This window comes from Thalassospira profundimaris WP0211, assembly GCF_000300275.1.
In the GTDB taxonomy this organism is placed as follows: Bacteria; Pseudomonadota; Alphaproteobacteria; order Rhodospirillales; family Thalassospiraceae; genus Thalassospira; species Thalassospira profundimaris.
The window spans coordinates 692,060-749,730 of sequence record NZ_AMRN01000001.1; the positions used below are offsets into that span (position 1 = coordinate 692,060).

At 55.3% G+C, this 57,671-nt stretch carries 54 protein-coding genes and 1 tRNA gene (2 of these 55 running past the window's edge); 34 read left to right on the plus strand and 21 right to left on the minus strand.

Annotated features, from left to right (window positions below; genetic code table 11):
- The 5 genes from TH2_RS03110 to TH2_RS03130 all read right to left on the minus strand — a co-directional run.
- On the minus strand, positions 1-418 hold the 5' portion of the coding sequence (locus tag TH2_RS03110) for an Hsp20 family protein (protein WP_040822570.1). The gene continues 80 nt to the left of window position 1, outside the view; only the first 418 of its 498 coding nucleotides appear in the window; its start codon is at positions 416-418; its stop codon lies off the left edge, out of view.
- 179 nt (positions 419-597) lie between these two features.
- Positions 598-2,268 carry an adenylate/guanylate cyclase domain-containing protein gene (locus tag TH2_RS03115; RefSeq protein WP_008888940.1) on the minus strand — a complete coding sequence of 557 codons (1,671 nt, stop codon included), beginning with the start codon at positions 2,266-2,268 and terminating at the stop codon, positions 598-600.
- Between the two features lie 223 nt (positions 2,269-2,491).
- Positions 2,492-3,217, minus strand: a complete 726-nt coding sequence (locus TH2_RS03120; protein ID WP_008888941.1) for a type 1 glutamine amidotransferase — start codon at positions 3,215-3,217, stop codon at positions 2,492-2,494.
- Between the two features lie 473 nt (positions 3,218-3,690).
- A complete protein-coding gene (locus TH2_RS03125; protein WP_008888942.1) occupies positions 3,691-4,116 on the minus strand; it encodes a DUF6691 family protein in 426 nt (141 codons plus the stop codon).
- The gene (locus TH2_RS03130; RefSeq protein WP_008888943.1) at positions 4,116-4,550 is read right to left on the minus strand and encodes a YeeE/YedE family protein; all 435 of its coding nucleotides are present in this window, start codon (positions 4,548-4,550) and stop codon (positions 4,116-4,118) included. The genes TH2_RS03125 and TH2_RS03130 overlap by 1 nt, the downstream gene beginning before the upstream one ends.
- A gap of 309 nt (positions 4,551-4,859) precedes the next feature.
- Here TH2_RS03130 and TH2_RS03135 point away from each other — a divergent pair, with 309 nt between their 5' ends.
- Positions 4,860-5,834, plus strand: a complete 975-nt coding sequence (locus TH2_RS03135; protein ID WP_008888944.1) for a class I SAM-dependent DNA methyltransferase — start codon at positions 4,860-4,862, stop codon at positions 5,832-5,834.
- A 72-nt stretch (positions 5,835-5,906) separates the two neighbouring features.
- On the opposite strand, the gene TH2_RS03140 is transcribed toward TH2_RS03135, so the two are convergent.
- The 3 genes from TH2_RS03140 to TH2_RS03150 form a co-directional block, all read right to left on the minus strand.
- On the minus strand, positions 5,907-6,812 hold the full coding sequence (locus TH2_RS03140) for a s-adenosyl-l-methionine--l-methionine S-methyltransferase (protein ID WP_008888945.1): 906 nt from the start codon (positions 6,810-6,812) through the stop codon (positions 5,907-5,909).
- A 268-nt stretch (positions 6,813-7,080) separates the two neighbouring features.
- Positions 7,081-7,299, minus strand: coding sequence for a hypothetical protein (locus tag TH2_RS21180; RefSeq protein ID WP_008888946.1), 219 nt, complete (start codon positions 7,297-7,299; stop codon positions 7,081-7,083).
- Between the two features lie 611 nt (positions 7,300-7,910).
- Entirely contained in the window at positions 7,911-8,699 is a 789-nt protein-coding gene (locus tag TH2_RS03150) for a class II aldolase/adducin family protein (protein ID WP_238538651.1), read from the minus strand.
- A 163-nt stretch (positions 8,700-8,862) separates the two neighbouring features.
- Between TH2_RS03150 and TH2_RS03155 the strand changes: the two genes are divergently transcribed.
- The 3 genes from TH2_RS03155 (at position 8,863) to TH2_RS03165 (ending at position 11,755) form a co-directional block, all read left to right on the plus strand.
- Entirely contained in the window at positions 8,863-9,819 is a 957-nt protein-coding gene (locus TH2_RS03155) for an NAD(P)-dependent oxidoreductase (RefSeq protein ID WP_008888948.1), read from the plus strand.
- Between the two features lie 71 nt (positions 9,820-9,890).
- On the plus strand, positions 9,891-10,589 hold the full coding sequence (locus TH2_RS03160) for a TetR family transcriptional regulator C-terminal domain-containing protein (protein ID WP_008888949.1): 699 nt from the start codon (positions 9,891-9,893) through the stop codon (positions 10,587-10,589).
- The gene (locus tag TH2_RS03165) at positions 10,586-11,755 is read left to right on the plus strand and encodes a pyridoxal phosphate-dependent aminotransferase (RefSeq protein ID WP_008888950.1); all 1,170 of its coding nucleotides are present in this window, start codon (positions 10,586-10,588) and stop codon (positions 11,753-11,755) included. The genes TH2_RS03160 and TH2_RS03165 overlap by 4 nt, the downstream gene beginning before the upstream one ends.
- 21 nt (positions 11,756-11,776) lie before the next feature.
- Here TH2_RS03165 and TH2_RS03170 read toward each other — a convergent pair whose 3' ends face one another.
- From TH2_RS03170 to TH2_RS03180, 3 genes are all read right to left on the minus strand, one after another.
- Positions 11,777-12,241: a YtoQ family protein gene (locus TH2_RS03170; protein WP_008888951.1), complete on the minus strand. Its 465-nt coding sequence runs from the start codon at positions 12,239-12,241 to the stop codon at positions 11,777-11,779.
- 85 nt (positions 12,242-12,326) lie between these two features.
- Positions 12,327-12,402: transfer RNA gene (locus TH2_RS03175), tRNA-Ala, on the minus strand.
- Between the two features lie 96 nt (positions 12,403-12,498).
- Positions 12,499-12,804: an FYDLN acid domain-containing protein gene (locus tag TH2_RS03180; RefSeq protein ID WP_008888952.1), complete on the minus strand. Its 306-nt coding sequence runs from the start codon at positions 12,802-12,804 to the stop codon at positions 12,499-12,501.
- Positions 12,805-13,164: 360 nt separating this feature from the next.
- Here TH2_RS03180 and aroA point away from each other — a divergent pair, with 360 nt between their 5' ends.
- The 8 genes from aroA to TH2_RS03220 all read left to right on the plus strand — a co-directional run bounded on the left by aroA (position 13,165) and on the right by TH2_RS03220 (position 21,654).
- Positions 13,165-14,508, plus strand: coding sequence for a 3-phosphoshikimate 1-carboxyvinyltransferase (aroA, locus tag TH2_RS03185; protein WP_008888953.1), 1,344 nt, complete (start codon positions 13,165-13,167; stop codon positions 14,506-14,508).
- A 74-nt stretch (positions 14,509-14,582) separates the two neighbouring features.
- Positions 14,583-15,227: a (d)CMP kinase gene (gene cmk, locus TH2_RS03190; protein WP_008888954.1), complete on the plus strand. Its 645-nt coding sequence runs from the start codon at positions 14,583-14,585 to the stop codon at positions 15,225-15,227.
- A 232-nt stretch (positions 15,228-15,459) separates the two neighbouring features.
- Positions 15,460-17,163: a 30S ribosomal protein S1 gene (gene rpsA / locus TH2_RS03195; protein ID WP_008888955.1), complete on the plus strand. Its 1,704-nt coding sequence runs from the start codon at positions 15,460-15,462 to the stop codon at positions 17,161-17,163.
- 355 nt (positions 17,164-17,518) lie between these two features.
- A complete protein-coding gene (gene sppA / locus TH2_RS03200) occupies positions 17,519-18,442 on the plus strand; it encodes a signal peptide peptidase SppA (RefSeq protein WP_008888956.1) in 924 nt (307 codons plus the stop codon).
- A gap of 71 nt (positions 18,443-18,513) precedes the next feature.
- A complete protein-coding gene (gene ihfB, locus TH2_RS03205) occupies positions 18,514-18,789 on the plus strand; it encodes an integration host factor subunit beta (RefSeq protein ID WP_008888957.1) in 276 nt (91 codons plus the stop codon).
- Positions 18,790-19,010: 221 nt separating this feature from the next.
- Positions 19,011-19,319: a LapA family protein gene (locus tag TH2_RS03210; protein WP_008888958.1), complete on the plus strand. Its 309-nt coding sequence runs from the start codon at positions 19,011-19,013 to the stop codon at positions 19,317-19,319.
- Positions 19,320-19,500: 181 nt separating this feature from the next.
- Positions 19,501-20,223, plus strand: a complete 723-nt coding sequence (gene pyrF / locus TH2_RS03215) for an orotidine-5'-phosphate decarboxylase (RefSeq protein WP_008888959.1) — start codon at positions 19,501-19,503, stop codon at positions 20,221-20,223.
- Between the two features lie 222 nt (positions 20,224-20,445).
- Positions 20,446-21,654 (plus strand): MFS transporter, encoded by a 1,209-nt coding sequence (locus TH2_RS03220; RefSeq protein ID WP_008888960.1) that lies wholly within the window; start codon positions 20,446-20,448, stop codon positions 21,652-21,654.
- A 67-nt stretch (positions 21,655-21,721) separates the two neighbouring features.
- Here the strand turns inward: TH2_RS03220 and TH2_RS03225 are convergent, their stop codons facing one another.
- Complete coding sequence (locus tag TH2_RS03225) at positions 21,722-22,525, minus strand: TSUP family transporter (protein WP_040822583.1); 804 nt, start codon at positions 22,523-22,525, stop codon at positions 21,722-21,724.
- 175 nt (positions 22,526-22,700) lie between these two features.
- On the opposite strand from TH2_RS03225, the gene mutM reads away from it, so the two are divergent.
- From mutM to dnaA, 4 genes are all read left to right on the plus strand, one after another.
- Positions 22,701-23,540, plus strand: a complete 840-nt coding sequence (mutM, locus tag TH2_RS03230; RefSeq protein ID WP_008888962.1) for a bifunctional DNA-formamidopyrimidine glycosylase/DNA-(apurinic or apyrimidinic site) lyase — start codon at positions 22,701-22,703, stop codon at positions 23,538-23,540.
- 186 nt (positions 23,541-23,726) lie between these two features.
- Positions 23,727-24,503, plus strand: coding sequence for an enoyl-CoA hydratase (locus TH2_RS03235; protein ID WP_008888963.1), 777 nt, complete (start codon positions 23,727-23,729; stop codon positions 24,501-24,503).
- A 176-nt stretch (positions 24,504-24,679) separates the two neighbouring features.
- Positions 24,680-24,940: a 30S ribosomal protein S20 gene (gene rpsT / locus TH2_RS03240; protein ID WP_008888964.1), complete on the plus strand. Its 261-nt coding sequence runs from the start codon at positions 24,680-24,682 to the stop codon at positions 24,938-24,940.
- Positions 24,941-25,329: 389 nt separating this feature from the next.
- Positions 25,330-26,895, plus strand: coding sequence for a chromosomal replication initiator protein DnaA (gene dnaA / locus TH2_RS03245; RefSeq protein WP_008888965.1), 1,566 nt, complete (start codon positions 25,330-25,332; stop codon positions 26,893-26,895).
- 28 nt (positions 26,896-26,923) lie between these two features.
- Here the strand turns inward: dnaA and TH2_RS21185 are convergent, their stop codons facing one another.
- Complete coding sequence (locus tag TH2_RS21185) at positions 26,924-27,115, minus strand: hypothetical protein (RefSeq protein WP_157193786.1); 192 nt, start codon at positions 27,113-27,115, stop codon at positions 26,924-26,926.
- Between the two features lie 109 nt (positions 27,116-27,224).
- On the opposite strand from TH2_RS21185, the gene dnaN reads away from it, so the two are divergent.
- The 4 genes from dnaN to TH2_RS03265 all read left to right on the plus strand — a co-directional run bounded on the left by dnaN (position 27,225) and on the right by TH2_RS03265 (position 33,456).
- Positions 27,225-28,343, plus strand: a complete 1,119-nt coding sequence (gene dnaN, locus TH2_RS03250; protein ID WP_008888966.1) for a DNA polymerase III subunit beta — start codon at positions 27,225-27,227, stop codon at positions 28,341-28,343.
- A gap of 64 nt (positions 28,344-28,407) precedes the next feature.
- Complete coding sequence (recF, locus tag TH2_RS03255) at positions 28,408-29,565, plus strand: DNA replication/repair protein RecF (RefSeq protein WP_008888967.1); 1,158 nt, start codon at positions 28,408-28,410, stop codon at positions 29,563-29,565.
- Positions 29,566-29,587: 22 nt separating this feature from the next.
- The gene (gyrB, locus tag TH2_RS03260) at positions 29,588-32,044 is read left to right on the plus strand and encodes a DNA topoisomerase (ATP-hydrolyzing) subunit B (protein WP_008888968.1); all 2,457 of its coding nucleotides are present in this window, start codon (positions 29,588-29,590) and stop codon (positions 32,042-32,044) included.
- A gap of 305 nt (positions 32,045-32,349) precedes the next feature.
- Positions 32,350-33,456: a Fic family protein gene (locus TH2_RS03265; RefSeq protein ID WP_008888969.1), complete on the plus strand. Its 1,107-nt coding sequence runs from the start codon at positions 32,350-32,352 to the stop codon at positions 33,454-33,456.
- Positions 33,457-33,467: 11 nt separating this feature from the next.
- On the opposite strand, the gene TH2_RS03270 is transcribed toward TH2_RS03265, so the two are convergent.
- Positions 33,468-34,445: a hypothetical protein gene (locus TH2_RS03270; protein WP_008888970.1), complete on the minus strand. Its 978-nt coding sequence runs from the start codon at positions 34,443-34,445 to the stop codon at positions 33,468-33,470.
- Between the two features lie 115 nt (positions 34,446-34,560).
- Between TH2_RS03270 and TH2_RS03275 the strand changes: the two genes are divergently transcribed.
- Genes TH2_RS03275 through TH2_RS03285 form a run of 3 tightly spaced genes read left to right on the plus strand, consistent with a single transcriptional unit; the run spans position 34,561 to position 36,708 of the window.
- Positions 34,561-35,208 carry a TnsA endonuclease N-terminal domain-containing protein gene (locus tag TH2_RS03275; protein WP_051007566.1) on the plus strand — a complete coding sequence of 216 codons (648 nt, stop codon included), beginning with the start codon at positions 34,561-34,563 and terminating at the stop codon, positions 35,206-35,208.
- Entirely contained in the window at positions 35,208-36,020 is an 813-nt protein-coding gene (locus tag TH2_RS03280; RefSeq protein WP_008888972.1) for a hypothetical protein, read from the plus strand. Before TH2_RS03275 ends, TH2_RS03280 begins: the two co-directional genes overlap by 1 nt.
- Positions 36,021-36,057: 37 nt before the next feature.
- Entirely contained in the window at positions 36,058-36,708 is a 651-nt protein-coding gene (locus TH2_RS03285) for a hypothetical protein (protein ID WP_008888973.1), read from the plus strand.
- A 70-nt stretch (positions 36,709-36,778) separates the two neighbouring features.
- Here TH2_RS03285 and TH2_RS03290 read toward each other — a convergent pair whose 3' ends face one another.
- The 5 genes from TH2_RS03290 to TH2_RS03310 form a co-directional block, all read right to left on the minus strand.
- Positions 36,779-36,976 (minus strand): hypothetical protein, encoded by a 198-nt coding sequence (locus tag TH2_RS03290; RefSeq protein ID WP_008888974.1) that lies wholly within the window; start codon positions 36,974-36,976, stop codon positions 36,779-36,781.
- The gene (locus TH2_RS03295; protein WP_008888975.1) at positions 36,957-37,976 is read right to left on the minus strand and encodes a hypothetical protein; all 1,020 of its coding nucleotides are present in this window, start codon (positions 37,974-37,976) and stop codon (positions 36,957-36,959) included. The genes TH2_RS03290 and TH2_RS03295 overlap by 20 nt, the downstream gene beginning before the upstream one ends.
- 377 nt (positions 37,977-38,353) lie before the next feature.
- Complete coding sequence (locus tag TH2_RS03300; protein ID WP_008888976.1) at positions 38,354-39,733, minus strand: aspartate aminotransferase family protein; 1,380 nt, start codon at positions 39,731-39,733, stop codon at positions 38,354-38,356.
- Between the two features lie 102 nt (positions 39,734-39,835).
- On the minus strand, positions 39,836-40,882 hold the full coding sequence (locus TH2_RS03305; protein WP_008888977.1) for a histone deacetylase family protein: 1,047 nt from the start codon (positions 40,880-40,882) through the stop codon (positions 39,836-39,838).
- On the minus strand, positions 40,879-41,583 hold the full coding sequence (locus tag TH2_RS03310) for a GntR family transcriptional regulator (protein ID WP_008888978.1): 705 nt from the start codon (positions 41,581-41,583) through the stop codon (positions 40,879-40,881). The genes TH2_RS03305 and TH2_RS03310 overlap by 4 nt, the downstream gene beginning before the upstream one ends.
- A 200-nt stretch (positions 41,584-41,783) precedes the next feature.
- Between TH2_RS03310 and TH2_RS03315 the strand changes: the two genes are divergently transcribed.
- The 7 genes from TH2_RS03315 (at position 41,784) to TH2_RS03345 (ending at position 50,032) form a co-directional block, all read left to right on the plus strand.
- Positions 41,784-42,542, plus strand: coding sequence for a class II aldolase/adducin family protein (locus TH2_RS03315; protein ID WP_040822292.1), 759 nt, complete (start codon positions 41,784-41,786; stop codon positions 42,540-42,542).
- A 115-nt stretch (positions 42,543-42,657) separates the two neighbouring features.
- The gene (locus tag TH2_RS03320; protein WP_238538653.1) at positions 42,658-44,190 is read left to right on the plus strand and encodes an ABC transporter substrate-binding protein; all 1,533 of its coding nucleotides are present in this window, start codon (positions 42,658-42,660) and stop codon (positions 44,188-44,190) included.
- Between the two features lie 93 nt (positions 44,191-44,283).
- Positions 44,284-45,261: an ABC transporter permease gene (locus TH2_RS03325; RefSeq protein ID WP_008888981.1), complete on the plus strand. Its 978-nt coding sequence runs from the start codon at positions 44,284-44,286 to the stop codon at positions 45,259-45,261.
- A gap of 1 nt (position 45,262) precedes the next feature.
- Entirely contained in the window at positions 45,263-46,096 is an 834-nt protein-coding gene (locus tag TH2_RS03330; protein WP_040822295.1) for an ABC transporter permease, read from the plus strand.
- A complete protein-coding gene (locus TH2_RS03335) occupies positions 46,093-47,712 on the plus strand; it encodes an ABC transporter ATP-binding protein (protein ID WP_008888983.1) in 1,620 nt (539 codons plus the stop codon). Before TH2_RS03330 ends, TH2_RS03335 begins: the two co-directional genes overlap by 4 nt.
- Positions 47,709-48,614 carry a 2-hydroxyacid dehydrogenase gene (locus TH2_RS03340; protein WP_008888984.1) on the plus strand — a complete coding sequence of 302 codons (906 nt, stop codon included), beginning with the start codon at positions 47,709-47,711 and terminating at the stop codon, positions 48,612-48,614. The genes TH2_RS03335 and TH2_RS03340 overlap by 4 nt, the downstream gene beginning before the upstream one ends.
- A 26-nt stretch (positions 48,615-48,640) precedes the next feature.
- Positions 48,641-50,032 (plus strand): amidase family protein, encoded by a 1,392-nt coding sequence (locus tag TH2_RS03345; protein ID WP_008888985.1) that lies wholly within the window; start codon positions 48,641-48,643, stop codon positions 50,030-50,032.
- Between the two features lie 117 nt (positions 50,033-50,149).
- On the opposite strand, the gene TH2_RS03350 is transcribed toward TH2_RS03345, so the two are convergent.
- On the minus strand, positions 50,150-51,355 hold the full coding sequence (locus tag TH2_RS03350) for a glycosyltransferase (RefSeq protein ID WP_008888986.1): 1,206 nt from the start codon (positions 51,353-51,355) through the stop codon (positions 50,150-50,152).
- Entirely contained in the window at positions 51,352-51,852 is a 501-nt protein-coding gene (locus TH2_RS03355; protein WP_008888987.1) for a MarR family winged helix-turn-helix transcriptional regulator, read from the minus strand. The genes TH2_RS03350 and TH2_RS03355 overlap by 4 nt, the downstream gene beginning before the upstream one ends.
- A gap of 328 nt (positions 51,853-52,180) precedes the next feature.
- Between TH2_RS03355 and TH2_RS03360 the strand changes: the two genes are divergently transcribed.
- From TH2_RS03360 to TH2_RS03375, 4 genes are all read left to right on the plus strand, one after another.
- Positions 52,181-53,995 carry a type I secretion system permease/ATPase gene (locus tag TH2_RS03360; protein ID WP_008888988.1) on the plus strand — a complete coding sequence of 605 codons (1,815 nt, stop codon included), beginning with the start codon at positions 52,181-52,183 and terminating at the stop codon, positions 53,993-53,995.
- A complete protein-coding gene (locus tag TH2_RS03365) occupies positions 53,992-55,374 on the plus strand; it encodes an HlyD family type I secretion periplasmic adaptor subunit (protein WP_008888989.1) in 1,383 nt (460 codons plus the stop codon). Before TH2_RS03360 ends, TH2_RS03365 begins: the two co-directional genes overlap by 4 nt.
- A gap of 331 nt (positions 55,375-55,705) precedes the next feature.
- Positions 55,706-56,500, plus strand: coding sequence for a calcium-binding protein (locus TH2_RS03370; protein ID WP_008888990.1), 795 nt, complete (start codon positions 55,706-55,708; stop codon positions 56,498-56,500).
- Between the two features lie 70 nt (positions 56,501-56,570).
- A protein-coding gene (locus tag TH2_RS03375) for a glycosyltransferase family 2 protein (protein ID WP_008888991.1) crosses the window boundary here: on the plus strand, positions 56,571-57,671 show its start. 1,137 nt of this gene lie beyond the right edge of the window; the window shows 1,101 of its 2,238 coding nt (coding positions 1-1,101); its start codon is at positions 56,571-56,573; its stop codon lies beyond the right edge, outside the window.

The window sequence follows — 57,671 nt, forward strand, 5'->3', positions numbered from 1 at the left end:
TTTTCTTGTTCGAGCCAATCGCGATTTCACGGACGACCGGTTCCGGTAGGGGTCTGTTCAGGTCAACATGCAGCAGACCGTTATCCAGATGCGCACCGACGACTTCGATGCCTTCGGCAAGGACGAAGGAGCGCTGGAACTGTCGCGACGCAATGCCACGATGGATATAAACACGTTCGCTGTCATCATCGGTATGTTTGCCGCGAATGATCAGCTGGTTGTCTTCAGTGGTTACCGACAGGTCTTCCTCGGCAAATCCGGCAACTGCGACAGTGATTCGCAGTTTGTTTTCACCAATCTGTTCGATGTTATAGGGCGGATAGCCCTCGGCCTTGGTTTTCGAGACCTGATCAAGAACGCGTTCGATCTGGTCAAAACCCAAAAGCAACGGGCTGTTGAACATTGAAATTCGTGACATTTGCAGCACCTCCTCCATCAGAGCGAGTGTGGTTGTTTTCAGATCCCACGCATCCTGCGTTTCGGGCATCTAATTGTTCGACCCGAGGCATTCGGCACCGAACGTTTCATATATTCAAATAAATGTGGTTTTCCCGCCAATAGTCAAGCCTTGCCTGTGGCACAGACATAAGACATCGACTAATTCTTGGTTTGCGTCAGATCTGGCATGGTTTCAAGCGCATAATAGGCAACCGACTGATCCTTGCCGCGCAGCGCAACCTCGTGCATCACGGCGTTTTCCGGCAAGGGAATCGGCCCGTGATCAAACAGCGTCTTGGAAATCACCAATGGCACGCCGTGTCCCTTGGTCTGGGCTTCAAGGCGGGCGGTGGTGTTGATCGTATCGCCGATTGCACTGATGTTTTCGCGGCCGGGCGGGCCCATTTCCCCAACGATTGCCTTGCCCATATGGATGCCAATTCCAATGCGCAACGCATGGGGAAGTTCCGATTTAAGATGCAGGTTAAGGCCTTCAATCCGGCGCAGCATCTCGGCGGCTCCCTCAAAGGCCTGCAGGATGGTGCGTTCGGTGTCATCACTTTCATGGCCATAAAGCGCCATAAGACCATCACCGGTAAACTGCGCGTAATACCCACCTGTGCCGCGCAATGCCTCGGTCATCTCGGCAAAGAACTGGTTGAGGATGAAAAGCACGTCATAGGGCATCTTGCTTTCGCCAAGCTTGGTCGAATCGCGCAAGTCGATAAAGATGCAGACAACCTGTCTTTCACTGCCCGAAAGTCCGCCGGGACGTCGTCCGTCACGCGCGGTGGCGTTGGGCGGCAAAAGCGGGGCGACCGCCAGATCATTATGCGGCCTGATCTGACAGGCAAGGCGCATGCCCTTGGGGGCCTGAATGCTTTTGAGTGCCGCAGCCTCGATATCCCCGGGAGGGGCAAGGTGATCACTGCCTGATCCGCAGTGAATCCTGCACGTCGTGCAGCGCCCGTGCCCGCCACAAACCGACGCCATCGGAACACCGGCATCGCGAAGCGCCTCAAGCGCTGTGGCACCGGGCGGTACGCGCACGAAACGCCCGTTTGGCAGGCTCAGCATCGGGCCGCGCTTGACCCGATCAAAGGTCTGGCGGATCTGGCGTACACCAAAAGGTGCCAGCGCAAGGGCGATGCTCAGGATCGTGAAGGGCAAAATGGCGTTTTCATAGAAGGTGATGGCGTCCTGATTGACATTGGCGGCATCAATCACCCCAAACACATATTTGCGTCCGCCTTCCTCGGCGCGGCGGATCACCTCGGCCGCCGCGGCTGAATACCCCGCAAGTGAAAGTGTCGGGATCAGAATTGCCAGCGTGCCAAGCGTATTGCGCCATTTCGGATAGAACGGTTTGACCCGCAGCCAGAAATGAATGCCGATGCAGCCATGCGCCCAGACAGCAATCACCGTGATCGCCTGCAAGATGCCCTGATGCGGAATAAACACGGCCAGATCCAGAAGAACGCGTTCAAACGGTGAATCAACATCAAAGCCCAGATCGATAACCCGGGTCGCAATGATGTGCCTAAACAGCAGGAACGGAATGCACAGGCCAAGGATCATCTGTGCCCATTCCGATTTGCGCAGGCGCAAGGTGCGGCGGCTGGTCAGGCGTGCGGTTGCCAACAAAAAGTGCGTTATCAGCGACAACACCAACAGGATCTCAAGCGGTGGAAACTGCCAGACTTCCGTGGTGTATTCCCCGGCTTTTTCCATCAGCTCCGGTGAAACGATGCCTGCCGTATGGTTCAGCAAATGCGTCAGCACATAGGAAAACATGGTCAGGCCGGAATACAGCCGCAGATTCTGGATCATCGCTTCGGGTGCCTATTGTTCATTTGCGCGGTCTCTCGGTGGTCCAAACTTGAACGTCGACATTCTGCGGTCGATCACATCATTTTGCTGCGTCCATGGTTGAACAGGATCATGCAACACCTTTGGTTGATAAAGTGTTTTGCACCCTCAGGCACGAAAAAAGCCACCGGGATTTCCGGTGGCTTTCTGTGATTTTCTGCGTGATGTCAATATGACCCGCGCTTTAGGCGGCGGACTTGATTCGCTTCCGGGTCATGAACTTCACGATCGCGCGCGCAAAATCAACACTCGTGATCGGTGTTTCAAGTGACTGCATGGCAGCTTCATGCACATCATCGGGGATCAGGTCATAACGGGCCTGCAAAAGGGCGGTCTCGTAAGGCTTCATGAATTCCGGATGCGGCTGGATCGAGGCTGCATTATCGCCATACTGCAAACCGGCATAGGGGCAAAAATCGGAACTCGCCCAGACAGTCGCACCTTTGGGTGGCTCAACCACCTGATCTTGATGGAAGGCATTAATGCGGATCTTCGCCGGGCTGTCAGACAGCCAGTCGCTGTTGCGTGCATCAACTGCGTATTCATGTACGCCTACACCCCAACCCTTGTCGGACTTGATGACCTTGCCGCCAAGTGCTGTTGCCAGGATCTGATGACCGAAACAGATACCAAAAACCGGCTGACCGGCAGAAACGGCATCGCGCAGGAAGTCCTGCAGGCGGATCATCCACGGCAAGTTTTCATAAACGCCATGTTTTGATCCCATGATCACCCAGCCGTCGGCATCACGGATTGAGTCCGGAAAAACGTCTTCCAGAACGGTCCAGGTTTCGAACTCCAGACTCGGATCAACATTGCCAAGCAGCTTTTCGAGCATGCCGGGGTAGGAGGCGAAATCGTCGCGAAGTTCTTCCGGGGCGAATCCGGTCTCGAGAATGCCGATCTTCATGCAAAAACCTCTGTGGTCGTCAATGTGGCGCTAAGGGTCAAAACTCATTCACATGACCGGCCCGGCAACTGATATGAGAGAAAAAGCTAGGAAAATGCCGCAGAGCGGGGTGATCCCCGGTCAAGGGATTTGACGCAGAGGCTTTCTCTCATCGCAGTTGTCCTTCGGATCACCCGGATTTGCACGGGCTATTTTGTCGCAAAATCTTGAAAGATGCATATCTTCCTATGATTTTGCTCCGCATATCCGCACAAATCCGGGCGACCGGGGCGATCATGTGAATGAGTTTTGACCCTTAGCTGAGTTATGGGATTTTAACGCCAAAGACAAGCCCGGTGCTGCGAGATTTTAGTCAAATTTTGACCGGAAATGCGAAACCGCCCGGCATAAAGCACGGGCGGTTGCAAAACCTGCGGCCAGCGTCTGGGGGATCAAACCGGCCGCAGATTATCGGGTTCAGGCATCGGTCGGGTTTATTTGTTGAGACCAATGGCACGGGCACCGCCCATGCCGGCAATCATCGCGACCACAAAAATAATCGTATCGGTATGGCCGAACGCCAGTGCACTAAGGGCCGGACCCGGGCAATACCCAACCAGCCCCCAACCGGTACCAAACAACAGGCCACCAACAACCAGTTTGGTGGTGATGGCACGGTTGGTCGGCAGGCTTATCTCGCCGCCACAGACCGCCTCGGTCCGGTTCTTTGCAAACTGGAAGATCGGAATGGCAACCGCCAGTCCACCGCCCATGACGAACGCAAGACTCGGATCCCATCCACCATCGGCAATCGCCCAGATATCAAGAAAACCCAGAACCTTTTGCGGGTCGATCATGCCCGAAATGTAAAGGCCAAAGCCGAAAATCGTGCCGCAAATCAGGGAAACAATTATCCGCATTACATGCCTCCCATCAGATGGCTGGTGACAAGAACCGTGACAAAGCCCGCTGCCATAAATGACAGGGTCGCAACCAGCGATCGCAGCGAAAACCGCGACAGGCCGCAAATGCCATGACCACTGGTGCAACCGCTGCCAATCGTGGTGCCAAGACCAACCAGAAGACCGGCAACGATGATGACCGGTAATGAGCTTGTCACAACACTCTGGGCTTCGATCTCGGTTGCGTTCATCAGGATGAACGGACCAACAATCAGCCCGATGACAAAGGCCAGCCGTTCAAAAACAGCAGAACCACCCTTGGTCGGGGTCAACAAACCGCCAAGAATGCCGCTGATCCCGGCAATTCGCCCATTGAGCAAAAGATAAAGGCCAGAGGCCAAACCAATAAGTCCACCGCCAATCAGGGCGGAAATCGGAGTGAAGTTTTCCATCATTCAATCCATCAAAATCAGAATTTATATTAATGTATGATAATTAATTGATTTTATCAATGGTTCAGTGGAATTTTGTGCCAAATTTCTTTGTAGAAACCGTTGCTAAAATCGATGCAGCCGCCCGCGAAAGCGCCCAATTATCGGTCAACACCATGCTTGCATTGGTATGCGATTCCCGAAAACATATAAGGTGTTGATTTTTCGATATTTTATCTATCTTGCAAAACACCGAAAATAGGAAGATATAGCAGTATCTTTGGTTGTGGTTTCGGCATGTTGCCCAAACCCCCTTTTCGGATTTCATGCATGAGCAAAGATCGTCTGTCCGCCAGTCGGCGTCTTGATGTCGCATTGGCGCTGGTATCACAGGGTGACTACATCGCTGCGATTGACGTGGCGCGTGCCGCATTGGCCGCCGATAGTGACTGGGACGAAGCCCATTTTACGCTGGGCGACATCTATGAACGTGCCGGTGAAACCGAAAATGCCGTTGAGGCTTTCCGTCAGTATCTGATGCTTGATCCCAAGGACCGCATGGGGGCAGAGGTCCGCCTGACATTGCTTGGTGCGGCTGCCCTTCGTGATCGCTTGCCGCCCGATTATGTACGGGCCCTGTTTGACGATTATGCCCCACGGTTTGAGATCAGCCTGCGGGATCGTTTAGCATATCGCGGACCGGAGCTTTTGTTCGAAGCCATCCGGACTCATCTACCGGAAATGTTGCGTCCGATGGATGTGCTTGATCTTGGCTGTGGTACCGGGCTTGTGGGCGAAGTGTTCGCTGGTCATGTTGATGCGATTGATGGCATCGACCTGTCGCCGCGCATGATCAACCGCGCACGCGCCAAGGGGCTTTATCGCACCCTTGTCGCTGGCGATATCACCGATATGCCCGCCGATATCGGAACGGATTACAGCGTTGTCATCGCGGCGGACGTTCTGAACTATCTTGGCGATCTGGTGCCAGCCCTGCGTGCTGCCCATGACCGGATGAAGCCCGGCGGGTTGCTGGTATTCACGCTCGAACATGGTGATAACTTCCCGTTCGATCTCGGTCCCGGGCAACGCTTCCGCCATCATCAGCGCGCGATCAGCGAATGGCTGGTCGAATGTGGCTTTAATGTTCTGTCAGACACATTGGGTGTTCTGCGTCAGGAAAAGGGTAATCCGGTCGAAGGTCGGGTCATCGTCGCACGTGCAAGTGATGCATTGGCGCTGATGGCGGGCGATCTGATCATTCCGGGCGATCCCGATCAGGCATCGGGTCAAACCCTTCACTGAGCTGCTGTGAACTGCTTAATGCAAAACACCCCGTAGCCTGTGGCAGCGGGGTGTTTTTTGTTTGGTATTGTTCTAGACTGGCGTGCCGCGAATGACCGCCACCTCATGATAAAGCGGCACATTCGGATCATCATTGATCATTTCCTGGGCCTTGGTGGCCGAAAGCGGCTGTTTTCCTTCCGGGTCGCCATAGAATTTGCAGACAAGCTGCTTTTCATATTCGGTCCCGTTCAGCGCCTTTTCCAGTGACACGAAAAACGAAATATCCGTTCCTGAATGTTGCAGAACGATCTTTGATGCGATCTTTTCGGGTTTGTAGCCGTTGGCTTCAAAGCATTCGCAAATAATCTCGGTGCCAATGCGGCAACCAAAATTCATTACCAGTTCGGCCTTTGGCGCGTGTTCGCGAATACGGCGCATAAGCGCCTCGTTCAGGCCAAGCCCGACCGAGTTGTAAGGGTACTGGTCAAACAGGCTCCAGGGATAATAATGCGCGATATGGTCTTCGGCCTCGTCACCAGCCCCTTCGGCCAGTTCGATTGACTGGGCTTCGCGGAAGGCTGTCAGGCGCGCGTCACTGGGCTCGCCGACCTGTGGGATGCAGGCAATCACTACATCGGTCTTGGCAATTTTTTCGCGTGCCTCATCGGTATCGACAAGGCTGACACTGCCATGAACCGGTTTGAAATGTTTGGCATGTTCGGGGGATAGGATTTTGATGTTGCGCTCTGCCAGAACGACAAGGCGGGGATCAAGGTCGCTGCCGTAAACGCGTTTGGCGCCGCAGCTTTGCAAGATAAAGGCGACATTGATGCCAGTACCGACACCGACCTCGTAAACGGTTTTGTCTTTCAGATCAGCGCGCGCCAAGCCTTCCTGGAATGTTTGTGTCCAGGGATCATCGGGATCAAAGGCAAAATCTGGTGTTTCGGGATCACTGGCGTATGGGCTGGATGTCTCGCTGCTCTCTTCTAGCATAGTGCTTCCTGTTTTCTTGCGCACCAGAAGGTCGCGGGACCCCGCAGGCATGGCAAAAGCGCCATATAATCCGGTGACAAGGCAACCGGATGGAATTGGCGCGACAAGCCCGCATAAATGGTACCGGGATCGACAAGCCAGTGCCGATGCGCAGCGTTTTATCTTATTCTTGACGCGGTCAGGTGAGCGCGACGTGACGCCATACAGGCATCATGAACGGGAAGATTGCCGGCAATGGCACCGGCATGGGCAGGGCAACAAGTGCCCCTCAGTTTACGGCGGCAAACTGTTTTGCGTCGCTGGCCAGCTGAACGTCTTGGGCAAGCGGGCCAAGCGAAACTGCCAGACTTTCACAATTGCAGTCCGCACCGACCAGAACATTGAGTGGGGATGTGCTGTCTTCACGGCCCACCAACGCCTGCATGATCCGCAGAAGGGTTGGTGCCGGGGACAAACCGTTGCAATCAATAGTGTTCGATACTTGCATGTCGTCTTCTCCTTGTCTGGCAAGCAGGAGCTTCGGCACACCGCCGGGGACGGTTAAGGATGCCGCAGCATGACGTGTTCCCGATGCCCGACAAGATCTGCGGGCAACCTGATAGAAACACTCTCGACCTTTGCGCGATCCCAGCATCAAGCCACCACGCGGTGGCATCATCGGAATGACAGAAGGCCGGATCCAAAGACCCGTTCTGTCAGCTGGGCGGTCATAAGGGTCAACTTTTGCAATCAACCCGTTTTGGTCATCAAACTCGTTTCGCATCGCGACTGTCGCGCATCAGCACAAGTTATGATTTTCAATGCGTTGGGATTGGGTCACCATCAAAGTGGCTTTCTCCGAACCCCGACCAAAACACACCGGAAAATTCTCCGGCCCGACCTTGTTGAATTCAATCGTAGCAGTCGGCAGGTGGGTGTCAAGGAAGGATTTGATTATCTTTTACGCAATAAGTCGAACAGATTAAATTTTAATCACAAATGTCCCTCTTTCCCGCCCAGGGATTTGGGCAGGCTGGAGGATGGCTCCAGAAATATGAAAACCAGCAAGTATTTACCGCGCTTGCGAAGGGGCGGAATGCGCGCTTCTGGCGTGATGTCCTAATCGCGGAAACCGGGGTCCAGACGGTCGGCAAGGCGCATTTGCGCCTCCCACTCCAGGGCAACATCACCGTCGTCATAGGCCATCTGGCTGAACTGTTCGGAAACGCGTTTTATCACCGTATCATCAATCTTCCGAAGCGGTCGTCCCATCGCCAGGGTAGACTCCTGAATCTCGCACGCCCGGTTCAGATAAAACATGTTTGAAAACATCTGCCCGGCGGTTGCCCCCACGGTCAAAAGACCATGATTGCGCAGGATCAGCGCGATGTTGGCGCCAAGCGCTTCAACGATTCTTTCGCGTTCCTCAAGATCAAGCGCGATGCCCTCATAGTCGTGATAGCCGATTTGGCCATAATACTGCAGGGCGATCTGATTAAGCGGCATCAAACCTTCTTCAAGGCAGGAAACGGCAAATCCCGACCGTGTGTGGGTGTGCATCACCCAGGCCGCATCATGGCGCCCGATATGCACGGCACTGTGAATGGTAAAGCCTGCCGGGTTCACCCGATATGGGCTGTCCGCAACCTTGTTGCCGTCGACATCGATCTTCACCAGCGAAGAGGCGGTAATTTCCTCCCACATCAGCCCATAGGGATTGATCAGAAAATGCCCCGGTTCACCAGGTACCCGGGCCGAAATATGGGTATAGATCGTGTCGGTCATTTTGTAATGCGCCGCCAGCCGGTAACAGGCGGCAAGTTCGATGCGGCACTGCTTTTCGCCGTCGCTGATTTGTGGATCACTCATGACGCTGGTCTCGGCGTCCTTCTGTGTCGCGATATGCATGCCGACCTCCATTGAACTGATCAAACGGCTTTACTCTTTGATATACACTTGTTTAACTGAGGATGAAACCAAAGCGCAAATTTTCTTGGTCAGGCGCCCGCAATTTGGGTGCGCCAACAGGGATCAGCAGCGCAAAAGAAGATAATGTAAGGGGCTTTGACTAATGGCGGTGGCGAAACCGATTTACGGTGTTCTTCTCAGCGATGCGATGGATCTCAAAAGCTATTATTCGCTTGATTTTGGCGATGCGGCACCCGATGTCCGCCTGCTTAACCCCGATGAAGTCACCAACCCGGATCTTATCCGTTTTGCGGTGTGCTGGCTGCCGGGCCCGGCCGCGTTTTCGCCTTATCCCAATATTGAAATGGCGATGTCGGTCGGGGCCGGCGTCGATGCCTTGCTGAAACATCCAGGCTTGAGCGATGACGTCGCGATTTGCCGTGTCCGCGATCCCAATCAGGCGGACCTGATGGCGGGCTATGCAGTGCATGAAGTTGTTCATGTCGAACGCGGCTTTGCCAGCATGCAGCAAAGTCAGGCCAGTGCCGAATGGGCCCCGCCTGCGATCCGGCCACCGCGTGATCTCAAGGTCGCCGTGCTTGGTCATGGCTCCATGGGGGCATCGGTTGTCAAAGCCTTGGCTGCGTGTGGATTTAGTGTTTCGGTTGCCTGCCGCCGTGATCCAACAGATCCCGTCGAAGGTGTGCGCTATTTCACCGGTGACGCCTCGGTTCTGCAATCGGTGGCTGGTCAGGATGTGGTGATCAATGTCCTGCCCCTGACGGCCAAGACCGAGAATATTCTCAATGCGGCGCTGTTTTCAAAACTGGCCAAGGGCGCCTGGCTGATCCAGATCGGACGTGGCGAACATCTGGACGAGGATGAGTTTGTTGCCACGCTTGATAGCGGGCAGCTCAGTGGCGCGACCCTTGATGTGTTTCGCACCGAACCGTTGCCGTCAGATCACCCGTTCTGGGCCGATCCGCGCCTGCGCATCACCCCGCATATCGCCAGTGATACAACGCCACGCATTGTCGCCGAACAAGCCCTGCAATCAGCCCGTGAACTGCATGCAGGCAAACCGCTCAGTCTTGCTGTCAGCCGCGGTCAGGGCTACTGAGCGGTCCGCTCAACATGCCCGCACTCGATTGCACGCTTGAAACCCAACCAAAATTATTCAATTGTATAACAATGAGCCGAAAAACATTTCAACGCCTGTCGCTTGATGTCCGCCGTCGCAGTTTGATCGAGGCGACGCTAACCTGCATTGCCCGCGACGGGCTGCATGGGGCATCGGTACGCCGGATCACGGAGGAAGCCGGGGTGACCGTCGGGCTGGTGCGCCATTATTTCGGCAGCAAGGATGACATGATCCGCAATGCCTATGCCTATCTGGTCGGCCAACTGACGGCACAGGCCAGTGAAAGCGCACGTGCCACCGAAGGCACGCCAGAGGCCAAGCTGGCAAGCTTCCTGCGCGCCAACCTGACCAAGCCCAACATGGACGAAAAAACGGTTTCGCTTTGGGCGACCTTCATCGGCCGGGTGCGCCATGATCCGGACTTTGCCGAAATTCATCGTGATGGCTATCGCGAGTTTCTCAATGTCCTTGAAACCCTGATCGAGCCTGTCCTGATCGATCATGGTTGCCCGCACAGTGTGGCGATTTGCCGCAACCATGCGATTGCACTCAATGGCCTGATTGATGGGCTTTGGATGGAAGGGGCGCTGAATTCCGGCCTTTACGCCCAGGATATTCTGCCTGATCTGATCACCGGTGCCGCCGAACGCCTGCTTGAATTGCCCGCCGGGGCGTTGTCAGCACCCGATATTGCCCTTCAATCGGCACGCCACCAGACACAGCCCAAACAACAAAGTAAGCCGTCATGAGATATGCCAAGATTACCGACCGTCTTGCCGAACTGGGTGGGGCCAAATGGGCCGTTCACAACACCGCCCGTGATCGCGAGGCCCAAGGTGCGAAAATTATCGAACTGACAATTGGCGAGCCCGACATTCCCGTCGATCCGGCCCTGATCGACGCCTGCGAAGCCTCCATGCGGCGTGGTCGCACCCATTATTCCAATGGCCGGGGTGAGGTCGGGCTGCTTGATGCGCTGGTGGAAAAATACAAACCTGTCTGGCCGGATGTTACGCCGGAAAACATCCTGTGTTTCCCGGGCACGCAGACCGCGCTTTATACCGTCATGACGGCGCTGGTGGATGCCAGGCAGGGTGTGCTGGTCGGTGATCCCTATTACGCGACCTATGCCGGGGTGATCCGGGCATCGGGGGCTGAACTGCAATCCGTCCCGTTATCGATTGAGCACGGCTTTATCATGCAGCCGGATGACCTGCGCGCCGCGATCACCAAGGACAGCCGTGTGTTGCTGCTCAATACGCCGCACAACCCGTCCGGCGCGCTGCTGGATCGCGCAACACTGGTTGAACTTGGCAAGATCGCCATCGAACATGATCTGTGGATTGTCTGTGACGAGGTCTATGAGGATCTGGTGTTTGAAGGCACCTTTGTCTCCCCGCTTGAAATCGAGGAGCTGCGCGATCGCACCATCGTCACGTCCTCGATCTCAAAAACCTTTGCCGCCACCGGCTTTCGCAGTGGCTGGGCGGTTGGCCCCGAAGAACTCTGCACCAAGGTCCTGCCGATTTCCGAAACCATCCTGTTTGGCAATCAGCCCTTCATCGCCGATGCGGCCGAGGTCGCACTTCGCGGCAATTTCGATACGGCGGCGCGCATGTGCAAAAGCTATGCTGCACGCGTCGACATGATCGAGACCGAACTTGCCGGATGCGATGTGCTTAAACCGGGGAAGGTATCCGGCGGCATGTTTGCCATGATCGATGTCGGTGCAACCGGCATGAACGGCGAAGAATTCGCCTGGGCGCTTTTGGATGATCAAAACGTCGCGGTGATGCCCGGCGCATCCTTTGGCGAAAACGCCAAAAACCTGATCCGTGTCGCACTCACGGTCCCCGACGACGAACTCCGCGAAGCGATCAAACGCATCCGGGCCTTTGCCGAGAAATCAGCATAAAGGCCCGGCCTTGGGCGTTTGTTATGCCTTGGGCATATCACCGCGGATGATATAGGCCAGTGCTGCAACCACCTGTTCGGGTTCGCGCGCCACACCGTTGGCTGCACCATCGACTTCCTTCAACGCATGATCATGCTCGGCCGGATGCAGCGTAATATACGGAATGCCAAGGGCGGCGGCATAGCCAGCATCAAAGGCCGCGTTCCACTGCTTGTATTTCTCGCCAAAGCGAATGACGGCAAGATCAGATTGGGACAGCAAGGTCTTGGTGCGCATGGCATTGAGCTGCGCGCCCTTGCGGTCATGCCAGAACTTGTTGTCTTCGGCGCCAAACACGGCAACGCCGCAATCATCAGAATCTTCATGCACGGTGATCGGGGCAACCAGATCGACCGGAAGGCCGGCTTCTTTCACGCCGGTTTCAATACGCTCGCGCCAGTCGCTGTGAATTTCGCCCGACAAATAGACGGTCCAGACTTTGCTCATCTTTCTCTCCCTTGGTGGTCGTTATGATGGGGTATGTCAGACCCTAAAACGACAAAACCCGTTGCCAAAGGCAACGGGTTTTGAATGGTGGAGCCGATCAGGATCGAACTGACGACCTCTACAATGCCATTGTAGCGCTCTCCCAACTGAGCTACGGCCCCACTTTGTCCGCGACGCAGTCTGCATAGCAGGCTCTGCGGCGCGGCGCATATTTAGAAGGTTCGCCAAATGTTGGCAAGACCCTTTTTCAAAATTTCTTAGCGATCGTCGTCGTCTGATTCGACATGCTCATAGACTTCGCCAAGATCATCATCATCTTCGCCAAGATCAGAAGCATCTTCGAGAATATCATCGTCGATATCGGTATCGACATCATCGTCAAGATCGGTGACGTCATCGACGTCTTCGTCTTCTTCCGGTGCCGGTTTTGCAACCGCGGATTTCTTGACCTTTGTCACCCCGTCCGGCGTTTTGCATTTCGGGCAGACAACCGGGGTACGGTTCAGGTCGTAATACTTGGTACCACAGGCGAGGCAGTGACGTTTCTTACCGCGTGCTGACATTACGGCAAATCCTCTTAATTACCGTTATCAATTAAGAAAAAGACTTTGTGTCGCAAAAGCGCAGCAAGGCTACGCACAGCGTCTTGTCCGAGAGGCCCAATTGCCATCTTGCGAGCACCTTGTCAAAAGGAAATTGCGCGTTTTTCCCTTTGGCAAGGCGATGGGACAAATCTGCCGCACATTCGTGCAATTTCCTACACCGAATTTCGGGTTCGATACTGGTGCCTGCCAACCGCTTGTGCTAGAGCATTGGTCCCCTGATTGAAAGGCCCGCGCGCGCCTGAAAACATGGCCGCAGCGCAGTGCAATTTCAATCAGCCTTTTGTTGATGATAAAACAGTGACTGGCAGGTACGAGCCCATGAGTTCTTCGCAAACCAAACGTCCGCTTTCCTCGGCCAAGGCCGGGCCGCTTTCGGGCGATATCCGGGTTCCGGGTGACAAGTCTATTTCTCATCGCTCCCTGATGTTTGGTGGTCTGGCAATCGGTACAACCAAGGTTACCGGCCTTTTGGAAGGCGAAGACGTTCTGGCAACGGCGGACGCCATGCGCAAACTTGGCGCCACCGTCACCCGCGACGAAGATGGCACCTGGCATGTCACAGGTGTTGGCGTCGGTGCACTTCGTGAACCCGATAGCGTGATTGATATGGGCAATGCCGGCACCGGTATTCGCCTGATGGCCGGCATCGTTGCCACCCATCCGATCACGACGTTCTTCACGGGTGATGCGTCACTCTGCAGACGCCCGATGGGCCGTGTTGCCGATCCGTTGTCCGAATTTGGCGCGCAATTCATTACCCGTGATCGCGGTCGCCCGCCGATGGCGGTGATTGGCACCGACGAAGCCAAACCGGTGACCTATACCCTGCCAATGGCATCGGCCCAGGTGAAATCGGCCGTGATGCTGGCCGGTCTGAACACAACAGGCACAACCACCGTGATCGAACCCAAACCGTCGCGCGATCATACCGAACGAATGCTGCGTCACTTCGGGGTCGACGTCGATGTGAAGGTCAATGACGATGGCGGCCGCACCGTCAGCCTGACCGGCCCGGTCGAAATGAAGGCCGCCGATATTGTGGTTCCGACCGATCCAAGTTCGGCCGCCTTTCCGATGGTGGCGGCCCTTATCAATCCGGAGTCCCATGTTACTATTCGTGATGTCTGCCTGAACCCGCTGCGCACCGGCCTGATCACCACCCTGATTGAAATGGGGGGTGACATCACGATCACCAACGAGCGTGAAGAAGCCGGTGAAACCATCGGCGATCTGGTTGTGACCGGCAAGAACCGCCTTAAGGGCATTGTTGTCCCAGCTGAACGCGCCCCATCCATGATTGATGAATACCCGGTTCTGGCTGTGGCTGCGGCCTATGCCGAGGGTGAAACGCGTATGTGTGATCTTGAAGAATTGCGCGTGAAGGAATCGGATCGTTTGGCGGCGGTGGCCGCCGGTCTTGAAGCCAATGGCGTCATTCACCGGATCGAAGGCGATGATCTGATTGTCACTGGCGGTGTGGTGCCGGGCGGTGGCATGGTGGAAACCCATCTCGATCATCGCATTGCCATGTCGTTCCTGGTTCTGGGGCTTGGCGCGGAAAAGCCGGTTGCGGTCGATGATGCCAACCCGATTGCCACGAGCTTCCCGAACTTCGAAACCCTGATGGCGGATATGGGCGCGAAATTTGCCCTTCATTCCTGATCGGGCCCACCAATATATAAGTCACCATTCGGGACTTATGGATGCACCAGATATAATCACAGGGAGTGACCCATATGATCATCGCCATTGATGGGCCGGCCGCGTCCGGCAAGGGGACCTTGGCACGTCGAGTCGCAGAAGCAATGGACTATGCCTATCTCGATACCGGCCTGCTGTATCGTGCGACCGGTGCGAAAGTTCTGGCCGAAAATGGCGACCCTGCTGATGAAGCTGCCGCCGTGGCCGCGGCCGAAAATCTGAGCGCGTCCGATCTCGAAGGTGAGGCTCTTCGCAGCGAGGAAGTCGGGACCGCGGCCTCAAAAGTTGCAGCGATTCCAATGGTTCGTGAGGTGTTGCTTGATTTTCAGCGCACCCTTGCCACCACCCCGCCGGGCGGTAAACGCGGTGCGGTTTTGGATGGTCGCGACATCGGAACGGTCGTCTGTCCGGAAGCTCCGATCAAGTTTTATCTGACAGCCAGTGTCGAAGAACGTGCAAACCGTCGGTTCAAACAGTTGCAGGAAAAAAATCCCGCTGCTATATACGAGCGCGTTCTTAAAGAGCTTGAAGAACGGGATGCCCGAGACAGTGCTCGCGATGTCGCACCGCTCAAGATGGCAGATGACGCAATCCATATTGATACGGACCGTCTGAATGCCAATGCAGTGTTCGATGCCGTCATGGCACATATCCACACCCATATGGGTGCGGATGACTGATCAAAAGGCGTTTTAACCGTCAGGCGTTGAACGATCCCGAGGTACCGGTCCTTTGGCCTGTTCCTAAGGTGAACGACTTGTGCGTTCACCTTTTCGTGTATGGAAGGTTCGCCTTCACATGCGTTCGGGTTTGAACACTGAATGACAAATCGCCGCGATTTTGCGGCAAAGACCACCGGACACAACCGGTTGGCCAGAATATAGTGACGATACTCGAAAGGAAGTCTGGTTTATGACCACCGCTGAAGAAGCACAATTCTCGACTGGCGAAGATTTTGCCGCCCTGCTGGCTGAAACCCTTGGTTCTGAAGACGAAGGTTTTGTTGGCCGCGTAATGACCGGTTCGGTCGTTAAAAAAACTGACGATGATGCCATCGTCGATGTCGGCCTGAAATCCGAAGGCCGCGTTCCGCTTAAAGAATTTGGCGCAGGCGAAGTAAACATTGGCGATACCGTTGATGTTTATGTCGACCGCTATGAAAACAAGGATGGCCTGATCGTCCTGTCGCGCGAAAAAGCGCGCCGCGAAGAAGCTTGGGTTGAGCTGGAAAAACAGTTCTCCGAAGGCAAACGCGTCGACGGCACCATCTTTGGTCGTGTTAAAGGCGGCTTCACCGTTGACCTGTCGGGCGCAGTTGCGTTCCTTCCGGGTTCCCAGGTTGATATCCGTCCGGTTCGTGACGTCACCCCGCTGATGAACAACCCGCAGCCGTTCCAGATCCTGAAAATGGATCGTTCGCGCGGCAACATCGTTGTTTCGCGTCGTGCCGTTCTCGAAGAGACCCGTGCAGAACAGCGTGCTGAACTGATCCAGAACCTTCAGGAAGGTCAGATCCTTGACGGCGTCGTCAAAAACATCACCGATTACGGCGCATTCGTCGATCTCGGTGGCGTTGATGGCCTGCTGCACGTTACCGACATTGCTTGGAAACGTATCAACCATCCGTCCGAAGCGCTCCAGATCGGCCAGACTGTTAAAGTCCAGGTTATCCGCTTCAACAGCGAAACCCAGCGTATCTCGCTTGGCATGAAGCAGCTTGAAGCTGATCCGTGGGAAGGTGTCGAAGCCAAATACCCGGTCGGTTCGAAATTCGAAGGTCGTGTCACCAACATCACCGATTACGGCGCATTCGTCGAACTCGAAGCTGGTGTCGAAGGCCTGGTCCACGTTTCCGAAATGTCCTGGACCAAGAAAAACATCCACCCGGGCAAAATCGTTTCGACCTCGCAGGAAGTCGAAGTCATGGTGCTCGACGTCGATGCCCAGAAACGCCGTATCTCGCTTGGTCTCAAGCAGTGCACCTCGAACCCGTGGGATGCCTTCCTGGCAGCTCATCCGGTCGAGTCCGAGATCGAAGGCGAAGTCAAGAACATCACCGAATTCGGTCTGTTCATTGGCCTCATGGGCGGTATCGACGGTATGGCTCACCTCTCGGACCTGTCATGGGACCGTGCTGGTGAAGAAGTCATCAAAGAATACAAAAAAGGCGACATCGTCAAAGCCAAGGTTCTTGACGTTGACGTTGAAAAAGAACGCATTTCGCTCGGCATCAAACAGCTGTCTGGTGATCCGTTCAAAGACGCCGTTGTCGGCATCAAACGTGGCGATGCTGTAACCTGTGAAGTTACCGAAGTTAACGACGGTGGCATCGAGGTTTCGGTTGGCGACACCGAACTCAAAGGCTTCATCCGTAAAGCTGAGCTGGCGCGTGAGCGTTCTGAACAGCGTCCGGAACGCTTTGCAGTTGGTGAAAAAGTTGACGCACGCGTTACTGCAATCGACTCCAAAACCCGCAAGGTTTCCCTCTCTGTCAAAGCTCTTGAAGTTGCTGACGAGAAGAAAGCAATGGCGGATTACGGTTCGGCAGACAGCGGCGCATCGCTCGGCGACATTCTCGGCGAAGCTCTGCGCAAGAAACAGGAAGGCGGCGAATAAGCCACCCTCCGACGAATACGCTTTGCAGTCTTGCAGAACGAAAAGACGGGTCGCGCAGTGCGCGGCCCGTTTTCTTTTGTCCGGATTCTAGTCTGGTAAATTGATGGGCGGTGGATGGCCGATATGTCCGCCCAATGCCCGGCGGACCTGTAAAAGGCGCCAAATTGTATATCATCTGCTTTTTGGGGCTGAATTTTAGCCCGACTCTGCCGATATCGGCATTTTTCGCGAAAATTTTGATTTTAAACGCTTTTTGTTCTTGCCTTCCGGGTCGATAAAAACCATTTGAAGAGACGGGTTTAAGCGATCACACTCGTCTAAGTATTTGATTGAACAATTGGAAACGGACACGCTGATGGCACTTGATGCCGATATCCTGCTGGATCGACGCCGCTTGAAAAAATCCATCTTTCGCTGGCGTGTGGTGGCGGTGATTGCCGTGATCGCGGTGATCGTGATCGGCTTGTCTGGCACCGGTGTTAAGGACAGTGTTCTGGGCGGACTTGGGCCGCGCATTGTTGAAGTCACCATCGAAGGTGTAATCACCGAAGACCCCTATCTCCTTGATGCGCTAAGCGCGATTGAAGAAGACAGCGACGTTGTCGGTGTGATTGTCCATATCAACAGCCCGGGTGGCACCATGGTTGGTGGTGAAACGCTGTTTGAGGCGCTGCGCCGTATTGGCGAAACCCGGCCAATCGTTGCCGAGATGGGGACTGTTGCGGCGTCCGGCGGTTACATGACCGCGATTGCCGCCGACCACATCATTGCCCGCCGTGGAACGATCACCGGCTCGATTGGGGTGATTTTCCAGTCGATGAATTTCAATGGAACGCTTGAAAAGCTTGGTGTTGAACCGCTGACGGTAAAAAGCGGTCCGCTTAAAGCTGCACCCAATCCGTTCGAACCTGTTGATGATGTTGCAAAATCGGCCATGCAGGGCCTGATTTCAGACATGTTTGACGTGTTTGTTGAAATGGTTGCGACCCGCCGCGATATGTCGGTCGAAACAGTTACGACTCTTGCCGATGGCCGCGTCTATACCGGACAGCAGGCCGTTGCCAACGGATTGATTGATGAAATTGGAGGCCGTCGTGAAGCCTTGCGCTGGCTCGAAGAGGAAGCCGGTATCACGACGGATGCACAGGTAGTGCCGCTTGAAATCGAATACCCGGAAGACGATTTGATGAGTGCTGTTCTCGAGGGAAGCCTTGGAAAAGTGCTGTCATCTGAGGGGCTTAAACTTGACGGTTTGCTGACGGTCTGGCAACCTGAGTGAGAGCTTCTTTAAGACATAATCTAATCCGTGGTTGAGTGAGACTGTCAGCACCAACAGGATGGGGCCTGGAAATGACAAAATCTGAATTGATTGCCCGCCTTGCGGAGATGAACCCGCATCTCTATCAGCGCGACGTTGAGCGGATTGTCGCCACGATCTTTGACGAGATCACAGACGCGCTTGCGCGCGGCGACCGGGTCGAGCTTCGCGGCTTTGGCGCATTTTCCGTAAAACAGCGTGAGGCCCGCGTCGGCCGTAACCCGCGTACCGGGGATGCGGTTCCTGTCGGTGAGAAAAAGGTTCCCTATTTCAAAACCGGCAAACAGCTTCGCGAACGTTTGAACTGATTCCTGCCTGATTTGTTTTGACCGGCAATCGGGCCTGCGCCACCCGCAACTCGCCCGATACGACCAGCATGCAACACACAAAAACTGTGTGACTGTTGCCATGGCTTTTGTCCGGTTCTTGCCCCATACTGATCAGAACATTGATCAAACGAGACCTGCTGCCGGGTTTTGAGCCATCCTGTTTTCGGGGTGGGACAGCCACCGGCACAAGGAGCTAGGTAATGCGCTTCCTTTACTGGATTATTTCCATCCCGCTTGCCGTACTGATTGCGGTGTTTGCAGTTTCCAACCGGGCATTGGTCACGATTTCGCTTTGGCCCTTGCCGTTTGAAATCGACTTGCCGCTGTTCCTGCCGATCATGGTTGCGTTGTTGATCGGACTTGGGATCGGCTTTGCCTTTGAATGGTTGCTGCAAGGCAAGCACCGCCGTGCCGCACGGCGCATGGATAGCGAACTCAAGCGCATCAAGACGGATGACACCACGCCATCCACCCCAAATACCGATCAAAAGGCCATCGGCCAAAGCTGATCAAGTCAAAGGGCTCCGTTTCGGGGCCCTTTTGCTTTTTGCCGCATGGCGTCAATGTCTGTTCGAAAGCCGATTTGACATTGGCCTTTGGGGCCAAATCGGCTAAGCCATGTCCGGTCCGCTATGAAATTTGCTGCGAAAAGCTGGGCCATGACCCATTGCCAGCCCGCCGGAGGACCCCATGACCCAGACCCTTGCCGCCAAAGATCGCATCTATTGCGCGATTGATACCACCGATCTTGATCATGCAATCAATCTGGCATCGAAGCTGTCGGGTGTTATCGGCGGGGCCAAGCTTGGCAAGGAATTCTTCGCAGCCCACGGGCCACAAGGGGTCCGGGCGGTTGCCAAAACCGGCATGCCGATCTTCCTTGATGTCAAATATCACGATATCCCCAACACGGTGGCCGGCGCCATTCGTGCTGTCACGCCATTGGGTGTCAGGATCGTCAATGTCCATGCCGCCGGTGGTTTGGAGATGATGAAACGTGCCGGTGATGCGGCGCGTGAAGCTGCCGACAAGGCGGGTGTCGACGTGCCGTGGGTGATTGCCGTAACGATCCTGACCAGCATGGATCAGGGCGATCTCGATGATGTCGGCCTCAAGGGCCCGATTGAAGATCGCGTGGTCAAGCTGGCTGAACTGACCCAAAAGGCCGGTCTGGATGGTGTTGTCTGTTCCGCACAGGAAATCACCCCGGTGCGCAAGGCCTTGGGCCCGGACTTCAAGCTGATCACACCGGGTATTCGCTCAAGCTGGGCGGCAAGTGACGATCAGAAACGCATCGTTACCCCGGCCGATGCCGTCGCCATGGGAAGTGACGTTCTGGTGATTGGTCGCCCGATCACCAAGGCCGAAGATCCGATTGCTGCGGCGCAAAAAATCGTCGCCGAACTTTCCTGATCCACGATCCTCAATCTCTGCCTATGCTGCATCATGCCGGTGCCTTGCCGTAATCCGGGCAAGACAGGCTGCCATGCAAATTTCGCGATGGATTTGTTCACCGCATTATCTCAGAATTGAATCGTTTCAAAATTTGCTGCATGATGCATATCTCGCAGTTGCACAAAACGTTGGCCGCGCCACCCGCGTCACCTGCGCCAAAGTTGATCTGGATATTCTGACATGACAGATACCGTCACCCGCCCCGGATTTTTCGGGAACCTGCCGATTCTGGCCCTCGCCCTTGCGTCATTCGGGATCGGCACCACCGAGTTTGTCATCATGGGGCTTCTGCCCGATGTGGCGCTTGATCTTGGTGTGAGCATTCCCGATGCCGGGCTGCTGGTGACGGGCTATGCCCTTGGTGTCACGTTTGGCGCGCCGTTTCTGGCGATTGCCACCGCGCGCATGGACCGTCGACGGGCCTTGTTGCTGCTGATTTCGATCTTCATTCTCGGCAACTTCCTGTGTGCGATTGCCCCTGATTACTGGCTTTTGATGGCAGCCCGTGTGGTCACTGCATTTTGCCATGGTGCGTTCTTTGGGCTTGGCGCTGTTGTCGCCTCAAACCTTGTCGCCCCGCATAAACGGGTTCAGGCGATTGCCCTGATGTTTTCCGGTCTGACGCTGGCCAATGTGCTGGGCGTACCGTTTGGCACGGCCCTTGGTCAGGAACTTGGCTGGCGTTCGACCTTCTGGGCAGTCGTGGCTATTGGTGTTGTTGCCGCCAGCGCGCTTTATGTTGCCCTGCCGCGCCAGATTGCCGCATCGACCGGCAGCCTGTGGCTTGAAGCCAAGTCGCTTGGCAAAAAACAGGTCCTGCTGGCGATGCTGATTTCGGTTCTGGCCTCGGCCAGCTTGTTCAGCGTCTTTACCTATATCACCCCGATGTTGCAGGAAATCACCGGCATTACCCCGCGTCAGGTAACCTATGTGTTGCTGCTGTTCGGGGTTGGCTTGACGGTGGGCAACTATATCGGTGGGCGTTTGGGGGACTGGCGTTTGATGCCTGCCATCATTATGGCCTTTGCCTTGCTGATTGCGATTCTTGCCCTGTTCACCGAAACGCTGACGTCGGTCATTCCGGCAGTCGCAACCGTGATGCTGTGGGGCGTGGTGGCATTTGCACTGGTGTCCCCGCTTCAGATGCGCGTGGTGAACGAGGCGTCCGATGCGCCTAACCTTGCCTCAACCCTTAATCAGGGTGCCTTTAACCTTGGCAATGCTGCGGGCGCATGGTTTGGCGGTATTGCCATTACCCAGGGCGTTTCCTATCAGCATATCCCGTGGCTGGGAGCCGGAATTGCCGTTCTGGCCCTGTTGGCAACGGTCTGGAGCCACTTGCTTGATCGCCGCGACGAAGTCCTTGTCGAAAACGGCGCCAGCGCCTGAATAAAACAAAACCCGTCAGCCTCAAGCTTGACGGGTTTTTCTTTGTCCGGTCGATAAGTGGTCGAGCTCAGCTTACCCAGTGGCGAATCTGATCCCAGCTTTGGCTGATGGTGGTTCCATACTGATCAATGATCAGCTTGATCGATATTGCGATTGATGTGACGACCAGAAGCGGCCGTACCAAACGCGCACCGACCTTCATCACCATATGGGATCCGATCTGTGCGCCGATCAAGGCGCCAACGGCCATCACCCCGCCAACAATCCAGACGACCTCACCCCCGGCGATAAACATCACCAAGGATGCAAAGTTCGACGTGAAATTCAGAACCTTGGTATGGGCGGTTGCCTTGGTCATGTTAAAACCAAGCAGGGCAACAAAGGCGATAGAAAAGAACGATCCGGTGCCCGGCCCAAAGAACCCGTCATAGAACCCGATGCCAAACCCGGCGGTAAAGGCAAAGGTGGCTTTGCCAATCATCTGATGGGCATCAATGTCACCCACACGCGGCGAAAACAGGAAATAAAGCGCAATCAGGATCAAAAGCCCCGGCAGGATGGTCATCAGAATACCGGGATCGAGCATCTGCACCAGAACCGTGCCGAGTGCCGATCCGGCAAAGGTCAGGACAATCGCCAAAACCATATCGCGCGGATCAACATGCCCCTTGCGAATGAAATTAAGCGACGCACTGAAACTGCCAAAACTGCCTTGCAGCTTGTTGGTCGCCAATGCCTGGGCCGGGGTGACACCGGCCCATAACAGGGCCGGGATGGTAATCAACCCGCCGCCGCCTGCAATCGCATCGACAAAGCCAGCAAGGGTGGCAACCGCAAACAGGATCACTAAAAGATCTAAACCAAATTCCATCTGGCCGCTTTCAAATTGGGGCGCGACCGCACAACTGGGGGCGATGCGGTCTTTCAAAACAGCGCACATCATATGGCTTTGCGTGCATGCGTCCAGTGGGATCGATTTCAGTCGTTGAATTGCGCGCAAGCCGTAGTCTAAAAGTCACACACCCTTGTTTATATGAGTTCCAGATATGCCCGAATTGCCAGAGGTCGAAACAGTCACCCGTGGTCTGACACCCGTCATGGAAGGACGGGTGGTCAATCATGTGGTACAGCGACGTGCAAACCTGCGCTTTCCCTTCCCGGAGGGTTTTGTTGATCGCATGGCCGGGCGCACCATCAATCAGCTGACCCGGCGGGCAAAATACATTCTGGGCTACCTTGATGACGGGCAGGTGCTGCTGATCCATCTTGGCATGTCTGGTCGCATGACCATTCACAATGATCCGACTGTCGAGGTGCCCGAAGCGGGCAAGCATGACCATGTCGATTTTGTCATGGCCGATGGGGCTGTGGTGCGGTTCAACGATCCGCGGCGCTTTGGTGTCATTACCCTGATCGCGGGCGACGAGGTCGCCAGTCACAAGATGCTGGCTGGTATCGGGCCCGAGCCACTTGGCAATGCGTTTAATGCCGATGTGCTGGCGGCGGGAATCGCCAAACGGGCAAGCCCGATCAAGACCGTACTGCTGGATCAGAAACTGGTGGCTGGTCTTGGCAACATCTATGTCTGCGAAGCCTTGTTCCGATCAGGCATCGCACCGGACCGTCTGGCAAAGGATCTCAAACCCGGCGAAATCGAACGTCTTTACCGCGAAATCCGTCTCGTGCTGGAAGATGCGATTGCTGCCGGTGGTTCAAGCCTTAAGGACTACCGTCAAAGCAATGGCGAGCTTGGCTATTTCCAGCACAATTTCCGTGTCTATGGCCGCGAAGGCGAAACCTGCATCGCCGATGGTTGCGATAGCACCATCGCGCGCATCGTACAGGCCGGCCGGTCGACCTTCTTCTGCCCAACCTGCCAGAAATAATATGGACGGTACCCGTCTCTGAAAGTCGGGGTAGCTAAAGGCGCCGATAACAGGTTCGGTTGCGGCCCGGGATCAAAATCGGTAAAACAGTATCAAATTATGGTTTCAGGCGAATCGGCCCGATAACCCCAAAGCGACTCACACCCTGAGTCCCGCGGGCCGAACAGCGATAAAAGGATCACTTGCATGTCTTATGAAAACATCATCGCCGAGAAAAAGGGCAATGTCGGCCTGATCACGCTTAACCGTCCCAAGGCGCTCAATGCGCTGTGTGATGCGCTGATCAAGGATATCGGTGCCGCCCTTGATGATTTCGAATCCGATGAGGACATCCGCGCCATCGTCATTACCGGGTCGGACCGCGCCTTTGCCGCCGGTGCCGACATCAAGGAAATGGCCGATTACGACTATATGGACGTCTATAAGAACGACTTCATCACCAAGGGCTGGACCCGGGTTGCAAGCTGCCGCAAGCCGACCATTGCCGCGGTCGCCGGATTCGCATTGGGCGGTGGCTGTGAAATGGCGATGATGTGCGACATCATGATTGCCGCCGACACCGCCAAGTTCGGTCAGCCGGAAATCACCATCGGCACCATTCCCGGTGCGGGCGGCACACAGCGCCTGACCCGTGCAGTTGGCAAGGCCAAGGCGATGGAAATGTGCCTGACCGGGCGCATGATGGATGCCGAGGAAGCTGAACGTGCCGGACTGGTTGCGCGAATCGTCCCGGCCGACTCGTTGCTCGATGAAGCCATGCAACTGGCCGAAAAGATCGCTTCCTTCTCGGGCCCGGTATCGATGAAGGTCAAGGAATCGGTCAACAAGGCCTATGAGATGACCCTGACCGAAGGCCTGATGTTCGAACGTCGCGAATTCCATTCGACCTTCGCACTCGAAGATCGCGCAGAAGGCATGAAAGCCTTTGGCGAGAAACGTAAGCCCGCGTTCAAGCACCGCTGATTGCGGGGTGATCAGGGCAAGTTGACCTCTGATTCCATGCCTGCATATCTGCCTTGCGGCGCAAAAGAGTCCGAAGCCGCAGAAATTGGCGGCATCGGGGGTTGACGAGGGTTTCGGACAGAGCTATAAGCCGCGCTCCGAATTACGTAACATTTGTTTGAAGAGACAGGTTCGCAATGGCTCACCATAAATCGGCCAAGAAGCGCATTCGCCGCAACGCCGCACGTGCAGAAGTTAATGGTGCACGTATCGGTCGCATTCGTACCTTCGTTAAGAAGGTCGAGGCTGCGCTGAACACTGGCGATAAAGATGCTGCTCTGGCTGCGATGAAAATCGCTGAGCCGGAAATGGCGCGTGGCGCACAGCTTGGTGTTCTGCACAAGAACACCGTTGCTCGCAAGGTTTCGCGCCTGACCGCGCGTATCAAAGCGCTTTAATTTATCCCTTACGGGATGGCGAGTCGAAGGCCGCACCTCGGGTGCGGCCTTTTCGCTGCCCGGATTTCGCAGAATCACCTTTTGTTCCTTGGTTGCGCGGGTGCAAGAAACCGCAGAAAACAAGGGCCGTTTTGGTTGCGAAATCCTTTTAACGTTCTGTTAAAGATCGCCTTGCCTGATGTGGGTCACATCAGTACAGTGTTTGAACTTCGCAGGCCGCGCAAAGCGACCAGTGACGAAGAACTAAAAACAAAAGGCGCGAGTACACTTCCTGATTTTGTGGAAGGCCAACGTGTTGGTCACTGCGGTGATCAACGCGACACAGTATCGTTTTGTCTTTTGCGGTCTTTGTGGTGGTGAAATCGGGATATCGGGGAAAGGTTCTTACAGTGCAGCACGCCGTGAGGGACACACAATCGGCACTTGGGCAATCCAACGGGGGGATTGCGGGTGACCAGCACGCAGCACTTGATGATCACGCAGTGGCAACCTGGCAAGTCGTACGCGAAAAGCTGCGCGCCGAATTTGGCGCAACAGCCTATCGTTACTGGCTGGAGCCCGTTGCCCTGATGGCAGTAGAAGCCGGTGTGGCCCGTTTGGGTGCACCGACTCGTGCCATGCGTGACTGGGTGACGCAGCACTATCTCGACCGTATCCAGAATTTCTGGCACGCCGAAGATTCCGATGTGCATTTCGTTGAAATCAATATCGTTTCGGGCGCGACTGCGCAGAACGATGCGTCTGCTTCGGGTTCTTCTTCGACCAAGTCGACATCGGCAAACGCCACGACCGCGCGCACCAAATCCGCGCGCACTTCCCATTCCTCAGGCCATTCCACAAGCCATTCCACGGAAAACAACACCGTGGTCAGTGCGCCGTCCCAGTCAAATGGATCGGGCCGCACCGCCATTGCCAGCATGTCTGACGACGGCATCTCGGCTGCCCTGGATCCGCGCTACACCTTTGATAACTTCGTGCTGGGCAAACCAAACGAGTTCGCCTATGCCGCCGCCCGCCGTCTGGCAGAGGCCGAATCGGTGCCGTTCAACCCGCTGTTCCTCTATGGTGGCGTTGGTCTTGGTAAAACCCACCTGATGCACGCGATTGCTTGGCATATTCGCCGCACCCAGCCGCATCGCACGGTGATCTACCTGTCGGCCGAAAAATTCATGTATCGCTTCATTCGGGCGCTGCGCGACAAGAACACGGTCGATTTCAAGGACCAGTTCCGCTCGGTCGATGTGCTGATGGTGGATGATGTCCAGTTCATCTCGGGCAAGGATTCGACCCAGGAAGAATTCTTCCACACCTTCAACGCGCTGGTCGATCAGGGCCGTCAGATCATTGTGTCTGCCGACAAGTCGCCCTCTGATCTTGAAGACATCGAAGAACGCCTGCGCTCGCGTCTGGGCTCTGGCCTTGTGGCCGATATTCACGCCACCACCTACGAGCTGCGTCTGGGTATCTTGGAGGCCAAGGCCGAACGTCAGGGTGTCGAACTGCCCCAGCGGGTCATGGAATTCCTTGCCCACAAGATCACCGCCAACGTGCGTGAGCTTGAAGGTGCGCTTAACCGCGTGATCGCTCATTCCCAGCTGGTCGGTCGCGAGATCGGGCTGGAAATGGTTCAGGACATCCTCCATGACGTCCTGCGCGCTTCCGAGCGCCGGGTTTCGATCGAGGAAATCCAGAAACGCGTGGCCGAGCATTTCAACATCAAGGTGTCGGACATGCATTCCGCCCGTCGTGCGCGTGCGGTCGCCCGTCCGCGTCAGGTGGCAATGTATCTGTCCAAGCAGCTCACCACCCACTCGCTGCCGGAAATCGGTCGCAAGTTTGGCGGTCGTGACCACACCACGGTGATGCATGCGGTGCGCAAGATCGAAGAACTGCACGGAACCGATCCGTCACTCTGCGAAGATATCGATCTGCTGCGTCGGATGCTCGAAAGCTGATTGCGCGTAAAAGCGTGTCGAAATGTTGTTATTCAAGATGAAATCCGCCGTGTTTTCCGGCGGATTTTGTTTTTGAATCAGCTGGATTTTTAGCTGCAATTTTATCATCGAAACTGCGAGTCGCGCGGTTTGCGCCGCTTTGCGCGTTCGGGGCGTATTTTTGTCCGCCGACTCCTTTTATTTGCTTGGGTTTAGGCCGTAAAAATCCTTCGATTTCCAAGCCAGCATGTTATAATGCGATTTCCGCACCCGAAAGGGTGTGGGTCAGGTAAGAAAACCGATTAAAAATCAATTTGTTAAACGAATACTGACAGACGGATAGGACGGGCATGAAGCTGACCATCGAACGCGCGGCGCTGTTGAAATCGCTGACCCATGTTCAAAGCGTTGTTGAACGACGTAACACCATTCCGATTCTGTCCAATATTTTGCTCCGGGCAGAGAATGATCGTCTTGCGCTGACCGCGACCGATATGGACCTCGAAGTCATCGAAACCACGACGGCCGAGGTGTCCGAACCGGGCGCGACCACGACCCCTGCCCATACCCTTTATGAAATCGTGCGCAAGCTGCCCGAAGGCTCTCAGGTGCAAATCTCGCTTGAGCCGGGTGCGGGCCGCCTGACCCTTTCTGCCGGTCGTTCGAAGTTTAACCTTGCCGTTCTGCCGGTTGATGATTTCCCGGTCATGTCGGGTGGCGATCTTCCGGTCAGCTTCGGTCTGGCGGCGGCCGAACTGCGCGGCCTGATTGACCGTGCCGAGTTCGCGATCTCGACCGAGGAAACCCGGTATTACCTCAATGGTATCTATTTCCATGCCACCGACGCCGAAGGCACCAAGATCCTGCGCGCGGTTGCAACCGACGGTCACCGTCTGGCGCGCGTCGAAGCCCCGCTGCCTGATGGTGCTGAAAACATGCCGGGCGTCATCGTGCCGCGCAAAACCGTTGGTGAACTTCGCAAACTGATCGAAGAAACCGGCGAAGCCGTCGATATCGCGCTGTCTGATACCAAAATCCGCTTTGGTTTCGGCGATGCGGTCCTGACCTCCAAGCTGATTGACGGTACCTTCCCGGATTACGAACGCGTGATCCCGTCAGGCAATGACAAGACCCTTGATATCGAATGCAAGGCATTTGCCGATGCGGTCGACCGTGTATCGGCGATCTCGATTGAAAAATCGCGTGCGGTGAAAGTTGTTCTGTCGGGCAATACCCTGACCCTTTCGGCCTCCAGCCCCGAACACGGCACCGCGTCCGAGGAGCTTGAAATCAACTACGACGCCGAGGATATCGAAATCGGCTTTAACTCGCGCTATCTGCTCGACATCGCCAAGCAGGTAAAGGGCGACACCCTGAACCTTCTGATGTCGGACGGATCCAGCCCGACCATCCTGCGTGACACCGACGACCTTTCGGCATTGTACGTTCTGATGCCGATGCGTGTTTGACGGTTAGTACGATCAAGCTGTGGCTGCTCTTGCCAATAACCTCATGCCAAAAGACGGGGTGTCGATGACAAGCCGTCTTGCTGTTTCCCGCATCCAGCTCAGCGAGTTTCGCTGTTACGAAGGCCTGCGCCTGTCGCTCGACAGCTCGCCGGTTGTGCTGACCGGGCCAAACGGGGCGGGCAAGACCAACCTGCTTGAGGCGGTCTCGCTTCTGGCACCGGGCGGTGGATTGCGCCGGGCCAAGCTGGGCGAAATCGCCCGCAGCACGCCGCCAACGGATACCGGAGCACTACGGGCCTGGGCCGTGGCCGCAGATGTCGGTACGCCGGACGGGGCGTTTCAATTGGGCACCGGGCTTGATCCGGCCGCCCTTGAACAGGGCCGCGAACGCCGCGCTGTGCGCATCGATGGGCAGGCCCAGCGTGGGCAGGCTGCCTTGGGCCGGGTCTGTGCCGCGGTATGGCTGACGCCGCAAATGGATCGGTTGTTTCTGGATGGTCCGTCGGCGCGCAGGCGCTTTCTGGATCGGCTGGTATATGGCCTTGATCCCGATCACAGCAGCCGCGTTGCCGCCTACGAGCATTCGCTGCGCTCACGCGCCAAGTTGCTTAAGGAAGGCAAGGCTGACGATAAATGGCTGACCTCGATCGAGGATTCGATGGTGCGCCATGGCATTGCGGTTGCGGTCGCACGTGCAGAATTGCTTGAACGGTTGCGACGTGCCGGGACCATGGCCATCGGACCATTTCCGGCCGCCCGTCTGGCGCTGACCGGGGACCTTGAAGACTGGCTGGAAAACCTGCCAGCGGTCGAGGTTGAAGATAAAATGCGGGCCGCATTGCGCGACGGACGTTCACGTGATGCGACCTATGGCGGGGCGGTGGTCGGCCCGCAACGCAGTGATCTGCTGGTCTGGCACGATGCAAAGGGCCAGTCGGCGGATCAATGTTCCACCGGGGAACAAAAGGCGTTGTTGCTGTCGATCATTATGGCCAATACCCGCCTGCAGACAAAGGCACGCGGGGCTGGCCCGCTCTTGTTGCTTGATGAAGTGGTTGCGCATCTCGATGCAGAACGCCGCAGCCACTTGTTTGATGAAATCGTGGCGCTTGGCGTCCAGGCCTGGATGACAGGCACGGACCGGGCGCTGTTTGAAGGTTTGGACGGTCGTGCGCAATTCTTCCGCGTGGAAGATGCCACACTGACCCTTGAAACCACTTAGTGAATGCCGAGGTTCTGACCCTATGACCAACGAAACCGAAACGCCGAACACTGGTGAACAGTCGCAGGAGTATGGCGCAGAATCGATCAAGGTTCTTAAGGGCCTTGAAGCTGTGCGCAAACGTCCGGGCATGTATATCGGCGATACCGATGACGGTACCGGTTTGCACCATATGATCTACGAAGTCGTCGATAACGCAATCGACGAAGCCTTGGCCGGTCACTGCGATACCGTCTGGGTCCAGCTTAATGGTGATGGTTCTGCCACCATCCGCGATAACGGCCGTGGCATTCCGACCGACATGCACAAGGAAGAAGGCGTTTCCGCCGCCGAGGTCATCATGACCCAGCTGCATGCCGGCGGTAAGTTCGACCAGAACTCCTATAAGGTTTCCGGTGGTCTGCACGGTGTGGGTGTGTCGGTGGTGAACGCGCTGTCGACGCTGCTCAAGCTCCGCGTCTGGCGTAATGGCAAAGAACACTACATGGAGTTTTCCGGTGGTGACGCGATCAAGCCGCTCGAGGTTGTCGGTGATGCACCGCTGACCGCGGATGGCACACCGCTTTCGGGGACCGAAGTCACCTTCTACCCGGATGCCGAAATCTTCACCATGACCGATTTCGACTTGCCGACACTGGAACACCGCCTGCGCGAACTGGCCTTCCTGAACTCTGGCGTGATCCTGACGCTGCGTGATGAGCGCAGTGGCGAACCGACCGAAACCAAGCTGCATTACGAAGGCGGTATTCGCGCCTTTGTCGAATATCTTGACCGCAACAAGGCGCGTCAGATCGAAGAAGCCATTTGCATCGAAGGCGAAAAAGACGGCATCACCGTCGAAGTCGCCCTGCAATGGAATGACAGCTACCACGAAACCACGCTGTGCTTTACCAACAACATCCCGCAGCGTGATGGCGGGACGCATATGGCCGGTTTCCGTGCCGCTCTGACCCGTCAGATCAACAACTACGCCCAGGAAAGCGGCATAGCCAAAAAGGAAAAGGTCGCCCTTTCCGGTGATGATGCCCGTGAAGGTCTGTCTTGCGTGATTTCGGTCAAGGTTCCGGACCCGAAATTCTCATCCCAGACCAAGGACAAGCTGGTCTCGTCCGAAGTCCGTCCGGTGGTTGAAAACATCGTCAATGACAAGCTTGCCCAATGGCTTGAAGAACATCCGCAGGACGCGCGCAAGATCGTCTCCAAGGTGGTCGAAGCGGCATCTGCCCGTGAAGCGGCCCGCAAGGCACGTGAACTGACTCGCCGTAAGGGCGCGCTTGATATCTCGTCCCTGCCGGGCAAGTTGGCTGACTGTCAGGAACGCGATGCGTCCAAAGCCGAACTGTTCATCGTGGAGGGTGATTCCGCAGGTGGTTCGGCCAAACAGGGCCGTGAACGTGGTTTCCAGGCGATCCTGCCGCTGCGCGGTAAGATCCTCAACGTCGAACGCGCACGCTTTGACAAGATGCTTTCAAGTCAGGAAATCGGTACCCTGATTACCGCCATGGGCACCGGGATTGGTCGTGATGACTTCAATATCGAAAAGGCCCGCTACCACAAAATCATCATCATGACGGACGCCGACGTCGATGGTGCGCATATTCGAACCCTGCTTCTGACCTTCTTCTACCGCCAGATGCCTGAACTGATTGAACGCGGCTATCTCTATATCGCACAGCCGCCGCTTTATCGCGCCAAACGCGGGAACTCGGTCCAGTATCTCAAGGACGACCGCGAGATGGAGCAATACCTGACCGCACAGGGCACCGAAGAAGCCGTGCTTACCCTTTCCGGTGGGCAACAGCTTGCCGGCCCGGATCTGGTCCGTGTGGTCGAACTGGCGCGTAAGGCCAAGGGCTTCCTGGAGCCGCTATCGATCAAGCTTCCGATTTCCGTGCTCGAACAGGCAACGCTTGCCGGTGCGTTGAACCCGGCCTTGCTTGATGACGATGGCAAACGCCTTGAGGCGGCCGAAACGCTCGCCAAACATCTTGATACCCTTGAAGAAGACTATGATCGCGGCTGGCACGGCGAAGCACCGCTTGATGAAATCGTGCTCTGGCGCATGTTGCGCGGCGTTGAACAGCGCCACGTGATTGATGGCAACATCCTGCGCTCGGCCGAGGCCCGTGCAATTGCCGGTATCCTTGGCGAATTGCGCGAACTGTTTGAAAAGGGCGCAGAATTCGTTGCTAAGGACAAGACCTGGAAAATCAACGGTCCGGTCGATCTGGTCAATGCGGTGATGGAATATGGCCGCCGCGGCATTTCGGTCCAGCGTTATAAGGGCCTTGGTGAAATGAACCCGGATCAGCTTTGGGAAACCACGCTCGACCCGAACGTCCGTTCGCTGCTGCAGGTCAAAGTTGCCCACGCCGACGAGGCCGAGGAAGTCTTCTCGACCCTCATGGGCGACGTCGTCGAACCCCGCCGCGACTTCATTCAGTCGAATGCACTCAAGGTCGCAAACCTCGATGTATAAGCGACCATGACTGTGAATTGACTCATAAAACTGGAAACGCGACGCATAAATCTAGAATCTGTGACGCGTAAATCTAGATGAATAAAAAAAAGCGCCCTCAAAGTAGGGCGCTTTTTTTATTCAGAAGGATATTGATGTTGTTTTATTGCTCTTCGTTGTGCGAACCTTATTGGCAACAACAAGTTTATATGGGGGGCAAGGCCGCGGCGATCGTCATTACTTTTCTTATGTTCATCCGCAATGCTTATTCAAATCACGCGATGAGCCGAATAGAATGAATAATCGGCTCAGAAAGGAATATTGTGATGGGCAAATGGAACTGGCAGCACAGTGATTGGCCCAACTTCACTTGGGATAGGCAGCAAATCCAAGCCTACTTACCTCCTGTTTATCATAAACAGGGATACGTGGCGGGATTGGTCAACTCGCTGAACGGCACCGGCACCTTAATCACCAAAGCACTTACTGAGAACATTGTCGCTTCTTTTGCAATTGAGGGCGAGCACCTCGACGCAACTGTTATATCCGATGAAATCGAGCGCGGGTTTGGCCGACCTTCCTCTTGCGATGAGGTAAAGAGTGTCGGGATACTGGAGGGAAACGCCGCTGCTTTGATATCAAACGTTTTTGACAAGTCCTCTCAAGACCTTACTCTGCATCGATTAGGGATGTGGCAGCGCTGCATGTTCGAGAGGACATACTCTCCGGCTCAAATCGGGCAGCCTGCAAGATGGCGAACCGAAGATATCAAGGTGGTTTCCGGTGGAATCGGTGATCGGAAAATTCATTTCGAAGCCCCTGACGCATCACGCGTCGAAATTGAGATGGAAACATTCCTTACCTGGTTCACTTCTAGCCGAGAAGCCAAAGAAATAGATCCGATTTCGAGAGCTGCTTTGGCGCATCTGTGGTTCGTGACCGTGCATCCATTCGAAGATGGCAATGGTAGGAGCGCACGCGCGGTCGCTGACCTAGCAATGTTTCAGACAGACGAAAATGCTGTCTTGTTCCCAATGGCGCCATACATTTTAGCCGACCGTGAGATCTATTACCGAGTGTTGGAGCGAACTCAGTCTTCCGGTTTGGACATAACGGAATGGATGATCTGGTTTTTCAAAACTTTGGAAAATGCACTCGACGGCGCGATAACCAGATTAAGCTGGAGTGTTGAAGCGAACAGCCTCGTGACGATACAGCCAGAAAATCGACTTTTGACACAACAAGTCAGAATTCTTGTGCTGCTGCATGATGATGCGGATCAAAATGTCATAAGCGCATCACAATATGCTGCGATTAATAGCGTTAGTAAGGCGACAGCGACGCGCCACCTTACTGACCTGGTCGACAAAGGCTATCTATCCGTTTGCGAAGGACGCGGCCGTTCGACGAAATACCGTTTGTCAGGAAAATAATTGATCAGGCATTAGACCATGCCAAAATCTGGTATGCCCTGACGCATGATTTCGCGAAGGGTTAGAGAATAACGAGAGGGTCGGTCGTTTCCTTTTGGACGACGAACAATCTTCATTTCGCTGCCCGTTTCATCAAATTCGATTATCCCGGCTTGATGAATGTCCAGAGCATCAATCGCAAAATTAATTTCTTCTGATGGCCAACGGAACGAGCTGTTTCTGCAAAGCCATACGTGCCGGAAAAAGCTCGAGCGATAATCGATATCTGATAGCAGGTTCTGGAAAGCGAGTTTGTTGTTTCCTGGGGAGCCGGTCATGAACATGAAGCCGTCAACCAGCTGTAAGGCGCCATCCTCGCCACAGCGAATGCCAACAGCGTCAATGCTGACGAATTCGAAGTTGTATCTTTTAAAATAGATACTGACATCGTCACCTCCATAAAGAAGCGATTTGTGCTCATCGATCAGAGCAAGCGCGTCTTTTCTGTGAAGGGCGTCTTTGGGCATCAGGAACGTTGGAGCAGCTGATGAAGAGTATTTGCGGTTCGTTACTTCACTGAGGATTTCCTTGATGCGAACAACCGGGACCTTTTTGTCTCGCATCTCAGCCAAGAGATCGAGTGCAGCGTCTGGATCTGCGCTGTGAATACGTGCGAACAATTCTGCAGTGTGAAAGTGACCCAGTACGTCAAACAGGGCATTTGGTTCGAGTGCGCGCTGTCCGAGAATTTCTTGCAGTTTCATTTTTTCGCGATCTGCGATGGCATTTCCGCGGATGAGTGTTGAGCGCATCCGTTGCAAAGCGTTGCGTGTGTATCGCGTTTTCTGAGCAAGCATTTCCCAGAAATGTTCTTTATTTGCAGAGTATTGTTTACCTGCTGGTGTTTTCTCGATCGCGTTAATGAGCATTGCGATCTCCGTCCATGGAAGTCTGCGATCCCGTGCATTATCGAGTTTTGCAAGAAGTTCATCGAACGATTGTGTGCTCATTTTGATTCTTTTCCACGGTGTTGGAAGTTTCTTTCAATTACCAATAGCAGAATTTTCTGATTGTGCAAAGTTGATTTGAGTCATAATATGCCACGAATCATAACGTGGATTGTGAATGATGTTTGACCCCCATGCACAAAGAAGCAGGAAGGTTGTCCGACGGACAACGCATCGCGTTGTTGGTCGTTTCCCAAGCTTGAAATCCAGTCGGGTCGTCCACTGGGAGTCCCAGCTCGAGCGCGACATGATACGTTTGTTGGAGTTTGATCCGGCGGTGTTGTCATATCGTGAGCAACCAGAGCCTCTTACTTATTTCGAGAGCGGAAAAAGGCGCAAATACACACCTGATTTTATCGCGCAGATGACGACTGGCGTAACTGTCTTTGAAGTGAAGCCTTACGAACAGTCCTTAACAAGCCCCCTGAAAGAAAGACTTGTCGCTTTTCGGGAGTACTACAGCGCGCAAGGCATAGATTTCCTGGTGATGACCGAGCGCGAAATCCGAAAAGAACCGCGACTTTCAAACATCACCAAACTCTTGCGGTATCAGCGCGAAATCGTAAATCCCACCAGCAAGCAGGTTGTTATCAATCTCATTGATAGCGGTGTTCAGACCCTTACGGGGTTGTTCGAACATTTGAAAGAGCATGGTGTTCCGTTCTCGCAAGTCTATGCACTCATTGCTCAAGGCATTCTTGGCGTCGATATTAATCAACCGATCGACAACGACGATACATCTGTTTGTTTGCGGAGGGCTTCTTAATGGTTGCTGTTCGCATCGGTATGGGAACTGAGGTGTCTGTTGGTGAAACGATCTATGCCGTCCGTCGTTGCCTTGCAGGGGATATTCTTCAGCTTGAGTCAGAAGATGACGGTCAATTGGTGAAAATCCCGAGACCTGAGTTGGCGTTTTCCGTGGCCAACGGTGAAGCTTCCATCATCGTTGGTGACCGGAAGCAGCAAGTTTTAGAACGTCAGGATCTGAGTGTCCTTCCCGAAAAAGATCGCGATGAGCTACGTCGCAGGCTTGCCTACGTAAAATTGGTCGAGAAGCCGAGGGTTGCGGAGAGTGGCGCAGCTTTGGTGAAAGCCAGCATCGAAATTGGTGCGGCACAACTCAACGACCTTAAACCGCCGTCAGTGGCAACGCTCTATAACTGGTGCAAACTTTATCGTCAGGCTGGCGGCGACCCTGTGGCTTTGGTGCCGCAAACAAAGCGCCGAGGGAACCGACAACGTCGATTTTCTCCTGAGGTGCTCGAAATCCTTCAGGCCGTAATTAATGAGCGATTTCTGGTTACGTCCAGGCCGAGGCCGACGGATATTTACTCCGCTGTCGTCGTCGAGATCGACAGACTGAATGCATATAGACCAGCATTTGATCAACTGGCAGTGCCGACGCTTAGAACTCTCTATCGCGAAATCAAGAAACTCGAGCCCTACACATACTTGAAGGGTCGATACGGGAAACACATTGCCGAAAAGGAAACACGACACGTGGGAAAAGGTGCATTTTCCTCTCGACCGCTTGAGCGGGTTGAGAAACGCGCGCGAGAATCTGCTGAGTACCTTTGATGCCCAAGAGCTACTCGGCGTTTCAAAGCATCCGCTCATGAAGCTGGTGAAGGCAGGCCTGATCAAAGCCATCAAGGGGCCAAAGGTTGATGGTTCTCGGCATTGGGCTTTCAAAAAGCAGGATGTCGATGAGTTCATTGCATCTGTGGCAAATCAAGCGACCTATTGTCTGTTCGCAGATGAGCCTGTGACTTTTGCCAAAGCGGTACGTCGCTGTACCGCCAAGGGGCTTTGTATCGTTGATCAGATCCATGGAGTGCTCAGTGGTGAGTTGAAAGCGCTGAAGTGCTCGATACAAGTCACCAATCTCAAAGATCTGTTCTTCAATGACGCAGACTTCCGAGCTTTTCTTTACAACGAAAAGCGGACGATCAAATGGGCGGTTACCATTCGTGAAGCGTCAAGGATGCTTGGGCTAAATGAAGAAGCAACACGTCATCTCGTGCATAAGGGGTTTCTTGAAACAACCTCTGTCCCGGTAGATGGCCGTCTGCGCAGACAGGTTTCACTGGATGCGATTGAGCGGTTCAAGGCAACTTACGTCTCCGCTTCAAGCTTGGCAGCCCACAAGAATGCTTCCGCAAGATCCGTCGTTGCCCAGCTACAGGAATCGGGGACCAATCCTGTTACCGGGCCAGCGATCGATGGAAGTCGTCAATACTTCTACAGGCGATCCGCGATAGCATAGGGCGCCATCTCACAGGGATAAGTCGGGGACCGAACCGGTGCGAACCAATTGACTCTTTGTTGGTATGTCGTCACTCTGACGGCTGCGACGCAACGATAGCATTCGTTGCCCGCTTTCCGAAGCCCGCATTTTCGCGGGCTTTCGTGTATTTACAGTAAGCTTCCTTGTCTGACCCGGCCTCCACATAGACAAGTGGTTTGTGGATACTGGCCGACCAGTCTTCATCACCGACAGATTCAATGGTCGGTTCAAGTCGATACAGACGCATTCTTGCTTTCCTTCTTGGCTGCAATTTCATAGATCGATTTGCCAACTCGGAACGGGAAGGCGAAACAGGCGATGATCAACGGGAGGAATTTGATGTTAGGAACACTACCATCAAGCTTCGCTTCGTAGTAATTCATCAAAAATTCTAATCTTAACTTTGTGCTCCAGATGTCTACGAGAAGGTTATACAATTCACCAACTTTTTTTAGTTGATTGATCTCTTTCTCATGGTGACTTTCTTTGAGTGATAACTTCGAGGAAAACCATGTATAAGACCACGAAAAGTCGCCAACAATGAAGAGATCGTTGCTGTACAACTCTACCGTCTTTGGAAGAGTGATCGGAGGTATTCCAATTTGGATAAGTTCGGCATTGATTTTGGAAACTAATTTACTTGCGTCTCCTTCCAGCTGCATCAATTGAGCCGATCGATCAACTAACTTGCTAAAATAGGCTCTTGAGCGACCAAGTATGAAGGGTGTTTCGTTAGTTTCATTGTTATCAGCAACTAACATCAGATAATCTTCTGTCGTCGTCGCAAATGTTTTGAGCCAAGAACCAAAGTTGTCGAGAATGGTACAGACCTCGACATATAATTCTTCGGTCGCCGGACAATGTTGACTACGGAACAACTGCCAATATTCCGTACTGTTGATGTTCGCCTCGACGGTGTTCTCGATAAGACGATCAAACTGTTGCTGAGTTTCCTGCTGTTGATGTAGCAAAACTGTCATCGTGAGAGATGGCACAAATGTGACGATCCATACCAGATCAGCAACCTTCCAGAAGCGCGCAGATCGATGCCTACATAGGTTAGCCAATGCGATGCCTGACAATAGGCACAGGAGCGCGGTAATACCTGGATGCTCGGCAAGAGGTTCTCGGTGCCCCGATGCTAAGGTGACAATCAGAGCAGCTATATATGCAAATCCAACTGCGGCGGCTACGGCGTACACAAGCTGGACAAACAGCTCATCCTTGGATGCCTTCTGAGTTTCCAATAACTTCTCCCCCGAACCTGTGCCGGTTAGCCGTGCCTCATCGTCTTTACGTAGTTCAAACTTTTTTAAATCGACACAAAAATCGAGAATCTTGTCGTAACTCTCGAGAGAAACATTTCCCTCAAGTAATTGACATTAAAAGACATTATTCGCACGGTAAAAAATTATGATTTAATTTGTCATTTGAACAGAATTTAATGCGTCATGAAACGACGAATTTCGCATTGTGTTTTGCAATTACGCTTCCAGTTTTATGCGTCAATTCACAATGACGTTGTAAGATCACGCCAAGAAAAACAAAGCCGGAGATGGATTTCCCATCTCCGGCTTTGTCATTGGTGCGCTTTGCACGCTACTTTTGCACAGCGATTCTCAGATCACAGCATCCCTTCGGACTTGGCCCAATCGAGCGCCCGGTCAAGCGCACGGCCCAGACGGGCGTGGATTTCGCGCACGTCATCCTCGGTCACGATCAGCGGCGGGCAGAGTGCAACCGTGTCATAGACATTGCGGCAAATAAGCCCTTCCTCGGCGGCAAGGGCCACGACCTTGGCGGCAACCGTGCCCGGTTTACCAAACGGTTGTTTGGTTTTCTTGTCTGCCATCTCAAGGCCCGCAATCAGGCCAACACCGCGAATTTCGCCAATCAGCGGATGATCGGCAAAGGCGCGCAAGCCATCCTGGAACATCGGCTCCAGGCGTTTGGCATTGCCCATCAAATCGCGTTCTTCGATGATGTTGAGGTTTTCCAGACCAACCGCACAGGCAACCGGATGTCCTGTGCCGGTGAAACCGTGGCCGAAATTGCCAAGCTTGGCGGTGTTATCAGCAATCGCGTTATAGACCTTGTCATTCACAACGATCGCGGCAAGCGGCATGTAGGACGAGGTTAGCTGTTTGGATGTCACGAGAATGTCTGGCGTGAAGCCGTATTTTTCACAGCCAAAACGGGCACCGGTCCGGCCAAAACCATTAATGACTTCATCTGAAACAACCAGAATGTCGTACTTGTGGCAGATTTCCACCACACCCGGCCAGTAGCCTTCCGGCGGCGTCATCACACCACCCGCACCCATCACCGGTTCACCGATAAAGGCCGCAATGGTTTCCGGGCCTTCGGCGATGATGGTATCTTCAAGTTCCTTCAAAAGGCGCGCGGTGAATTCGGTCTCGGTCTCGCCCTCTTCGCCATAACGCCAGAAATGCGGGCAGCTCAGATGCGTCACCGGAATGGCCGGAAGGTCAAAGTCCTTCTGGTTGCCGGCAAGCCCGGTCAGCGAGCCCGAGGCAATCGTAATCCCGTGATAGGCCTTGGTGCGCGACAGGAACTTCTTCTTTTCCGGGCGGCCCAAACCGTTATTAAGGAACCAGGCCATCTTGACGACGGTGTCGTTGGCTTCCGAGCCGGAATTGGTAAAGAACACGCGGTTCAGGCCCTCGGGCGTCATTTCAACCAGCTTTTCGGCCAGACGGATCGATGGCTCGTGCGCCTTGTGGGCAAAGCTGTGGTAATAGGGCAGGCGTTTGAGCTGCGCATAGGCCGCATCGGCCAGACGGGTTTCAGAAAAGCCAACCGCAACCGACCAAAGCCCGGCAAGACCTTCGATATATTCCTTGCCTTCGCTGTCGGTGACGCGGGCGCCATTGCCCTCGGCCATGATCATCGGGCCCTTTTCTTCGTGCAGTCGCATGTTGGTGTATGGATGCATCGAATGCGCGATGTCGGACATGTGGAGCGAATTCGGCCGATGGTTCATGTGAAACTCCCGTTCTGATGATGAGGCCCTGATATGGGGCGGCCATTTTGTTCTGCAGTATATGCGGTTGCGATCAAACCCGCCATTGGTGGCTGATGCGGGTCAGTTTCTCTCAAGTGCGGGTATTTTTGCGCCCAAATAACCCGAAAGAAAAGATGTCAGCGACGTGGTCAGCGATGGTGTCAGATATCCACCCTCTTGCACAATAACTGTCGGATAGCCCGCCGCAGCAATTTTTTCACCGGCACGGCGCAGTCCGTCCCAACTGACTTTCATGCCAAGCAACGGGTCGTCTTCGTGGGTGTCCAGCCCAAGGCTGAGAACCAGCGCACCGGGATTGAATTCGGCAATACGGTCAAGGGCAGTATCGATTGCGGCAAGCCATGCGGCGTCTGTGGTGGTGCGAGGCAGGGGCAGATTAAGGTTATATCCTTCGCCATCGCCCGATCCGGTCTCATAGGCAAAGCCGGTAAAGAACGGGTAATAGTCCGTGGGGTCGGCATGGATGGAGGCGGTCAGGACATCGTTACGATCATAAAAGATATCCTGCGTGCCGTTGCCGTGATGGACATCGATATCAAATATGGCGACGCGATCATGTGCGGTCCGCAGGCGTGCGGCCGCAATCGCGGCATTGTTCAACAGACAATGACCGGCGGCAATTTCGGCACTGGTGTGATGGCCCGCCGGCCGACACAGCGCATAGGCCTTGTTATCACCCGCCAGCACGGCATCGGTTGCGGCAATGGCGCAATCGGCGGCGCGCAAGGCCGCCTGCCAGCTGTACTGGCCAATCGGCGCAGACGTATCGCCCATATGCCAGCCCGCCCGGGCCAGAATGGTGTGTGGATAGGATGACGTTGCGGCACGCGGAAAGACGTTGGGGACGACTTCCGGGCCTGCATCAGGCTGTTTTTGCCATTCATCCCAGGCGGTTTCGAGGAACTTTAAAAACCGCTTGGTATGAACGGTTTCAAGCGCTGCCATCGGGGCGCGTCCGGGTTCGGTTACCGACAAGGAAAGCGCATCAAGACCAGCCAGCAAAAGCTTGGCGCGCTCGGCCTGTTCGGCATTGCGCTGGATCTTGCCATAGGTCAGGCGAAAAATCGGATCGTGTGTTTCGGTTTCAGGGGCGTAGAAGCATTTCATGTCGACGTTTTGCCTTCTTCCAGAAGGCGGAACTGATCGATCACGATGCGTTGCGCCTCCGAAATGTGGTAGCGGATCGCCGAAACGGCCTTGGTGGCATCGCGTGCCCGCAGGGCTTCAAGAATCGGTTCGTGTGTTTCTGCAATGCGGGTCGGGTCGTCATACAGCTGCCCGATCAGCATGATGCTGAACTCGGTTTCTATGGCGACCTGTTCGAACACCTGCAGGAATTTCGGGTTGTCGCTGCCAGTACACATCAGCCGGTGAAACTGCATGTCGGCCTCGACCTGGGTGAAAATATCGGCCTCTTCGGTGGCAACCCGGTGAAGCTCGGCGACCTGTGCGCTCAGGGCCTCCTCGATCTCGTCGTTCCAGTTCTGCACCAGACGTTCGACCACGGCCGTCTCGATTGCCAGTCGCAACTCATACAGATCATTGAGCGCCTTTATCGAAACCTGACGCACAAAAAATCCCCGGTTCGGTTCGGACCTCACCAGTCCCGAACTTTCAAGCAACCTTGCCGCTTCACGGACCGGTGCCCGGCTGACTCCCAGTTCGCGGGCGACGACCGATTCGGATAACCGCGCACCCGGTGCAAGCTTTCCGCTGATGATTGCTTTGCTCAGCAACTTGGCAACCCGCTGGACGAGCCCTTCACGATCAATCTGTTGGAAGCCGGAGGACGGCTGTGTCTGTGTCATATGTAAGCCCGCAGAAGGTGGATTTGAATTCTTTGAATTAAGCCCGCAACAGACGCCAAAGAAAGATGCATGACTCCGGTCAGTCTAGGCAACGAATTGTAGATTGTCGACAATTTACTTGACTGCGCCGGGATCATCCCGCAGCCTTGAAGCAATCAAAAAAGCGACATAACGAAAGGGCGGCATTAATGCGCGATGCTATGAGAGATCAATCGATATCCGAAATCCGCCGCGATTTGGCTGCGGCCTATCGGTTGATCGCGCTCGAGGGCATGGATGACGGCATCTACACCCATATTTCCGCACGGCTTCCATCCGGACCGGGGGGCGAGCAACGCTTTCTGCTCAATCCGTTTGGTCTGCGGTTTGACGAAGTCACTGCGGCCAATCTGGTAACCGTCGATGAAACCGGTGCCGTGATTGATGACCCCTATGGTGCGGGGGTGAATGCCGCGGGCTTTACCATCCATTCGGCGGTTCACATGGCGCGCCACGATGCAGTTTGTGTGCTCCATACCCACACGGTCGCGGGTGTGGCGGTTTCATCAAATCAGGAAGGATTGCTGCCGCTCAATCAGTGGTCGGCACAGTTTTACGACCGGATTGCCTTCCATGACTACGAAGGCATTGCGCTTAATCTTGAGGAACGCGCCCGCATTGTTGCCGATCTCGGCGACAAGTCGGTGATGTTGCTGCGCAATCACGGAACGTTGCTTTTGGGGCGCTCGGTGGCCGAGGCGGTCAAGCTTGCCTTGAACCTTGAACGCTCCTGCAAGGCACAAGTGGCCGCGCTGGGAATGGGCCTGACCCCGGTTGTGCTGGGCCATGACGTTGCCGAGCACACCGCATCCCAATACCAGTCGATGTATGATGCTTATGAACAAAAGGGCAAACCAGACCCGGAATGGGCCGCCCAACTGCGCCGGCTTGATGCCAGCGCCCCGGGTTACCTCGGGTAACCTGTGCACCTGGGTCACGCCTGTGGCCTTTGGCTAAACAAAACGTGCGTAACACCAATAAAAACAAGAACCTAAATGCAAAACACAATCAGGGAATGCTATGAAATATTTAAAGGTGACTACTTTTCTCATCGCCGCCGCCCTGGCCTCGCCAGTGGCGGCACAGGAAGCTGGCGGTCGGCTTGATATCGTTGTTCAGCCCGAACCACCGGGACTGATGCTCGGCCTCGTGCAGAATGGCCCGACCCAGCTGGTCGCAGGCGATATCTATGAAAGCCTGCTGCGCTATGACAGCGACCTGAACCCGATGCCGAGCCTGGCCAAAAGCTGGGAAATCTCCGACGACGGTCTGACCTACACCTTCAAGCTCAATGAAGGCGTCAAATGGCATGACGGCGAAGATTTCACCGCCGATGACGTTGTCTTTTCCGCCGATGTTTTCCTGCGTGAAACCCATGCGCGTCTGCGTGCGTCACTCGCCTATGTCAAAAGCATCACCGCCCCGGATCCGATGACGGTTGTCTTCAAACTCAAGGAACCGTTTGGTCCGTTCATCAACGCCTTTGAAAACGGCACCATGCCGATCGTGCCCAAGCACATCTACGAAGGCACCGACTTTGCCAACAACCCGGCAAACGCCACCCCGATTGGCACGGGTCCGTTCAAGTTCAAGGAATGGGTCAAGGGCAGCCACATCCATCTTGTTAAGAACGAGGACTACTATGTCGATGGCCTGCCCTATCTGGATGAAGTCTTTTACCGTGTGATCCCGGATGCGGCTGCCCGTGCGGTGGCGTTCGAGACCGGCGAGGTTGATGTCCTTCCGGGCGGTTCGGTTGAAAACTGGGATATCCCGCGTCTGGCCGAAATGGATGGTGTTTGTGTCACCGAAAAGGGCTGGGAATTCCTCGCACCGCTGGCGTGGATGTGGCTTAACAACCGCGAAGGTCCGACCGCCAACGAGAAGTTCCGTCAGGCCGTAATGTACGCCATGGATCGTGAATTCATGCGCGATGTGGTCTGGAACGGCTTTGGTAAAGTTGCGACCGGTCCGATTGCGTCGAGCACCAATTTCTATTCCGATGACGTGACCATTTATGATCACAACCCGGACAAGGCCAAGGAACTTCTGGCCGAGATGGGCTATGACGGCGAACCTGTCCGCATCCTGCCGCTGCCATATGGTGAAACCTGGCAGCGCTGGGCCGAGGCCGTCCGTCAGAACCTCAGCGAAGTCGGCATCAATGCCGAAATCGACAGCTCTGATGTCGCTGGGTGGAACGAAAAAACGTCCCAGTGGGATTACGACATGGCCTTCACCTATCTCTATCAGTACGGTGATCCGGCCCTTGGTGTTTCGCGCAACTATACCGCCGACCGCATCAAGAAAGGCAGCCCGTGGAACAACGTCGAAGGCTATGAAAACCTGGCACTCGATGAAAAATGGGCCGCTGCTGCGACGATGGTAACACCCGAAGAACGCGAAGCAGCCTATGCCGAAATCCAGAAGGAAATCGTCGATGACGTTCCGGTCGCGTGGATGCAGGAACTGACCTTCCCGACGATCTACCGTTGCAATGTCAACGATCTGGTGACCACGGCCATCGGTATCAATGACGGTCCACGTAACGCCTGGATCAAGAAGTAACATTGCGGGCGGACCGGTTGCCGGTCCGCTCCCTTCTTTTCCTGATTGCCCGCGCTTAGGCGGGATTTCAAATACGGGATGCTACGGGGACCTATGACCATATTCGCTGTCGTGGTGTCGCGGCTATCCAAGGCTATTTTGACCTTGTTGGCCATTGCGATTCTGAACTTTTTCCTCATCCATGCCGCGCCGGGCGACCCGGCTGTCGTGCTGGCCGGTGAAGCCGGTGCCGCTGACGAACAGATGATCGAACAGCTGCGCGAACGCTTTGGCCTCGATCAGCCGCTTTATGTCCAGCTTGGCAAATATGTCGCCGGTATTGTGCAACTTGATCTTGGCTATTCCTTCCGCCAGGGCGCGCCTGTTGCCGAACTTATTGCCGATCGGTTGCCTGCAACCTTGTTGCTGACATTAACGGCCTTTGTCGTCTCGCTGGTTTTGGGTATTGCCTTTGGGGTTGCCGCCGCCGCACGCGTTGGCAAACCGTCTGATACCGTCCTGACCACGATGGCGCTTTTATTTTATGCGACCCCGCTTTATTGGCTGGCCCTTATGGCGGTTCTGGTGTTTTCCGTATGGTTTGGATGGCTGCCGGGCTTTGGCTACGAAACTGTCGGGGCCAATTATACCGGTCTGGAACGCGTCCTTGATATTGGCAGCCACCTGATCCTGCCAGCCCTGACGCTGGGCCTGTTCTTTACCGCGGTCTATATGCGCATGGCGCGTGCATCCATGCTCGAAGTCTCGCAGCTTGATTTCGTCAAAACCGCCAAGGCCAAGGGCCTGTCGGATGCGGTCATTCGCCGTCGTCACATCCTGCGCAATGCCATTCTGCCGGTGGTGACCCTGGCTGGCTTGCAGGCCGGTCAACTTGTCGGCGGGGCGGTTCTGACCGAAACGGTCTTTGCCTGGCCCGGTATTGGACGCCTGATGTTCGAAAGCTTGGCTGCACGTGATTACAACACGATTTTGGGCGTGTTCCTTGTCTCGGCGGCCATGGTCATTCTGTTCAACATCGTGACCGACATTGTCTATCGCATTGTCGATCCCCGTATCGGAGCCCGTAGCTGACATGTGGAAACGTTTCAGAAGCAATATGGGCGCCATGATCGGTGTCGTCTTGCTGATCTCGGTGATTGTCATCGCCTTGATCGCCCCCTTGATCTTCTCCGACGGGCCTTGGCAAATGGTTCAACGCCCGTTCCTCGCCCCCTTTGCCGTTGATGGTTTGCCCCTGGGCACAGATACACTGGGCCGCAATGTGGCCGCACAGCTGGCCTATGGCGCGCGGGTTTCCCTTCTGGTCGGGCTGGTTTCGACCGTGGTTGCCTTGCTGATCGGTGTGCCGTTGGGCGCGTTGGCCGGGTTCTATGGTGGCTATGTCGATGAGGGTGCTATGCGCTTCACCGAGTTTTTCCAAACCATCCCGAACTTCGCCCTGGCCATCGTGCTGGTGGCGATCTTTGAGCCAACCTTGACCTCCATCACCATTGCGATTGCCATCGTCAGTTGGCCGCCCGTCGCTCGCCTTGTCCGGGCCGAGGTCATGTCGGTACGCACCCGTGAATTTGTCGATGCGGCACGTCTGGCCGGTCTTTCCAAACCGCGCATCCTGATCCAGCAGGTGCTGCCAAACACGGTATCCCCGATCATTGTCATGGCGTCGCTGATGGTCGCGACCGCGATCCTGCTTGAAAGCTCGCTCTCGTTCCTTGGCCTTGGCGATCCGAACTCAATGTCATGGGGCTATATGATCGGGGCTGCCCGCACCGTCATCCGCACCAGCTGGTGGCTCAGCTTCTTCCCCGGCATTGCCATCGTGATCACCGTTTTGGCGCTCAACCTGATCGGTGAGGGGCTCAATGATGCCTTCAATCCGCATCTGTCGCGAAAGGGCAAAGCATGAGTGCGACACTGACAATTGAACGGCTGACAATCGGCCTGCCCGAGGGTGCAGATCGCCCCTTCGCGGTCGAAAATGTCAGCTTTGACATCGACAAGGGACAGATCCTTTGCGTGGTCGGTGAATCCGGCTCTGGCAAGTCAATGACGGCCAATGCCCTGATGGGGCTGCTCCCCCAGGGGGTCGAGGTCAAATCAGGCCGGGCCATGTTTGAAGCCCGCGATGTTTTGCGCCTGCCCGAAGTTGAAAAGCAGGCCCTGCGCGGTGCCCAGATCGCCATGATCTTTCAGGAACCGATGACCGCACTCAACCCGTTGATGCGCATCGGTGATCAGATTTCCGAGGTGTTCGCCGCACACGGTCTTTATACCCAGTCCGAACGCCGCAAACGCGCATTGGACCTTGTCCGTGAAGTCGGGCTTCCCGATCCGGAAAAAATCATCCGGGCCTATCCGTTCCAGCTTTCCGGTGGACAACGCCAACGCGCGATGATTGCCATGGCATTGGCGCTGGAACCCAAGCTCCTGATCGCCGATGAACCGACAACCGCCCTTGATGTCACCACCCAGGCACAGATCCTGAAGCTTATTCTTGATCTGCGCAAAAAGCGTGGCATGGCGGTGATGTTCATCACCCATGACTTCGGCGTGGTTGCCGAAATCGCCGATCAGGTGATTGTCATGCGCGAAGGCAAGGTCGTTGAACGTGGTGATGCGGCATCGGTTCTTCATAACCCGCAGCACGACTACACCAAACGCTTGCTCGATGCCATTCCAACCGGAAAACTTCCGGATGCACGCAAACTAAGCGATACACCTGCGCTTGAAATTAAAAACCTACGCAAAACTTTCCGGACGGGTGGTGGATTGTTCAAGCCCGTCCGCGAAGTTCATGCGGTCGATGATGTCTCGCTCACCGTGGCGCGTGGCGAGGTGCTTGGTCTGGTGGGCGAGTCCGGGTCGGGAAAGTCGACATTGGGCCGCACGGCAGTTCGGCTGGTGACGCCGGATGGTGGTCACGTCATGGTTGGTGGCGTTGATCTTGCCGCACTGTCCGAGGAAGAACTCCGCCGTCAGCGCAACAAGGTGCAGATGGTTTTTCAGGATCCCTATGCGTCGCTTAATCCGCGCCAACGGATCATGAGTGCCCTGACCGACGGCCCGATCAACCGTGGCGTACCCAAGGAAAAGGCCCAGGCCAAGGCAAAGGAACTGCTTGAAATTGTCGGCCTTGGTGCCGATGCCGCCATGCGCTATCCGCACGAATTTTCCGGCGGGCAACGTCAACGCATCGGCATTGCCCGGGCACTTGCCATGGAGCCCGAACTGATCATTGCCGATGAAGCCGTCTCGGCACTTGATGTGTCGATCCAGGCACAGGTGCTGGATCTGTTGCGCGATTTGCGCGAACGCCTGTCTTTGTCGATCCTGTTCATCACCCATGATCTGCGGGTTGCGGCACAGCTTTGCGATCGCATCGCGGTGATGCAAAAGGGCAAGCTGGTTGAAATTGGCCGGGTCGATGAAATCTTCCTGTCGCCCAAACAGGACTATACCCGTCAACTTCTCGCCGCCGTGCCCGGTGCGGACTGGGCGCAAACCGAAGAAGTGCCAGCATGATTGGCGTTCTGTCTTGTAGCAAAATCGATTTGCGGGGCATTTACGGCCCGCATTTCGATGCCTTGGCACCCGAACTGGACCTGCGTCTGCCGGGCGAGATTGACCGGCCCGAAGACGTCAGTTTCATGGTCACCTTTGTCCCGGCGCCTGACGCGTTTACGCGCTATCCGAATTTGCGTGCGATCTATTCGGTGGGGGCCGGTATTGATGCCATCATGGCATGCCCGTCCTTGCCGCCGGGTGTGCCGATCCATCGGGTGGAAGACCCGGATCAGGCGCTTCAAATGGCCGGTTTTGCCACCTTCCACGTGCTTTGGCACCATCGCAATATGGGCAATCTTCTGGCCAATCAGAAAATCGCGCATTGGGAACGCCAGCTTACCGGCCTATCACCGCGTGCAAAGCGCATTGGAGTTCTGGGGTTTGGTCTGATGGGGCGCGCGGTGGCAAGGGCACTGGTGGCGCTTGGCTATCCGGTCGCAAGCTATTCCCGATCCGCGCCAAAGCCACCCGAAGACGGGGTAATGCATTATATCGATGGCGCGTTCGATGATTTTCTCGCCCAAAGCGACATTCTGATCAATGTGTTGCCGCTCACCGATCAGACCAAGGGGCTTTTGGGCACAGAAAATCTCGCAAAACTGCCAAAGGGTGCCGCCCTGATCCATCTCGGTCGGGGCGGGCAGGTCGATGAAACCGCCCTTGTTGAGGCCCTTGATCGTGGGCATTTGTCGGGTGCGTCGCTCGATGTGTTTGAAACCGAACCCCTGCCGGCCGGACATCCGCTTTGGCACCATCCCAAGGTTTTCGTCACCCCCCATGTCGCCAGCATTTGCGAACCAAAGGCGACCGTTCTGTCGATCCGCCGGAACCAGCTTCAGTCCGAGCCGATGACAGCTTAACCCCAATCAACAAGGTAGCGCCCCACATGACCAGCGATCCGAATTCCCTGTCTGCCCGCGAACTGGCCCGCCGCATCAAAAGTCGCGAAATGCGCGCCACCTCGGTCATTCGCCAAATGCTTGATCGCGTGGCACGGGTCAATCCGGCCATCAACGCCATCGTTCAGGATTGCGCAGATGACGCCATGCAAGAGGCAGAGCTGCTTGATGCCCGCATCGAGGCCGGGGATGCGGTTGGTCCCTTGGCGGGCGTTCCGGTCACGATCAAGGTCATCTCCGATCAGGCGGGATATGCCACCACCAATGGCACGACCTTGGCCGCCGATCTGATCGCAACCCAAGACAGCCCGTTTTTGCGCAATATGCGCAGCAAGGGCGCGATTGTGATTGGTCGCACCAACACACCGGCTTTTTCCTATCGCTGGTTTACCTCCAACAAGGTGCATGGCACGACGCTTAATCCCCATAACCCGGCCCTTACACCGGGTGGATCATCGGGCGGGGCGGGTGCGGCCACATCGGCGGGCTTGGGGCATATCGGTCATGGTACGGATATTGCGGGCTCGGTGCGCTATCCGGCCTATGCCTGCGGCATTCAGGGATTGCGCCCGACCCATGGACGCATTCCGATGTTTAACCAGACTGGCGGTGATCGTCCGATTGGCGCACAATTGATGGCGGTATCAGGGCCGCTGGCACGCAGGGTTGATGACCTTAGGCTCGGGCTTGAAGGCATGGCTGGTTATTCCCCTGATGATCCCTGGAGTGTGCCGATGCCGCTACGCGGCTCCGATTTTGCCAAGCGTGTTGCACTTGTCACCCACCCCGGGGGCATTGACACCGATCCGCGCATCCTGGCCGATCTCGAACGTGCCGCCGAGATTTTCCGCGCCGCAGGCTGGACAGTCGAAACCCCGGAAATCCCCGAAATCCGCGAGGCCGTCGATCTTCAGATCGACCTCTGGCTTTCGGACGATCACGAAGCCAAACTGAAAGCCGCCCGGGCCGAAGACGATCCGGGCGCGATAGCCCTTCTCGAACACTATGCCGATCGCGCCGCCGCGATTGATAAGGACACGTTTAGTAAGCTCTTCCTGCGCCGCTCCGCCCTGATTCGCGCCTGGCGGGCGTTCCTTGAAAACTATCCGGTCGTCCTGATGCCGGTTTCGGCCGAACTGCCGTTCCGCAAGGACGAGGACCTTGAAGGTCCCGCAACCCTGACCCGCCTGTGGAACGCACAATTGCCGCAAATCGCAATCCCGCTGCTGGGTCTTCCGGCGATTTCGATCTGCTCCGGCGTCGAAAACAACATGCCCTCGGGTGTTCAGCTCGTCACCGCTCCCTGGCGCGAAGACATCTGCCTGACCGCTGGCGAGGTGCTTGAACAGGGCTTCGGTCTGCCACAAATGACGATGTGATTACTGTTCGTCTGATGTGCTGGTTAAGTAATCATCTAATTTAGCTTGAAGCGGATATGCAAAAGCCAAAGGTGACGTAAGTTTCATCTTTGGCTTTGCTTTTGGCATATGATGCCGTCATCGGCTTTTTCTGCCAGACGCCATATTCTCGATCAGGGTCGTTTGCCGATCCAAACACCGTCGAAGGTCAAAGTGATTAAGGATCGTCTTGCGGGCCCGTTCACGCAGGGGTGTCAGGTCGTCACGATGGGTAAGACAGAATGCCATCTTGATTGCCAGTGCATCACTGTCCCAGAAATCGGTCAGAAATCCGTTCTGTCGATCGCGGATCATGTCGTGACACGGGCCTGTGTCCGAGGCGATCACAGGCGCACCGCACGCCATGGCTTCCAGCACCGACCACGACAAAACAAACGGATATGTAAGGTAAACATGCAACGAACTGATCTGGTACATCCGGATCAGTTGGTCATGGGGGATCTGGCCCAGAAAGTGGATGCGTGACGGATCAATCTGCGTTTCTGCCATCATCACATCACGCCAAGTCCGCCCGTCCTTTCGGGCCTGTCCGTAACTGACGCCATCGCCCCCGGCGATCACGAACTGCGCATCGGGGTTTTGCTGGGCCAGTTTGGCGGCTGCACGCATAAAGGTCGGAAACCCGCGATAGGGTTCAAGATCGCGCGCGACATAGGTAATCACCTGATCACGCGCGGTAAGGACCCGCCCATCGGGCAAGGTCAGGCTGGCGTTCGGATTTGGTTGGCAACGGTGGGTATCAATCCCGTCATGGCAAACGCCGATCTTGTGGTGATAGGCCGCTGGAAATGCCGATTTCTGCCATTTGGTCGGGCTGATCGCGGCATCAAGCTGATCAAGTGTCGTCAGTTGGGCCGCATTACGCACGCGAAGCTGCGCGCGTTTCGCCAGCGTGATCTCATCATCCGGATCAAAGCCGACGTCGCGCCCGATGGCGTGATAATAATGTTCGCAATAACCGATCAGGGGTGTTTTGGGCAAAACGTCGCGGGCGAACATCATGCTGCCCCAACCGATATGGCCGTAAACAATGTCCGGTGCGCCTTCTTCGCGCACAAGGCTTTCAAGGGTTCTGGCGGCCTTAAGTCCCACATCCTGATGATATTGCGCAAACGGTATGGCAGGCGGTGGGGCTGTGACAGGCTGGCGGAGTGTCCGGATACCGGGCAGGCGCACATTCATTGCTTCGCACAGGAAGGAAACCTGCCATTCGGCATCGGCCAGATGGCAGGCAAGATGTACAAACTGTCCCGGTCCATGACGATGAACGAGGACAATTTTCATCGTCTGTTTCGTGCCTCCTGCACGGCGACGGACCCATTAATGGGAACACCCCCGTATCTGAGGGTCTGTGTCCAGAATTCTTCCAGTCTGCGCAACGTACGCAGCGCTGTTTCCATCTCCTGCTGGTCTTCAAGATTGTTGGTCAGGGCGTCGTGATATTCTTCGTGGAATTCGTGCAATGCCTGACAGAGTTCATGGCCCTTTTTGGTCAATTTCAAACGGGCAGAACGCCTGTCCCGCGCCATGACCTGACGTTCGACATAACCCGATTCCGCGAGCTGTTTAAGATTATAAGACGCGTTTGAACCCATATAGTGGCCACGATCAAGAAGATCGCGCACCGAGAGTTCATCTTCGCCAATGGTAAAAAGCAGCGCCACTTGCGCCGGGCTGATGTCATCCTTTCCGAGTCGAATGAGATCTACCCGTAACAAATCCGCAAACCGCCGATAGATCCGCTCGACGGTATTTGCCAGTTCAAGATGAGTGACGGTCATGAGTTTCGATCCGTTATCTGGTCCCAAGCGAGAGTTGATGCCAAGGCGCGATTGCCCTGACACAAATTTCGTATTGGGGAAGATAACAAGACGTTGTTCTTGAACAATTTTTCCGAACGCCTCTTTCTTCCCGCAGGTTTGCTCGTTGTCCGGAAGTAATTCGAAAGTGTTTTTATTTTTGAATTACTTCCATTGTTAATGTTTTTACATTGTCTAATCATCAACATGAGATCGACATATTTAATTTTATTGTAGATCATCCTGTCATCGCAACTATGTGATTAGATTGCGGAAAAACTATGACTTTTGCTTAATTGGATGATTTTCGATGCAATTTCGCCGCAAAAAGCTGGCAAAACCGGTGGATTCGCCTGTGAATTCGCCCGTGAATGCGAAGGAAGCCCGGCCCGAACTTGATGCAAGATCGGTCATTCGCGAGGCCCGCTTTACGTTCGTGCGCGGGCTCGGATGGGCCGGTGTCATGAGCGGCTTCATCAATATCCTTCAACTTACCGTGCCGTTGTTCATGCTTCAGGTGCATGACCGCGTGATCAACAGTCAAAGCACCGATACCCTGCTGTTGCTTCTGGTGATCGCAGTCGGTGCGATCATTCTCTATGGCATCCTTGATTTCGTGCGCGCGCTTGTCTTTCAGGAAATGGCAAAGTCGCTTTTGCGCCGGTTGAACCTGCCGGCAATTTCGGCGGCCATGCGTGTGGCGCTTGAAAAAGGATCGCTGCACGGCACCCAAGTCCTGCGCGACCTTTCTGATCTGCGCAACTTCATCACCGGCACCACCATCGCCGCCCCGCTGGAAGCGATCTGGTCGCCGATTTTCCTTTTCGTGATGTTTGCCCTGCATCCCTATTACGGCATTGCCGGGCTGGTGGCGGTTTTGACCCTGATCGGGTTAAGCCTGCTCGGTGATGTGATGGTCCGTCAGGTCACCAAGGAAGGAACCGACGCCAATCTGCGCAATATCGGCGACATTGGGTCGACCGTTTCAAACGCCGAAGTGATCGAGGCAATGGGCATGATGCCAGCCCTCGCCCTGCGCTGGCGTCAGGCACAAATCCACGCCAGCGAGTTGCTTGATGTCGGCAACGTGCGCAGCAAGGGCATGTATTCCATCACCCGTTCTGCCCGGTTCGGCATGCAGATCATTGTGCTGGCCATGGGCGCTTACCTTGTCATTCAGGGCGAAACCACGCCCGGTGCCATGATCGGCGGGACCGTGATCATGGGGCGGCTGTTGCTGCCGTTTGATAATGTCACCCGCGACTGGCGGGCGTGGGTCGGGGCGTTTTCATCGTGGAAACGCATTCGATTGATGCTCGAAGAAAGCCAGTCCGAACGCGAAATCAAACCAACCCCGCGTTCCGAAGGTCCGCTGGTTGTCGATAATCTGGTTTATGCCGTCCCGGGATCAAATGTGCCGGTGCTGCGCGGGATCAGTTTCGAACTGTCGCCGGGCGATATATTGGGCGTGGTCGGGCCGTCTGCGGCCGGGAAATCAACCCTTTCAAGATTGCTGGTCGGCACGGCAAAGCCTGCGACGGGCGGTGTCTATCTTGACGGCCATAATGCCTATCTCTGGGAGCGCGGATCATTTGGCGATATGGTCGGCTATCTGCCGCAATCGGTATCGCTTCTGAACGGCACCATCCGCGACAATATCAGCCGCATGCGCGATGCAAGCCCGCGCAAGGTGATCGAGGCTGCCCGTGCGGCCGGTGTGCATGAAATGATCGGTCGATTGCCGCTCGGCTATGATACGCCGATTGGTGCCGGTCGCCACACCCTGTCTGGCGGGCAGCAACAACGCATCGCTTTGGCGCGCGCGCTTTATGGCTGGCCGCGTCTGCTGGTGCTTGATGAACCCAACGCCAATCTTGATGCCGAGGGCGAAGCATCCCTGATCCGTGCCGTGCGCCAGGCCGCTGATTCCGGTGCAATGGTGGTGCTGATCGCGCACCGTCAAAGCATCATGCAATATGCCAACAAGCTTTTGGTGATGCAGGACGGACGGGTCAAACAGTTCGGTGAACGAACAGACGTGATCCGCAATCTGTCCAATGAAAGCGACGACATCAAAAGCCTCCCCCCGGTAAAGCGTAAACATGAAAACGGAGGTGCGGCATGACCCGTGTCATTAATCTTGAAGGTGGCGGCGCGGCACTCCCGGCCGAAGAACCGCAAGTCGCCTGGCACCAGATCCTTTCGGAAGAACGCGAAGCATCGCGCCAAAGCCTGCGCAAGCCGATCCTGGCCGGATTGTTCGTCATTGTGTTGGGCTTTGGCGGGTTCCTGACCTGGGGCTTTACCGCCGAACTCGATAGTGCTGCTGTTGCGACCGGCTCGGTGATTGTCGATTCCAAAAAGAAAGTTGTTAATCACTATGAGGGCGGCATCCTCAAACAGCTTCTGGTCGAGGAAGGCGAAAAAGTCACCGCGGGCCAGACCCTTGCCCTTCTTGATGGCACACGCAGCGAGTCGGAGCTCGGCCAGTTGCGCGGCGAACGGTTTGGTCTGATGGCCAAGCTTGCCCGATTGCGCGCCGAACAGCGCGGTCAGGAAAACATCACCTTCCCGCAGGAACTTCTCGCCAGTGACGAGGCCTATGTCGCCGATATCCTCAGCGATGAAAAACGCCTGTTTGCCAAGCGCAAGGAAGTCTATGCCGCCAAACGCGATGCCCAGGCCAAACAGATCGAACAGTTCGAGGCCGAAGCCGAAGCACTGGTCTCTCAGATCAAGGCCCGCACACGTCAGGAAAAGCTCGTCGCCGAACAACTTGCCGGGATTCGCCAACTGGCCGAAAAGGGCTTCGCCACCCGCACCCAACTGGTCGAGATTGAAAATAACTGGTCGGATCTGGTCGGTGATATGGGCGAATTCAAAGCCCAGCGTGCCGCCGCCCAACAGCAAAAGGCCGAAGCCGAGATCAATCTCGCCTCGATTGAAATGGAATGGCAAAGCGATATCGCAACGGAAATTCAGGAAGCCCAGCTTGCCCTGAACGACGTCACCCAACGCATCCGCGCAAGCCAGGACGTGCTTGATCGCCTCGAAGTGCGTGCACCCCAGGCCGGAACGGTTGCCAATATCCAGATCAGAACCCCCGGCGGTGTGATCAGTCCGGCCGAACCGATCATGGATATCATCCCCGAAGATGAGCCGCTGGTGATCGAGGCACGGATCAACCGACAGGATATCGACTCGGTCCAGGTTGGATCAAAGGCGCAAATTCGCCTGACCGCCTATAGTCAGCGTCGACTGGCCCCCCTGAATGGCGAGGTAAGCTATGTTGCCGCTGACCAAACCGTCGATGAACAGCGCGATGCGTCTTACTACATCGTGCGCGCAGCGATTGATCCGGCCGAACTGGCAAAACATGATGACATCAATCTGCGTCCGGGCATGCCAGCCAACATTCTGGTTCTGAAAACCCCGCGCAAGGCCATCGATTACCTGATCGATCCCATCACCCAAAGCATGGAAAAGGCCTTCCGCGAAGAGTAATCCTCCCCCGCGAAATGCGGATTTAACTTGGGGTCTTTCCCGGTTTTTTGCCGGATTGGCCCTTTTCTTTTCAAGTATAGATCGAATTTTGAACCAAATAATAATTAAAATTGAACTAGTATTCAGACAATAAATGTAATGAATATCAAACTAAGTCATAATGTTGACAAAATAAAACCACGACAATACCCTCCAATGACAAAGTAAAAAAATATAGGATTTCTGAGTGGTCGTTTCCACGGGGCTCAGAACGTCCAGAGGGAACGGCCATCCTCTCGTGAGGGAAATATCCCCACGATGTCATTAATGTTGGGACACGAAGGAGGATTACATGGCAACTCTCGAAGGCGGCGCCTTTGATGATGCGCTTCTCGGATCTCGTTTCAGTGACGTCATTTTCGGACGTGGCGGAGACGATACAATCTTCGGACAAGGTAATGATGACGTGCTGTTTGGCGAAGAAGGCGATGATGTCTTGTTCGGCGGATCGGGCGACGATGTTGCCGTTGGTGGCGAAGGTGATGATGTCCTGTTCGGTGGATCGGGTGACGATGCACTGATCGGGGGCGACGGCAGCGACCTGATGATGGGTGGCTCCGGTGAGGATGTTCTGTCAGGGGGTGCGGATTCCGACATCCTGCTTGGCGGTTCAGACAATGACGTTCTCGACGGCGGATCAGGCAATGATGTCCTGATCGGCGGTGCAGGCGACGATATCGTTCTCGGCGGTGGCGGAGACGATGTCATGCTTGGTGGTTCTGGAGACGATGTGCTTCAGGGCGGCGAGGGTGATGACCTGATGCTTGGCGGCTCCGGGGATGATGTCCTCGAAGGCGGCGCAGGCGATGACATCATGTCTGGTGGTTCCGGTGCAGACACCTTTGTCTTCTCCGGCGGCGGCGGCAACGACGTCATCCTCGACTTCCAGGCTGGCGAAGACATGCTTTCCATTAGCAGCAACATCAACGACACCGGCATCGCAAGTGCCGATGATGTCGCTGCGCGTGCAACGCAGGTCGGTGCCAACACCGTCATCGATCTTGGCAATGGGGATTCGATTACCCTCAACAATGTCGATGCCGAAGACGTACAGGACGATCCGGACAGCTTCTTTAGCGTCCAGTAATCCGTTGGCGGCGTCCGCAGCTTCGGCTGCGGGCGACCCGTCCTGAACTTCAAGTTAGTGAAAGATTGTCATGCTTGAATTTGCCTCGTCCGATGCAGTGCGGACGACCGGCGAAGCGCCCGGTGTTTGCCTGCTGAACCCTGATACGTTGTTGTTAAGTTGGGATACACCCACCCGTTTGTGGGAAGTTCCCCGGCTTGAAACGATTGATGGTGCTGCGATTTCACCGCAGGCCACATTGCGGTTACCCCTTGACGGGGGCGGGACCCGGTTGTTGCGCGTCATCCGCCGCCCCAAGGATGAACCGATCACAATTCTGGCCGAGGCCGGAACGCTGGGTCGCAAGGACGAGATCACAATTGATCCCGATGGCGATTTTGAATTTGCCAGTGCATCAACGCTCCTGAACGGGGTGACGCCTGCCGGGCGGCTTTCGCTGGTCTCGACCCTTCTGGGGATGTGGGCCAGCCTGTTTCGACTGCGCCTGTCCAAAAGCTACAACAGTTTCCTTCTTCAACTGGTTGCCGAAATTGTCGATCGGCCCAAACCGGCCAAGGCGGTCGCAAAGCTTTCCGGTGAAAAGATCCTGCTGGCCACGGCATTGCCCGATGCCTTTCACGATATCGAGGCCGTCTTCATCGTCGCACCTTCGGGGTTCAAGCGTTTGACGCAGCTTCCCCATATCAGCAAGACCGGGCCGCGCGGCCAGAAACTGGTTTATATGATTGCCGACCAGCCAAGTACCGCATCCGGGGCCTATATGGTTGTGACCGGTGTGCGCACGCTTGCCATTCGCCATTTGCCCGATGTCTCAACCCTGCCGTCTCTGGCGCGCTGGTGGCAAACCAAGGGCAAATCGGATGCTGATTTGCGCGAATATATCATCGGGTCGCTTGCCCGTGCGGACATGAAATCGAGCAAGGCCGCGATTGAATTCCAGCTCCGCTGTCCGCTTTCAAGCCAGCGCGTCTCAGGTGGCGGATCGCTTCCCAGTGGCGAAGTCGATCTGGCGGTCACAACAGCACGTGGCACCTTGATTGGCGGCTGGTATCGCGATCCTGTCGATATGATCGCCAGCATCGACCTTCTCGATAGCAACGGTATCGCCCATCCATTCGGCGACGGATTTTATCGTTATCAGGGCAATGTGCAGGACGATGGCCAGACAGTT

Bases quoted from the DNA above. Each gene is read 5' to 3' on its own strand.
- TH2_RS03130 (WP_008888943.1), bottom strand. From the start codon at position 4,550: ATGGAAAACTTCACTCCGATTTCCGCCCTGATTGGCGGTGGACTTATT.
- TH2_RS03155 (WP_008888948.1), top strand. From the start codon at position 8,863: ATGGCGGTGGCGAAACCGATTTACGGTGTTCTTCTCAGCGATGCGATG.
- TH2_RS03330 (WP_040822295.1), top strand. From the start codon at position 45,263: ATGTGGAAACGTTTCAGAAGCAATATGGGCGCCATGATCGGTGTCGTC.
- TH2_RS03165 (WP_008888950.1), top strand. From the start codon at position 10,586: ATGAGATATGCCAAGATTACCGACCGTCTTGCCGAACTGGGTGGGGCC.
- TH2_RS03365 (WP_008888989.1), top strand. From the start codon at position 53,992: ATGACCCGTGTCATTAATCTTGAAGGTGGCGGCGCGGCACTCCCGGCC.
- TH2_RS03305 (WP_008888977.1), bottom strand. From the start codon at position 40,882: ATGAAATGCTTCTACGCCCCTGAAACCGAAACACACGATCCGATTTTT.
- TH2_RS21180 (WP_008888946.1), bottom strand. From the start codon at position 7,299: ATGCAAGTATCGAACACTATTGATTGCAACGGTTTGTCCCCGGCACCA.
- TH2_RS03280 (WP_008888972.1), top strand. From the start codon at position 35,208: ATGGTTGCTGTTCGCATCGGTATGGGAACTGAGGTGTCTGTTGGTGAA.
- dnaN (WP_008888966.1), top strand. From the start codon at position 27,225: ATGAAGCTGACCATCGAACGCGCGGCGCTGTTGAAATCGCTGACCCAT.
- aroA (WP_008888953.1), top strand. From the start codon at position 13,165: ATGAGTTCTTCGCAAACCAAACGTCCGCTTTCCTCGGCCAAGGCCGGG.
- cmk (WP_008888954.1), top strand. From the start codon at position 14,583: ATGATCATCGCCATTGATGGGCCGGCCGCGTCCGGCAAGGGGACCTTG.
- TH2_RS03350 (WP_008888986.1), bottom strand. From the start codon at position 51,355: ATGAAAATTGTCCTCGTTCATCGTCATGGACCGGGACAGTTTGTACAT.
- TH2_RS03340 (WP_008888984.1), top strand. From the start codon at position 47,709: ATGATTGGCGTTCTGTCTTGTAGCAAAATCGATTTGCGGGGCATTTAC.
- recF (WP_008888967.1), top strand. From the start codon at position 28,408: ATGACAAGCCGTCTTGCTGTTTCCCGCATCCAGCTCAGCGAGTTTCGC.
- pyrF (WP_008888959.1), top strand. From the start codon at position 19,501: ATGACCCAGACCCTTGCCGCCAAAGATCGCATCTATTGCGCGATTGAT.
- TH2_RS03345 (WP_008888985.1), top strand. From the start codon at position 48,641: ATGACCAGCGATCCGAATTCCCTGTCTGCCCGCGAACTGGCCCGCCGC.
- TH2_RS03140 (WP_008888945.1), bottom strand. From the start codon at position 6,812: ATGCTAGAAGAGAGCAGCGAGACATCCAGCCCATACGCCAGTGATCCC.
- TH2_RS03115 (WP_008888940.1), bottom strand. From the start codon at position 2,268: ATGATCCAGAATCTGCGGCTGTATTCCGGCCTGACCATGTTTTCCTAT.
- TH2_RS03150 (WP_238538651.1), bottom strand. From the start codon at position 8,699: ATGCATATCGCGACACAGAAGGACGCCGAGACCAGCGTCATGAGTGAT.
- TH2_RS03270 (WP_008888970.1), bottom strand. From the start codon at position 34,445: ATGAGCACACAATCGTTCGATGAACTTCTTGCAAAACTCGATAATGCA.
- mutM (WP_008888962.1), top strand. From the start codon at position 22,701: ATGCCCGAATTGCCAGAGGTCGAAACAGTCACCCGTGGTCTGACACCC.
- TH2_RS03180 (WP_008888952.1), bottom strand. From the start codon at position 12,804: ATGTCAGCACGCGGTAAGAAACGTCACTGCCTCGCCTGTGGTACCAAG.
- TH2_RS03355 (WP_008888987.1), bottom strand. From the start codon at position 51,852: ATGACCGTCACTCATCTTGAACTGGCAAATACCGTCGAGCGGATCTAT.
- TH2_RS03370 (WP_008888990.1), top strand. From the start codon at position 55,706: ATGGCAACTCTCGAAGGCGGCGCCTTTGATGATGCGCTTCTCGGATCT.
- TH2_RS03275 (WP_051007566.1), top strand. From the start codon at position 34,561: ATGATGTTTGACCCCCATGCACAAAGAAGCAGGAAGGTTGTCCGACGG.
- rpsA (WP_008888955.1), top strand. From the start codon at position 15,460: ATGACCACCGCTGAAGAAGCACAATTCTCGACTGGCGAAGATTTTGCC.
- TH2_RS03235 (WP_008888963.1), top strand. From the start codon at position 23,727: ATGTCTTATGAAAACATCATCGCCGAGAAAAAGGGCAATGTCGGCCTG.
- TH2_RS03290 (WP_008888974.1), bottom strand. From the start codon at position 36,976: ATGCGTCTGTATCGACTTGAACCGACCATTGAATCTGTCGGTGATGAA.
- TH2_RS03210 (WP_008888958.1), top strand. From the start codon at position 19,011: ATGCGCTTCCTTTACTGGATTATTTCCATCCCGCTTGCCGTACTGATT.
- TH2_RS03220 (WP_008888960.1), top strand. From the start codon at position 20,446: ATGACAGATACCGTCACCCGCCCCGGATTTTTCGGGAACCTGCCGATT.
- TH2_RS03300 (WP_008888976.1), bottom strand. From the start codon at position 39,733: ATGAACCATCGGCCGAATTCGCTCCACATGTCCGACATCGCGCATTCG.
- sppA (WP_008888956.1), top strand. From the start codon at position 17,519: ATGGCACTTGATGCCGATATCCTGCTGGATCGACGCCGCTTGAAAAAA.
- TH2_RS03310 (WP_008888978.1), bottom strand. From the start codon at position 41,583: ATGACACAGACACAGCCGTCCTCCGGCTTCCAACAGATTGATCGTGAA.
- TH2_RS03265 (WP_008888969.1), top strand. From the start codon at position 32,350: ATGGGCAAATGGAACTGGCAGCACAGTGATTGGCCCAACTTCACTTGG.
- TH2_RS03120 (WP_008888941.1), bottom strand. From the start codon at position 3,217: ATGAAGATCGGCATTCTCGAGACCGGATTCGCCCCGGAAGAACTTCGC.
- TH2_RS03125 (WP_008888942.1), bottom strand. From the start codon at position 4,116: ATGCGGATAATTGTTTCCCTGATTTGCGGCACGATTTTCGGCTTTGGC.
- TH2_RS03335 (WP_008888983.1), top strand. From the start codon at position 46,093: ATGAGTGCGACACTGACAATTGAACGGCTGACAATCGGCCTGCCCGAG.
- TH2_RS03315 (WP_040822292.1), top strand. From the start codon at position 41,784: ATGAGAGATCAATCGATATCCGAAATCCGCCGCGATTTGGCTGCGGCC.
- gyrB (WP_008888968.1), top strand. From the start codon at position 29,588: ATGACCAACGAAACCGAAACGCCGAACACTGGTGAACAGTCGCAGGAG.
- TH2_RS03325 (WP_008888981.1), top strand. From the start codon at position 44,284: ATGACCATATTCGCTGTCGTGGTGTCGCGGCTATCCAAGGCTATTTTG.
- TH2_RS03135 (WP_008888944.1), top strand. From the start codon at position 4,860: ATGAGCAAAGATCGTCTGTCCGCCAGTCGGCGTCTTGATGTCGCATTG.
- TH2_RS03360 (WP_008888988.1), top strand. From the start codon at position 52,181: ATGCAATTTCGCCGCAAAAAGCTGGCAAAACCGGTGGATTCGCCTGTG.
- ihfB (WP_008888957.1), top strand. From the start codon at position 18,514: ATGACAAAATCTGAATTGATTGCCCGCCTTGCGGAGATGAACCCGCAT.
- TH2_RS03225 (WP_040822583.1), bottom strand. From the start codon at position 22,525: ATGGAATTTGGTTTAGATCTTTTAGTGATCCTGTTTGCGGTTGCCACC.
- TH2_RS03170 (WP_008888951.1), bottom strand. From the start codon at position 12,241: ATGAGCAAAGTCTGGACCGTCTATTTGTCGGGCGAAATTCACAGCGAC.
- rpsT (WP_008888964.1), top strand. From the start codon at position 24,680: ATGGCTCACCATAAATCGGCCAAGAAGCGCATTCGCCGCAACGCCGCA.
- TH2_RS03160 (WP_008888949.1), top strand. From the start codon at position 9,891: ATGAGCCGAAAAACATTTCAACGCCTGTCGCTTGATGTCCGCCGTCGC.
- TH2_RS03285 (WP_008888973.1), top strand. From the start codon at position 36,058: ATGAAGCTGGTGAAGGCAGGCCTGATCAAAGCCATCAAGGGGCCAAAG.